Source organism: Saccharopolyspora sp. CA-218241 (assembly GCF_050954615.1).
GTDB lineage: Bacteria > Actinomycetota > Actinomycetes > Mycobacteriales > Pseudonocardiaceae > Saccharopolyspora > Saccharopolyspora cebuensis.
Genome location: NZ_CP191860.1, coordinates 3615551 through 3672541, shown reverse-complemented (window position 1 = coordinate 3672541; position 56991 = coordinate 3615551). Strand labels below are relative to the sequence as shown.

Sequence of the window (56991 nt, the reverse complement as noted above, 5' to 3'; positions counted from 1 at the left end):
GCTGACCGCGCTGGACCAGGAGATCACCCGCCGCTCGGTGCTCGCCGAGGCGTACCGGCTGGGACTCTCCGGAATTCCCGGCGTCGTCCGGCTGCCCAAGGTCGTCGACGCCGGCTCGACCGGGGTGTACTACGTCTACCTGATCGAGGTGGAGCACCGCGACGAGCTCGTGGCGCACCTGGCCCGCAACGGCATCGGCACCGAGACCTACTACCCGGTCCCGCTGCACCTGCAACCCTGCTTCGCCGGGCTCGGCCACGCCCCGGGCGACCTCCCGGTGGCCGAGGCCGCCGCGGCGCGGGCCGTCGCCCTCCCGCTCTACCCCGACCTGACCCTCGCCCAGCTCGACCGGGTGTGCTCGGCGGTGCGCGAGTTCTGCTCCCGGAGGTGTGGCTGATGCCGATCGACGTGCCGTTCTTCCCGCCGGACCTGTTCGAGGACGACCGGAAGGTGATGCTCGACCTGATCGGCGAGATCGGTCGCGCTCCGGAGCAGAAGTTCATCCTGGGCGAGCGCACCAAGGAGTTCGAGGAGCTGCTGCGCGAGTCGCTCGGTGCGGCCGACGTGGTCTCCTGCGGCAGCGCCACCGCCGCGCTCGGCCTGGTGCTGCGCGCGGTCGGCGTCGGGGCGGGCGACGAGGTCGTGGTGCCCGCCTTCGGCTGCGCCCCGCTGGCGTCCTCGGTGCTCGAAGCCGGTGCCACGCCGGTGTTCGCCGACATCGACCCGCACCGGCTGGTGGTCGACCCCGAGGACGTCGAGCGCCGGATCACCGCGCGCACCAAAGCGATCATGCCCGCGCACATGTTCTCCATCATGGCCGACATGCCGCGGTTCGCGGCCCTCGCCGAACAGCGCGGCCTGCGGCTGGTGGAGGACTCCGCCGTCGCCCAGGGCGCGGTGCTGCGCGGTGTCCCGGCCGGGCTGTGGGGCGAAGCGGGGGTGTTCTCCTTCGTCCAGGTCAAGTCGTTCGGGATGCCCGGTGAGGGCGGTGCGGTCGTGACCCGGGACGCCGAGATCGGCGCGCGGGTGCGGATGCTGCGCAACCACGGCCAAGGCGCGCAGCGCTTCGTGCACGAGGTCGTCGGCCGCAACAGCCGGTTCGACGAGATCCAGGCGGCGTTCCAGATCCACCGGTTCCCCGGCTTCGCCGCCCGGTTGGAGCGGCGGGCGGCGATCGCCGACTTCTACACGCGGCGGTTCGCGCCGCTGGCCGACCGGGGCGTGGTGGCTCCCCCGCCGGGGCGGGAGGGACGCTGCTACTACGTGTACTGCGTGCTGGCCGACGACCGGGACGCGCTGCGCGACCACCTCGCGGCGCGCGGCATCGCCTCGCACGTCTACTACCCCCAGCCGCTGCCCCGGCAGGCGGCCTTCGCCCCGTGCGCCCCCGCGGACGGCCGCTGGCCCCACGCCGAGCTGGCCAGCCGCCGCATCCTGGCGCTGCCGATCTACCCGCACCTGACCGACGCCGAGGTGGAGCGCGTCGCCGACGCGGTGTGCGCCTTCGCCGAGCGCGCCCCGCAGTGAGGAAGTGACCCCCGAGATGACCAGTGACCTGCACTCCGCGCCCCGGGGCGCGGCGGTCACCCGACCCGAGAGCAAGGCCCGGAGCTACGTGCGGCTGGGCAACCTCGACGTCTACGACTACTACCTCAGCATCCTCGTGGTGGCCTCGGCGGTGCTGGTGCCGCTCTCGGCGGCCCGCCCGGGCACCGTGCCGATGCTGCTGCTGTTCCTGCTCGGCGCGCTCGGCACCATCGTCGCCATGGTGGCCTTCGACGACCTCACCGGCTACCGCGACGGCAGCGACGTCGTCAACTACGGCCCGAACGACCCGCTGCGCAAGAAGCTGCGCAAACCGCTGGTCGCGGGCACCCTGACCGAAGCGGAGGCGCTGCGCTTCGGCTGGATCACCGCGGCCGCGGGCGCGGTGCTGTGGACCGGCGCGGTGCTCGTCGCGCCGGCCGCGCCGCTGTGGACGGTGCTGCTGGTGGCCGCCACCTTCGTCGTCGCCCTGCAGTACTCCTACGGGATCAAGCTCAGCTACCGCGGTTTCCAGGAGCTGTTCCTGGTGGCGTTGGGCGCCGCGCTCGTGCTGGCCCCCTACGGCCTGGCCACCGGGCGGTTCTCGGAGTTCGTTCTGGTGCAGGCGGTGCTGTTCGGCCTGGGACCGCTGATGTTCGGGGTGTACTCCAACACCAACGACGTCGAGGGCGACCGCGGCGTGGGCCGGGTGACGGTGGCGGCCCTGACCTCGCCGCGCGGCAACGCGCGGTTCATCGGGGCCCTATCGCTGGCCGAGTTCCTGATCGGCGCGGTGGCCTCGGCGACCGGGCTCGCCCCGTGGTGGTTCGTCCTGCTGATGCTGCCCGCCAGCGCGTTGCGGGCGCGGCAGTACCACCTCGGCTTCCGGGTCGGCGACATCATGCGCGCCCGGCGGGTCGGGTTCGCCGTGCACCGGCTCTGCGTGGCGCTGCTGATCGTGGCGAACCTGCTGGTCGGGCTCGGGGTGGCCGGGTGAGCCCCGATCTGGACGTCGCCGTGGTGGGCGCCGGGATGGCCGGGCTCACGGCCGCCTCCGAGCTGGCCGCCGCGGGGCTCGAGGTGCGGGTGTTCGAATCGGACCGGCAGGTCGGCGGCCGGATGGCGGCCTTCCGGCACGGCGGGTACACGGTGGACACCGGCGCCGAGCAGATCTCCCCGCACGGCTACCGGGCCACCTGGCAGCTCCTGGAACGGCTCGGCGTCAGCGCGGGCGAGGTGCCGGTGATCGGCAGGCCGCTGGCGGTGTGGCGGAACGGGCGCGCGCGGCCGGGAGCGGCCGAACCGCGCGCGCTGCTCACCGGAGCCGGGCTCTCCCGCCGCGCCCGCCTCGACCTCGCCCGGTTCCAGGTGTGGGCGGCCCGCCGTCGCCGCCGGTTCGACACCGACCGGCCCGAACGCGGCCCGCTGGCCGACCTGACCGTCGCCGAGTTCGCCCGGCGCTACCACCCCGACCTGCACGACTACCTGTTCCAGCCGGTGTCCGGGGCGTTCTTCGGCTGGGACACCGCGCGGTCGTCGGCGGCCGTGATGGTCAGCCTGCTGCTCGCGGTGGGCGACGCCGCGGACTGGCGCACCTACCGCGACGGCATGGACACCCCCGCCCGGTTGCTCGCCGAGCGGCTCGACGTGCGCACCGGCCGCCGGGTCCGGGAGGTCGCCGCCGACGGCGACGGCGCCCGGCTGGTCGTCGGCGACGCCACCGTGACCGCCCGCGCGGTGCTGCTGTGCGTGCCCGCCCCGGTGGCGCGGCGGCTGCACGCGAACCCGGCCCCCGACGAAGCCCGCTACCTGGACGCCTGCACGTTCACCCCGGCGCTGAAGGTGAGCTGCCTGCTGGACCGGCCGATCGCCCCGCCCGGCGAGTCCGCGCCGTACCTCGTGCTCACCCCGCACGTCGAGGAGGACGTGCTGTCGGCGATCATCGTCGACCACCGCAAGCACCCCGGGCGGGCCCCCGCGGGCAAGGGCCTGCTGAGCCTGATGCCCCGGGCCGCCACCACCGCCGACCTGATCGACGCCCCGGACCGGGAGATCGTCGGCAGGCTCACCGCGGCGGTCGAGCGCTACGTGCCCGGCTTCGGCTCGGCGAACCGGGAGAACTTCGTGCACCGCTTCCGCTGCGGACTGCCCGAAGCCACCCCCGAGGCGCTGCGCAGGCGCCCCGCCTTCACCGCGCGCGAGCTCAGCCCCGTCGATTACGCGGGGGACTGGGTGAGCCTGCGCCCGGCGAGCGAGGGCGCCGTGCGATCCGGCGCGCTCGCGGCTTCGCGGGTGCTGAGCAGGCTGCGCGCCACCCGGCGATCCGGCCTAGGAGTTCCGCTGTGAAACCACATGACATGGGCGTGCTGTTCGACGAGTGCGCCGCCCGCCGCACCGGTACCCGGGTGCACCTGGACCGGCCGTTCGACATCGCCCCGGACGGCGGCACCGAGTACGGCGTCGACGACCTCGCCCGGCTGGTCCGCGACGCGGCCGGGTGGCTGGCCGGGGCCGGTACCGCCCCCGGTGAGCGGGTGGCCGTCGTCAAGGACAACCACTGGGACTACGACCTGCTGGCCTGCGCGGCGGTGCGCATCGGCGCGGTGCCCGCGCAGCTCTCCGCGCACCTGTCCGGGGAAGCGCTGGCGACGCTGCTCAAGCGCTTGGACGCGGCCGTCGTGGTCACCACGTCCGGGGTGCTCGACGGCGCCGCGGCCGAGGGCGTGGACCTGCGCGCGTTCGCCCGCACCACCGTGGTGCTCGACGGTGGCGTGCCCGGGGCGCAGACACCAGCGGAGCTGCGCGGCCACCCGGCGCCGTCCCCGCACCGGCGCGGGCGCGACACCCCGCTGGTGATCAACCACACCTCGGGCACCACCGGGACCCCCAAGCTGGTGGTGCATTCGACCGCCACGCTGGTCGGCGCGCTGGCCCGGTTCGAGGCCACGCGACTGCCCAAGATCGGCATCCGCCGCGACGACGTGCTGGCCAACGCCAACGCCTACGCGCACGGCCGGACCTTCTGCTGGACCGCGGTGGTGCTGAGCATGGCGCCGCGCGAGCTGGTCGTGCTCAGCGACGACGACCCGGACCGCGCGGATCCGCTGCTGCGGCAGCACCCGCCGACCTACCTGGAGGCGCTGCCCGCGACGTTCGTGCGCTACCGGACGCTGATCACCCGGCTGGACAACCCGTTCCGGCGGGTCCGCGTGTTCCTCAGCACCTACGACGCGATGCACCCGCCGACGATCCGCGCCTACCTGCGGGCCAGCGCGCGCCGGTCCCCGGTGTGGATGCAGGGCTGGGGCCAGACCGAGACCGGGCCGCTGACCTTCCGCTTCCACACCCGCCGCTCGTTGGCGGGGGAGCGGCGCGGTCGGTCCTCGGCCCGCGACCTCGGACGGCCGGTGCCGTTCAAGACGCGCCTGCGGGTGGTCGATCCCGAGACGTTCGCGCCGGTGCGGCGCGGTCGACCCGGCCTGGTGCTGGCCCGCACCGCGGCGCTCTGCCAGGACTACCTCGGCGAGTCGCAGCGCTGGGCGGCCAAGCGCACCGGTCCGTGGTGGAGCACCGGTGACATCGGCGCGCGGCGCCGTGACGGCGCGGTGCACCTGCTCGACCGCGAGGTGGACAGCATTCCCGGCCTGAGCTGCCTGGAAGCCGAGGACCTGCTGGAGGACCGCTTGCCGCAGGTGCAGGAGTGCGTGGTGCTGGCCCGTCCCGGCGCGGATCCGCTACCGGTGCTGATCACCGAGGACGGCGGGTTCCCGGAGCAGGCGTGGGCGCGCGCCACGCGCGGCCTGCCCGCCATGCAGGAGCCGGTGGTGCGGGCCTGGGACGCGGTGCCGCGCACCGGCACCGGCAAGGTGCGTCGGCTGGCGCTGCTGGAGCAGCTCACCGGCAGCACCGAGGTGCCCGGGACCGGCCGGTGGACCTGAGGTGGACCGCGACCCGACGATCCCGGAGGCAGGCCCCGAGCCGATGACCGACGTCCGCACCGACTACGTCTTCGACAACGCCCACCCGCAGGCGGTCCCCCAGCACCGGTACCTCGCCGAGGCGCACGACCCGCTGACCCTCGCGCGGCTCGCCGAGACCGGGGTCGGGCCGGGCTGGCACTGCCTCGACGTGGGCACCGGCGGCGGCAGCGTGGCCGCCTGGCTGGCCGATCGCGTCGCGCCCTCGGGCAGCGTGCTGGCCACCGACGTCGATCCAGGGCACGTCCGCCCGCGCCCGGGCCTGACGGCGCTCGCCCACGACATCGCGACCGACCCGCTGCCCGGGGCGAACTTCGACCTGATCGTCGCCCGGCTGGTGCTGCGGCACCTGTCGGACCGCGCGGCCGTGCTGGACCGGTTGGTGCGGGCGCTGGTCCCCGGAGGCTGGTTGCAGGTCGACGAGTTCGACACCACCTACGAGCCGCTGCTGCTGGCCCCGGACGAGAGCACCGCGCACCTCTACCGGAGGTTCCTGGCGGCCAAGGACGCCGTGATGCGGGCCGGTGGCGTGGACCCGGCGTGGGGCAGGCGGGTCCCCGAGGCGATGCGGGCAGCCGGGCTGGTCGGCATCGACCCCCGTCCGCACGTGCAGCTCCGGCACCCCGGGGCCGCCGACCTGCTGCTGTTGGAGCACCACACGCACCACCTGCGCGACGGGCTGCTGGCGGCCGGGATGACCGAGGCGGACCTCGGCGCGCTGCGGACCGCGCTGCGCGAGCCGGAGCTGCGGGCGTGCTCGTCGGTGATGTACTCGGTGCACGGCCGGAAGCCCGCCCGGTGAGCGCCCCGGTGTCGGCCCGGCCGGGGACGGCCGAGGCCGTCGCGACCGCGCTGCTCCGCGAGGTCGGCGAGGACCCGGGGCAGGTGCGCCGCGAGCTGGACTGGTCCGGCCCGGTGGAACTGCCGCTGCCCGACGAGGCCGCGGTGCAGGCCGCCTGCGGGATCATGCAGGTGCACGGGCGCAGCGCGGGCCGCCCGGTACCGCTGGGCGTGCCCTACGCCTCGACGGTCGCCGGGGTGCTGCTCGCCCAAGGTGCCCTGGCCGTGGCGATCGCCCGGGCGCGGGGTGGCCGGATCGAGCGGGTGCGCACCTCGGTGGCGCAGTCGGCGCTGCTGGCGGTGCAGCAGTACCTCGCGGTGGCCGGGTGCGCCGAGCCGGAACCGCCCGCCGAACCCGGCGCGCCGCCGCCGCTGCGCACCGCCGACGGCGTGCGCTGCGAGCTGGAGACGCTGACCGCGGAGCACTGGCTGGCGTTCTGGACGGCGCTCGGCGTCGAGCGCGGCCCGGTGGCCCGCGGGTGGCGGCCGTTCCAGCAGCGCTTCGGCACCGCGACCTGCGCGCTGCCCTTCGAGCTGCACGCCGCCGTCCGCGCCGTCGGTTACGCCGACGTGCTCGACGCGGCCCGCGCCTCCGGGGTCAGCGTGCTGCCGGTGCGCGCCGATCCGGCACCGCCGCTGGACCTGCCCGCCTGCGAGCTGGCGCCGCTGCCCGGGATCGCACCGCGTCCGCTCGGCGCGCCCGGTGCGCTGCCGCTGAGCGGGATCGTCGTAGTGGAGTCGACCCGCCGGGTGCAGGGCCCGGTCGCCGGTCAGGTGCTGCGGATGCTCGGCGCCGACGTGGTGCGCGTCGAGCCGCCGGGCGGCGATCCGATGCGCGGGGTGCCGCCGATGGCGGGGGACTGCTCGGTCCGGCACCTGGCGCTCAACGCGGGCAAGCGGGTCGTCGAGGTGGACATCAGGACCGCGGCCGGGCGCCGGGAGCTGCACGAGCTCGTCGAGGGTGCCGACGCGTTCGTGCACAACTGGGCGCCCGGCAAGGCCGCCCGGCTCGGCCTCGACGCGGCCCGCCTGGCACCTCCCGGGCTCAGCTACGCGTGGGCCTCGGGGTGGGGCGACGCGCTCGGTCCGGAGCCGCCGCTGGGCACCGACTTCCTGGTGCAGGCGCACAGCGGGCTGGCCGCCGCGGTGCGCCCGGGTCGGCCGCCCGCGCCCTCGCTGCTCACCCTCACCGACGTGCTGGGCGGACTGGTGTGCGCCTTCGGCGTGCTCGCCGCGCTGCTGCGCCGGGTCCGCACCGGTTCCGGGTCCACTGTGGACAGCTCGCTGCTGTCGGCGGCCGGTGTGGTGCCGCGCACGCCGCTGCGGACCCCCGTGCTGCGCACGGCCGACGGCCACCTGGTCGTGTCCGGCGACCACGACGCGGTGTTCGGCGGAGCCGATCCGCTGGCGGAGCCCTCGCGGCACTGGGTAGAGCGCGCCGCGCGCGCCGGTGCGGTGGCCACCCCGGTGTGCACCGACCTGCGCGAGCTCGTCGACGACCCGCGGTTCGGCGCGGCGCTGGGCCGCGGCCGGTACGTCTTCCCGCACCCCCCTTGGGAGTTCGGCTGATGTGGACCTCGACCTCCGGCCTCGCGATCGGCGACCGGGTGCCGCCGGAACTGCGCGCCGAATGGGTGCGGCGCGGCGACTGCCCGGGCCGCGACGTGCACGCGCTGTTCACCGACGGGGTGCGGCGGCATCCCCACCGGGCCGCGGTGATCGACGCCGACGGGGTGCTCGACTACGCCGGGCTGGACCGCGAGGTGCGCCGGGTGGCCGCCGCGCTGACCCGTGCCGGACTCGGGGAGCGCGACGTCGTCGGCATCCGGCTGCCCAACGGCAGGCGCATGGTCGTGGCGGAGCTGGCCGTCGCCGCGATCGGCGCGGTCGCGCTGCCGTACCCGGCGGGCCGGGGCAGCCGCGACACCACCAGCCTGCTCGGCCGGTCCCGGGCGACCGGGGCGATCTTCGGCGCGCGCGACGACGCGGCCGAAGCCGCGGCGCTGCCGCACCTGCGCGCGGTGCGCACCTTCGGGGCCGGGCCTGGGGCCGTGTCGGGAGATGGGCCGGAGCTGGACGCGGCGCCCGAGGCGCCGGACTGGCGGGCCGCTCCGGTCGATCCCGAGGCGCCGGTGCGCATCCTGGTCACCTCCGGGTCGGAGGCCGAGCCGAAGATGATCGCCTACTCGCACAACGCGATGGCCGGCGGCCGAGCGAACTACGTGCGCGCGCTGCACCAGGACGGGCCGATGCGGGCCCTGGTGCTGATGCCGCTGGCGTCCTCGTACGGTTCGCTGGCCAGCCACGTCGGCATCGCCGCGCTCGGCGCCACGATCGTGCTGCCGGAGCGCTTCGACCCGGCGATGGCCCTGGCGCTGGCCGCCCGGCACCGGATCACCCACCTGTTCGGCGTGCCGACCATGCTGCGCCGCCTCGCCGAACACCCGGACGTGCCGGAGCTGCCCGCGCTGCGCGCGGTGGTGTCGAGTTCGGCGCCCCTGCCCGAGGTCACCGCGCGCCGCTGCACCGAGCGCTTCGGCCGCCCGGTGATCAGCGTCTACGGCTCCTCCGACGGGATCAACTGCCACACCGCGGCCACCGGCCCGGACCCGGCGGCGGGCACCGGCCGGCCCGATCCGGCGGTCGCCGAGATCCGCGTGGTCGATCCGGCCGGGCGCCCGGTGCCGCCCGGTGAGCCCGGCGAGATCCAGGCGCGCGGGCCGATGACGCCGCTGTGCTACGTGGCCGCGCCGGAACTCGACGCCCGCTACCGCACCGGGGACGGCTGGGTCCGCAGCGGGGACCGGGGGTTCCTCGACGAGCGCGGGCGGTTGCACGTGCTGGGCCGGATCAAGCAGGTGGTGGTGCGGGGCGGCTACAACATCAGCCCGGCCGAGGTGGAGCGGGAGATCGGCGCGCACCCGGCGGTGGTCGAGGTGGCCTGCGTTCCGGTGCCCGACGAGGACCTGGGCGAGCGGCTCTGCGCCTGCATCAGCCAGGTCGAGGGCACGCCCGAGCTGACCCTGCCCGAGCTCACCGCGTTCCTGGAATCCGAGCGCGGGCTGGAACGCCGCAAGCTGCCCGAACTGCTCCTGCTGCTGCCCGGGCTGCCGGTCGCCCCGACCGGCAAGGTGTGCCGCCGCACCACCGCGGCGCTCGCCGAACAGCGCACCACCGAACAGCGCACCACCGCGAAGGGAACGACATGACCACCGCACCGAACCTCGACCTGGCCCGGGTCACCCCGGACAGCTTCGCCGCGCTGCACCGGCTGGCCGCCGACACCGGCGCTCGCGCGCAGGACGCCGGGCTGGCACCGGGGTTGGTCGAACTGGTCCGGCTGCGCGCCTCGCAGCTCAACGGCTGCGGGTACTGCCAGGCGCTGCACACCCGGCAGGCCGCGGAACTGGGGGAGGACGAGCAGCGGCTGGCGGACCTGGCGCGGTGGCCGCAATCCGCTGCCTTCACCGACGCCGAGCGCGCGGCGCTGCGGCTCACCGAGGCGCTGACCCGAGTGGACGGACGCGGCGTCGACGACGAAATCCGGGCGGCGGCCGAGCACTTCGGCGAGGCGGAGCTCGCCGGTCTGCTGTGGACGATCGCGCTGATCGGGGTCTACAACCGCCTCGCGATCGGCTCCGGGCTCACCGGCTGAGGTCGGGCGGGAACGGCCGTCCGGCAGGTGGGATGCCGGACGGCCGGGCGGATCACCGGATGTTGCTGGTGTGGCCGAGGGAGTAGCGGCCGGGCTGGGGCATGTAGGTCAGTCCGTGGGGCCGTTGCCGACCGGGATGCGGGCCAGCAGCTCCCCGGTGCGGGTGTCGAACACGTAGACCTCGCTGTCGTAGCGACCGGCGAGCCAGAGCTGCGTGCCGTCGGCGGACACCGCGCCCATGTCCGGGCTGCCGCCCCCGGGGATGTGCCACTTGTCGATCGGCTGGTGCGTGGCGGTGTCCAGCACGGTGACGCTGCCTTCGCCGCGGTTGGCGATGAAGGCCCGCTGGGAATCGCGGGAGAAGTAGATCCCGTGCGCGCCCTCGCCCGTCGGGACGAAGCCCTTCTGGTGGGTGGCCTGGCCGTCGAACAGGTAGATGCCGTTGGCGTGCATGTCGGCGACGTAGAACGTCTCGCCGTCCGGCGCCAACCTGCTGTCCTGCGGCATCCCGTTGGGCACCTGGTGGAGGTCGAAGGTGCGCACGTGCTCGCGGGCCTCGACGTCGAGCACGATCATCCGGTTGGCGAACTCGCAGGTCACCAGGGCGATCTTGCCGTCGGCGCTGAAGTCCATGTGGTTGATCCCGGCGCACTCCGGGATGGACAGCGACTGCTGCTGCTCCCACGTCCGCGGGTCGTAGAAGTCCAGCCGCTTGTAGGCCTCGGCGACCACGATCGCGGAGCTGCCGTCCGGGGTGAAGTACAGGTTGTACGGGTCCTGGACCTGGATGGGCTCGCCGGGCTTGCCGGTCTTGGGGTCGATCGGCGTCAGGGTCCCCGCGGGCACCATGTCCGCCGTGACGTACAACGTCTTGAGGTCGTAGGAGGGCACCACGTGCTGCGGCTCGTCCCCACCGGGGAAGGTGTCGATCACCTCGAAGGTGTTGGGGTCGATGACGGAGACGGTGTCGTCCTGGCTGTTGGGCACGTAGACGAGGTTGCGCACGCCCTCCATCGCGGGGGAGAGCATCCCCGCCCGGGTGTGCGCGTAGACGTCGGTCTGAGCCGGTGGCGGGGGCGGGGTGTCGGAGACCGGTGGCGGGGCCGCTTGGTCGGAGTCGGCGGTCAGCTCCGCGCCGCAGGCGGCGAGCAGCAGGCTGGTGACGCCGAGCAGCGCCGCGAGGGGAAGGCCACTTCTGTGCATGGCGCCGGACGCTAGCAGCGGCCCTCCGCGCTGACGTCCATCAACACCGCAGGTCAGAGGATTGCGCCCGTGTGGGTTATGGGGCATCCGGTGTTGCCGTCCCGGCGGGTCGCGGACGACGATGTCCGCGGGAGCGGAGTGGAGGTGGCGTCCGGTGAGCGGTGGACCACCCGCGAAGGACCGGCCGGGGCGGCAGGCGTGGCTCGGGCCGCTCGCGCTGGGGATCGGCCTGGGGAGCTGGCTGGTGCCGGGCGGCATCCCGGTGGCGCTGGTGGCGGTGGCCTGCGGCGCGTGGTCGGTGCGGACCCGGGGCCCGTACCGGATCGACGGCACCGCCGTCGCCGGGGCCGTCGCGGGCGGCCTGCAGGTGCTGTTCTCGCTGCTGCTGCTCGCCGCGGACTCGGCCGGGCGCTGAGGCGCCACCCGGCGTCCCGCCTAGCCGACCCCGGTGCCCTCCCCGCGCACCTCGGCGCGCAGCGCCCGCACCTCCTCGACGAGCTCGTGCAGGACGAGATCCGCTTCCTCCTGGTCCTCCTGCCGGACCCGCGCCTCCATCGCGTTCACCGCCACCGCGATGAACAGGTTGAGCACGGTGAACGTGGTGGCCGCGATGTAGACGATGAAGAACACCCAGGCCAGCGGTTCTTCGGCCATCACCTCGCGGGCCACCTCCGACCACGCTTCGCCGGTCATCACCTGGAAGAGGGTGAACAGCGATGCGCCGAGGTCGCCGAAGTACTCCGGGGAAACCGTCCGGAACAGCGTGGTGGCGATGACCGCCGCGATGTAGAGGAGCAGCACCAGCAGCGCCGCGATCGAGGTCATGCCCGGCACGGCCGCCAACAGCGCGCTCACCACCCGGCGCATGCTCGGGATCGCCGAGACCAGCCGCAGCGCGCGCAGCACGCGCAGCGCCCGCAGCACGGCGAACGCCCCGGTCGCGGGCAGCAGCGCGATCCCGATGATCACCGCGTCGAAGCAGTTCCACGGATCGCTGAAGAACCGCGCGCCGTGGGCGTAGATCTTCGCGGCCAGCTCGACCGCGAACACCGCGAGCGCGATCCGGTCCACCGCGTGCAGCACGGCACCGTACTCGGCCACGAGGTCCGGATCGGTCTCGCAGCCCAGCGTGAGCGCGTTGAGCAGGATCAGCGCGATGATCAGGCGCTGGCAGGTTGGTGCGTCGATCACCGCGCGGACGCGTTCGCGCGTGTTCACCACTGAGCTCCCGGTTGACGTCGGTTCGGTGGTGATCAACTTACCGGGTGGCCACCGCGCTGCGTCACGGGACATCAGCGCGCGGTGACCGGCCCCGTCCCGGGTGGTCGACCGGGCGCGCCGACAGGTGGCGTTCGAGAGGTCGAGGAGCGCGAGCTCCCGCCTGCGCCCCGGCCGACCGCACGAGCGCGCGCAACCGTCCGGGGCGTCGGCGGGCAGCGGCAGGTCGTCGAGGTGCCGCTGGGGGCGCCCAGGTCCAGCGACGGGTTCGGCCGGTCGTTGGCCGCCCACGCCGTGCGGGACCACCTCGTCGGTCAGCGCCATCGCGAGCCAGCCCGGCTCCACCGGCGAGAGGTCGCGGACGCGCTCCGCTGCGGTTCGGAACGGCTTCCGCCAACGCGACGTTCCACGGTGGACGCGAGCACGGCGGTCCCTCGGTGCGGAGGGTTTCCCGCACTCCGCACCACGGCCGCGCGCAACCGGTTTTTCCGGGTGCGACCGCGCGCGGAACTCGCGGGAAGCGCGCTCTTTTCTCACTCGGAGGTGCTCTTGATCGACGACCCGGCGGTGCCGGACACTGGAAATCGCCTGAGGGTGCTCCCGGGACGGAGCAGAACGAAGGAAGCAATGTCCACCACGCACACGACGCGGACCGGGCCGGTGCGGCGGAACGACCTCGATTCCGCCGCACGGCGCCCCGGTCGCCGCTGAGGAACAGGAGGGACGTGGGTCCACCGCATCGACCGCCGCCGACTCGCCGGCGGTCGGGTGCTCGGTCGTTCCGGCGTACCTCACCAGCGATGACACCTCTCCCGCGATCGGCTTCCCCGCCGTCCTCGGCCCGATCCGGGTGAAGGACCGTCGGCCCGACCTCTCCGGCCGCCCGGTGCCGTCGTCGCGCTGGTGCCGGACCCCGTTGCGGATCCGCCGCGCCCCGTTCGGGAGGGCGGATCGTCGAAGGGATGATTTCGTCGTGAGATAGCCGATTTTCCCGTGCTCGGTACCGAATCCTGATCCGTGACAACCGAATTCGCCATCCACGGAGGATGAGCAGCGATGTGGTCCCGCCGCGCCGGGTTTCCGGCGGGTGGCGCGGGACGGGCAGCCCGGGCGATCCGCCGGTACACCGGATCGCCCGGGCCCGCCGCGCGGCGGGTGCGTCGGGCTCGGATCACCGCGGGGATTCGCCCCGCGGTTCCGCGGCGGAGTCCCGCGCCCCGAGCACGGCCAACGCCACCGCGGCCCCGGCGAGGGCGCACAGGGCCGCGGCCAGCATGGTGGCGCTCTGCGCAGAGGTGAACGCGGTCCGCGCCGGACCGCTCAGCGTCGGGTCCGCCAAGGCGTCGGCGAGCGGCCGGTCGGGGGCGGGGGTTCCGGCGCGGTAGCGCGCGGCGAACAGGCCGCCCAGCGCGGCGACGCCGAGGGCGAACCCGAACTGCTGGTGGGTGTCGTTGAGGGCGGAGCCGAGCCCGGCGCGGGCGGGCGGTACGGAGCCGAGCACGGTGCTGGTGGTCGCGGGCCCGGCGAAACCGGTCCCGGCCCCGGCGAGCAGCAAGCCGCACGCCAGCACCGGATGCGGGCTGGTCGGGGTGAGTGCGGCGAGGACGGTGAAACCCGCTGCGGCGAGGGCGAATCCGAGCGCGATCGCGGCCCGGGCCCCGATCCGGCCGGGAGCCCGGCCGCCGACCGCCGAGCCCAGCACGGTGCCCGCGGCCAGCGGGATGACGGCGATCCCGGCCGCGAGCGCGGAGTGGCCGCGCACCAGTTGCAGGTACTGGGTGAGCACGAACAGCACGCTGCCGGTGCCCACGGTCAGCAACGCCGCCGCCGCGCTCGCCCCGGCGAACCGGCGGTCCCGGTACAGCGTGAAGTCGATCATCGGTGCGCCGTCGCGCCGTTGCCGGTGCGCGAACCACCCCAGCGCCGCGACGGCGACCGCGAGCGCCCCCGGCGCGGCGGGGGACTCCCACCCGCGTTCCCCGGCGATGATCAGCGCGGTGATCATCGCGCCGGTGCCGAGGGTCACCAGCCCGGCCGCGACCGGATCGAGCCGGTGGGCCGCGGGAGCACGGAACTCCGGCACCAGCCGCGCCACCCCGGCGAGGGCGGCGGCGACCAGCGGCACGTTGATCAGGAAGATCCCCGACCAGCTCCACGCCTGGACCAGCGCGCCGCCCAGCACCGGGCCGAGGGCCATCGCCACGGAGGCCACCGCGGTCCAGACGGCGAACGCCTTCGGCCGCTCCTCGGCCGGGAACACGTGCACCAGCACGGCCAGCGTCGAGGGCATGACCAGGGCCGCTCCCGCGCCCATCAGCGCGCGGGCGAGCAGCAGCCACCACGCCGACCAGGCCAGCGCCGCGGCCACCGAGGCGAGCCCGAACAGGAGCAGCCCGGCCAGCGCGGCCCGGCGGTGCCCGTACCGGTCGGCGGCGGCTCCGGCGGCGACGAGCAGACCGGCGAAGACGACCACGTAGGCGTCGACGACACCTTGGAGCAGCGCGGTGGAGGAGTCGAACGCCCGCCCGATCGCGGGCAGCGCCACCGACAGCACGGTGTTCTCCACGACGACCAGCAGCAACGCGGCGCACAACGCCACCAGGATCGACCACCGCCGGGGATGTCCCCGTTCCACGTCCGCCTCCTCTCCGGTCCTACGGCGTAGGACGCGCACGGTCCTACAGTGCAGGACTGCCTGGGGCGGGCGCAAGCCGCCGCTAGGATGTCGCCCATGAGTCCGAAGCGCGCCGACACCGGCCCGGCCGTGCCGGGGGCGATCTGGCTCCGCGAACGCGCGCCCGGTCGCGGCGGCGGGCTCACCCGGGAGCGGATCGCCGAGGCAACGGTCGCGCTGCTCGACGCCGACGGGGCGGCCGGGCTGAGCCTGCGCCGCCTGGCCGAGGCGCTCGGCGTCCACGCCACCACGCTCTACTGGCACGTGGCCACCCGGGACGACCTGCTCGACCTCGCGCTGGACGCGGTCTTCGGCGAGATCCCGGAGGCGGGTGGCCCGGGGGTGGACTGGACCGGCGACATCACCGGGTACATGCACGGACTGCGCCGCGCGCTGCTGCGCCATCCGTGGTCCGCGGCGCTGGCGGGCAGTCGACCGCTCACCGGTCCGAACGCGTTGGCCCGCGCCGAATCCGTGCACGTCGCGCTCACCGGCGCGGGATTCCGGGGCGCCGAGCTGTCGGCGGCGGCCGCGGCGATCTCGAACCTGGTCATCGGCTCGGTGGCCGTCGAGACCTCCTGGCAGCACGAGGGCGAGGCACCGGCGCGCCGGGCCGTCGACGAACACCTGCGGCGCCACGCCGAGCGCTACCCGACGCTGGCCGCGCACGCCCCGACGCTCGACGACGCCTGGGACGACCACTTCGGCCGGGCGGTGCGCTTCCTGGTCGACGGGCTGGCCGCCGCCCGCTGATGGCGTCCGCAGGACTTCGGGGACCACTGGTCACGCCAGGTCATGATCGACCTGCACGGTCGGACCAGCAGGGGGTTCCACGTCGCCGTGGAGCCCGTAACGGCCTGGTGTTACGCGTACACGACCGTTGGTCCACTTCCGCGGGGAAGAGATCACCCTACGTGGCATCGGTGTCCGATTGATCCGGGCAATCCCTCGATGTTGCTCCGAACGGGAAAGATGAACGTCGAACCACCTCACCCCCCGTGTCTTTTCGGTGTTCCGGCGCCGAAGGGGTGACATGACGCGCGGTAACGATCGGAGGAGTGCGCAACCCGCCTTCCGGGTGTCACGCTGAACCCGGAAAGTGCCGGTGCGCAGGGGGGAACGACCCGGGAAGTCCCCGGGGACGCGCCTGTCGGGTGCCGCGCCGGCGCGGTCCGAGCGCGGTCGGCCCGGCCGAAGCCGGCCACGCCGAGGGAGGGGTGCGACGTGACGCGGAACGTGGATGGTTTCGGAGTCCCTCACTACGACGCGGTGCGCGACCGGTGGTCCGGGACGCCGCCGCTGCCCGACGGCGGCGAACTGCTGCTGGACCTCCTCGCGCGGGACCGGGACGCGACGGACCTGGGCAACATCGTCGAAGCCCGCCCCGGGGCGGTGCTGGTCCCCGGTGGCGTCGGCGACGTCGAGGCGATGGTCGCGTGGTGCGCCCGGCAGGGCATCCCGGTGCGGGCGCGCGGCGAACGGCACTCGGTGGGCGGGCAGGGGCTCACCGCGGGCGGCCTGCACATCGACATGCGCGCGTTGCGGTCGATCCGCGCGGTGGGGCCCGAGGGGATCGCGGTCGAGGCGGGCGTCACCCTGCGCCAGGTCGTCGAAGCGGCGTGGGCGCGCGGGCTGCGGCTGGCCTCCGGACCGACCGGATACCTGCGGCTCTCGGTCGGTGGCGTGCTCTCGGTGGGCGGGATCAGCAACCTGCCCGCGGCGGGATCGATCGGCGACTCGGTCAGCGAGCTGGAACTGGTGACCGCCACCGGGCAACGGGTGCGCTGCGGCCGGACCGAGCGCCCCGAGCTGTTCCGCGAGGTGCTCGGCGGCCTCGGGCGCCGAGGCGTCATCGTCAGCGCGGTGCTCGACGTCGTGCCGGCGCCGGCCCGGGTGCGCGGCTGGGTGCTCGACTACGACTCGGCGACCAGCACCCGGGCGCTCGTCGAGGACGTCCGGACGCTGATCGCCGAGGGGCGCACCGACGAGGTGTCGGTGCGGTTCGCGCAGCCCGACGTGCGGACCTACCGGCTGCACCTGGCGAGCTACTACGACGCGGCGCCCCCGGACGCCGCCGCGGTTCTCGGCGGGCTCGGTGGCGCGGTGTCCGCGGAGCACGACGCGGACTACCTGGCGCACGTGACCGCCGTCGACCCGCTCTACGACCAAGCGCTGGAGGCGGGCTGGGACGCGGTGCACAAGCCGTGGACCGACCTGTTCCTGCCGGACGGGTCCTTCGTGGACTTCGCCGAAGCGGCGATGACCGTGCTGCGCGACCGCGATGTCAGCCCGATGGCCTACGGCCTGTGGTTCCCGCACCGCCGGGATCGCTTCGGCACCTCCCTGCGGCTGCCTGAGGGCGGGGAGCTGGTGTGGTTGTGGGACCTGCTGCTGGATTCGACGGGGATGCCCCGGCCGAGGCAGTGGCTCGGCGAGATGCTGCGCCAGTGCGGCAGGTTCGCCGATCTCGCGGTGTCCATGGGCGGCACGGTGTACCCGATCGGCGCGCCCGCGAGCCGGGCCCGGCGGCACTGGCCGGCGTCGGAGGACCCGGCACCGGAGGACCCGGCACCGGAGACCGGGGTGTTCGGCGACGGGCCCCTGCTGCCCGCACCGCGTCCGCGAGGCTGAGCGCATTCCCCGGGCGCGGGGCGCCCCCCGGTCACCGGGGGGCGCCCCGCGCCCGGCTTTCCGGAGTCGCCGCGGAATCCGATAGAACGGATGTGCCGCGTTGAATTCGGATCACGCATCCGGGAATTCCAGATGGTTCCCGTCCATTCGGGACGCTTCGATTGCGCACCCGTTCGTCGATGAACGCATTGCCGCGGCGAAGGCTCGTCACCATTTCCGACCGGCTCGCCGCTTTCGCGTCGACACGTCCGGTTCGACGCGTCATCGCAGGTCAACGCGTCGAATGGTCCCTGGTTGAGTGATCGGGAGCGGCGCGAAAGGGCCGTTCAGGTGATGTGCGCTGACGGTTCCCGCTTTCGATCTGCGGGGTGTCGCTGAATGGTGTAGAGACCAGTGCGCCCGTTTCCTCGGTTGCCGTACGTTCGGAGCACAGGCCGAATGCGAACTTCGGTGCTCAATTCGTCTGACAGGACGGTGGAGTTGTGCGCGAATGCTTTCCCGACCAGTATCCCCGCATTCCCGCTGCCCGGCAGGAACGTCCCGTGCGCCACCCCGACGGCATCCGAGCGGCCTACGAGTGGCGACCGCTGAGACCGGAGGACGCCGCCTGCTGGGAGAACCTGGTCTACGACTTCGAGGCGGACGAGCGACCGGTCGCCGAGAACAGCGCGGACCAGTTCGTCGCGGTGCTGGCCCAGGAGGTGACCGACCCGGAGCTGGACACCCTCGGCGTCTTCGAGGGCGACGACCTGATCGCGTACTCGATGGTCCGGACCGGTCGCCACTACGACGTCGAGGGCTGCGTGCACCCGGACTTCCAGCGGTGCGGGCTGGGCACCCGGCTCCTCGCCTGGGGGTGCGCGCGGGCCGAGGAGTGCGCCGCGGCCGACGGGCGCCCGGCGGAGCTGCGGGTCTGGTCGGCCGAGAACGACGAGGTGCTGCGGGGGATGCTCGACGGCCTCGGGCTGCGCGCGTTCAAGTGGTACTACGAGATCTTCTCCGAGTTGGCTCGGACGCCACCGCTCGCACCGGTGCCGCTGCAGCCCGGCTGGCGGCTCGGGACCTACGATCCCGCCCGCGACGACGAGGTGCGCGAACTGCACAACCGCTCCTTCGCCGGTCAGCACGAGGACGGCGACGTCGACGCCGAGCGCTGGCGGCGGGAGTTCACCGGCGGGGCGGATTTCCTGCCGGAGCTGTCGTTGCTCGCCTACGACGACGCCGACCGCGTGGTCTCGCACCTCCTGTCGTACGCCGTGCGCCCCGAGGAGGAGGAGACCTGGCCCGACGACAAGGACTTCTCGGTCGGCTACATCGGGACCCCGCCGGAGCACCGCGGGCGGAGCCTCTACCGGGCGCTGCTGGCCGAGAACGACCGGCTGGCCCGGGAACTCGGCTACACCGGCAGCACCTTCAGCGTCGACCTGGCCAACCCCACCGGGGCGTTGCGGTTGTTCGAGCGCCTGGGCGTCTGCGACCCGTCGCGCGACGACATCTCCTGCTGGGTCTGCTACCGGAAGGAACTCGTGCCGGAGGAGCGGCGATGAGCGCTCCGGGTCTGCTGGCACCGGGGGCACCGCCGCAGGACCGGGCGGCCGCGGGCCGCCGGGCCGTCGGCGTCGCCGACGCGCTGCGGGCGCGCGGCGTGCGACCGGCGGACCGGGTGATGGTGCTCGGCGACAACTCCGCGGACTACGTCCTCGTCCTGCTCGGCCTGATGCACCTGGGCGCCTCGATCGTGCTGCTCGACCACCGGCAGACCGCCGCCGAGGTGCGCCGCGCGGCGGCCCTGGCCGACGTCCGCTGGCTGGTCGCCGATTCCCCGGGGGCGCCGGGCGAACCGCTGCGGAGGCTGGGGCTCGGGGAGCTCGCCGGTTCCGCGCCCTCGTCCGGCGGGCAGGTGTCGCTGCGCGCGTGGCGGGACCGGCCGGACGCGTTGATCACCTGGTCGTCGGGGACCGAGGGCCCGGCCAAGGGGATCGTCCGGTCCGGCGGGTCCTTCGTGGACAACATCGACCGCAGCAGGCGCCGGATGCGGTACCGCACCGACGACGCGCTGCTGCCGCTACTGCCGTTCTCCCACCAGTACGGGCTGTCCGTGGTGCTGCTCTGGTGGCGGGTCGGCTGTTCGCTGCTGGTGGCGCCGTACCACCGGGTCGACCACGCCCTCGAGTTCGCCGCGCGCGGCGGGGCGACGGCCGTCGACGCCGCACCGATGACCTACCACACCGCGCTGAACCTGATGCGCACCCGCCCGGCGCTGCTCGAGGCGCTGCGCTCGGTGCGGATGTGGTGCGTCGGCGGGAGCCCGCTGGGTGCGGCGCTGGCCGAGCGGTTCCGCCGGGTCACCGGACGTCCGCTGCTGGACGGTTACGGCAGCACCGAGACCGGCAACATCGCCTTGGCGGCGCCCGACGACCCGGTGGGGTGCGGTCGTCCGCTGGACGGCGTGCACGTCACCGTGCTGGACGAGGCCGGGGCGCCGGTCCCGCCCGGCGTGCTCGGCGAGGTGGTGCTGAGCTCGCCGGACCTGACCTCCGGGTACCTCGAACCGGGCGGCGGCGTCCGACCGCTGCCCGAAGGTCCCTACCGGACCCGCGACCTCGGCCACCTCGACGAGGCGGGCCACCTGTTCGTCGTGGGCAGGGCCGCCGCGGTGCACCGGATGGGGCACGTGCTCTACCCGGAAGTGCTGGCGGCCAAGGCCGCCGAGTGCGGCGCGCCGGTGCGGGTGGTCCCGGTCGAGGACGAGCGCCGCGGCTGCCACCTCGTGTTCGTCGTCGCCGATCCGCAGCTGCGCGAGCCGCGCTTCTGGCGCAGCCGGATCGACGCCCTGCTGCCCTCCTACGAGCGTCCCAACCGTGTTGTCGTGGTGGAGGAAATCCCGTTGAACAGCAATGGAAAGCCCGATACCGGCGCGCTCGACCGGCTGGTCCGCCGCAGCACCGGGCACCGCTCGGCGGAGGAGCAGCTCCCCGCGGTGCCCTTCCCGCAGCGGATCGGGGCGCTGCGGGCGGTGGCCGACTTCCTGCGCGACCACCGCGCGGAGGTGCTCGACCTGCTCTGCGAGATCTCCCCGCGCAAGGCCGTGGAGACCGAGCTGTCCAGCTCGCTGGAGGCGCTCACCGGGGCCTGCGAGGAGATGGAGACCTACCGGCCGGGGCGGGTCGGACGGATGGCGGTGTTCATGCCGTCCAACGTGCTCTGCTACTCCTACGTGCTGTACCTGCTGATCCCGGCGCTCTACACCGAACGGCTGGTGTTCCGGCCCTCGGCGCAGGTGGCCTCGCTGACCCGCCGGCTGCACGCGATGCTGGCCCCGGTGCACGGGCTGCCCCTCGAACCGAGCGGGCTGAGCCAGCGGCGGTTCGTCGAAGGACCGGTCCCGGAGTCCGACGTGGTGGTGTTCACCGGGACCTACCAGAACGTCGAGCAGATCCGGACCCAGCTCCGGCCCGAGCAGCTCCTGCTGTTCTTCGGCCAGGGCGTGAACCCGTTCGTGGTCACCGAGGGGGCCGACCTCGACATCGCGGTCGCCGACGCCATCCGCATCCGGATGCTCAACGGCGGCCAGGACTGCTTCGGCCCGGACGTGTTCCTGGTGCCCGAGGACGCCGCCGACCGGTTCGTCGAACTGCTGGTGAAGGAGATCGGCGAACTGCGCTACGGCGACTACCGCGACGAGGACGCCGACTACGGGCCGCTGTACTACGACTCGGCGTTGCAGCGGGTCACCGACTACCTGCGCAAGCACCGCGAGCACATCGTGTTCGGCGGTCGGCTGGACCTGCGCGAGCGGCACCTGCACCCGACGGTGCTGCTGCGTCCCTACAGCGAGCGGATCACGCTCGAGGAGATGTTCTCCCCGGTGTTCAACATCGTGGTGTACCAGAACGACCAGCAGCTCAGATCGGTGCTGCGGATGCCGTTCATCGACGACCGGGCGATGGCCGCGATGGTCTACGGCGAGCACCCGGAGCTGGTGGAGATGCTGTCCCGCCGGCACCAGGTGTGCGTCAACCGCACGGTCCTGGACGAGGAGAACGGCAACCGGCCCTTCGGCGGGCACGGGATGGTCGCCAACTTCGCCGCCTACCGGGGCAAGCGGGTCGCCGAACCGCTGCTGATCTCCAAGGCCGTAGCCCAGCACATGACCACGGCGGTCCCGGAAGCCGACGATCGGGCCGGGGGGTGCTGACCGTGGACTGCTTCCCGAACGCCTGGCACGCCGTCGTCGACCACCTCGGTGCCGCGGGCGTCACCGTCCTGTTCGGACTCCCCGGTGACGACCTGGCGCTGCTGCCCGCGCTCGACGCGGGCGGTCCCCGGCTGGTGCTGTGCCGGGACCAGCGCAACGCGGTGTTCATGGCCACCGGGTACGCGGTGCAGTCCGGTGCGCCCGGAGTCTGCGTGCTGGGCAAGGGGCCGGCGGTGGCCAACGCGGTCACCGGCTTGGCCGAGGCGCGCAGCGGGAGCGCTCCGCTCGTGGTGCTCTCCGGTGGCATCCCGGCCGAGCACCGGGGCAGCGGGGCGTTCCAGGAACTCGACCACCTCGGCATGGTCGCGCCGGTGGTGAAGTGGGCGCACCGGGTGGACCACCCGAGCCGGGTGTTGCCCGCGCTGGAGAAGGCCTTCCTGGTCGCGCGCTCCGGGGCGCCGGGCCCGGTGTACCTGGAGATCCCCGACGACCTCGGCGCGATCGAGGTCCCGGCGCGCCCGTGGTCGCCGCCTCCCGTCCTCGCCCGGTCGGTCCCGCCGCGCGAGGATGGCGCGCTCGACGCGGTGCGCGCCGCCGAACGCCCGGTCGTCCTGGTGGGCGGCGGGATGCGGCACCGCGCCGCCGACGGCGTGGTGGAGCGCTTCGCCGATGCGCTCGGCGCGGCGGTGGTGTGCACGGCGTCCGGGCGGGGCGCGGTGCTGGAGGACCACCCGTCGTTCTGCGGGCTGTCCGGGCTCTACGCGCCCGCCGCGATGGCGCCGCTGTGGGAGACGACCGACCTGGTGATCGCGGTGGGCAGCAGGCTGGAGGAGACCGCCACGTTCGGCTGGCGACCGCACCTGCCGGTGGTCCAGGTCAACCGCGACGCGGCGGAGCTGTCCACCGAGCACGCCGGAGCGCGGATCGTCGGGGACGGCGCGGACGTGCTCGGCCGCTGGACCGGGGCCGTGGCGGACCGCCCGCCGAACGCAGACTGGCGGGCGGCGATCCACCGCTGCCGCGAGGACCTGCACGCCGGGGCCGAAGCGGAGTTCGCCCGGATGCGCGCGGACCCCCGGTTGCACGTCGCCGAGGTGCTCGCCGCGATCGACGCCGTGGTCCCGCCGTCGCGGGTGCTGGTGCAGGAGAACGGCTTGCAGGACATGTGGTCCTACGCCTTCCCGTACCACGTCTGCCGGTCCCGGGGCGGCAGCGTGGTGCCCTCCGAGCAGACCTCGCTCGGCTTCGGCGCGGCCGCCGCGGCCGGAGTGCGGCTGGCGGCACCCGATCGCCCGGTCATCGCCTTCGTCGGCGACGGTGCCTACACCCTGTTCCGCTCCGATGTGGACACGGTCCGGCGCGAGGGCATCGGCGTGGTCTACGTCGTGCTGTGCAACGGCGGCTACGGCTGGTTGCACGCCCAGCGCGCGGGCCGCGGGCTCGACGCCCGGCGCTACCCGTTCGCCGCCGACCCGCCGCCCGGCGGCCCGGTGATCACCGACCGGGCGCGGCTGGAGGACGCGCTCCGGGAGGCGGTGGTGACCAGCGAGCGGCGCGGGGTCGCGACGGTGCACGTCGCCGTCGAGCTCACCGACACCCCGCCCGGGATCGACGAGCCGGACGGCGACTTCGCCGCCGCGGCGGGAGGGACCGGCCATGCCGACCAACGCTGACGCCGCGCTCGGCCCGGTGCTGGGCACGACCGCCCGGGCCGACGAGTTCGCCACCGCGGCGGCGCGGGTGCGCGGCGGTTACGACTCCACCGCGGCGGCCGTCGTGGGCACCCTCGGCGCGGTGCTGTCCGCCGACGACCCGTTGCCGCTGCTGCTGCACGCCGACGCGTACAGCAGGTGGGCGGCCCGCCGGTTCGCCGCCCGCTGCACCGAGACCAGCAGGCGGTTGCGGCCGTCGGACTCCGTCGGGCTGGAGACCTCCGAACTGGTCCGGAAGTTCGCCATCGCCAGCGGGTGGCGCGGTCCCTGCTACCTGCTCGGCGGGGTGAGCGCGCGGCGCTTCCTGCGCATCGCCCGCCGGTTCGCCGCCCGCGGACCCGTGGTGCTGTGCGACGTGCTGCCGCTGGACCCCGATGCCCTGGACGACCCCGGGTGCGCGGTCACCGCCGTGCTGCTCGGCGGACCGGAACCGCTGCGCGTCACCGGTGGCCAGCGGGTCCCGTTGCTGCGGGCGCTCGCCGAGGAGCGGGAGGCCCGGTCATGAGCGTCGTGATCACCGGGCTCGGCCTGGTCAGCCCGTTCGGCGTGGGAGTCGGGGCGTTCTGGTCCGGGTTGCGCTCGGGCGGCAGCGCGCTGGCGCCCGCCCGCCGGTTCGCCGGCGCCGCGGAACCGGTGGGCGAGGTGCCCGACGACCTCGGCGCGCCGCGCAAGCGCGCGTACTTGACCCGTGCGCTCGGCGAAGCGCTGGTCGACGCCGGGCTCTCCGGCGTCCCCGACGACGCCCTGCTCGTGCTGGTCGGCCAGGCGCCGTGGGAATCGGGCGAGCTCCCGGACTGGGACGAGTTCGTCGGGCCCGCCGCGCCGGAGTCGCTCGGCGAGCGGACCAGCTACCTGACCCACGCGTGCGCGTCGGCGGGCTTCGGCGTCGGGTTCGCCCGGGAGGCGATCCGCTCCGGGCTGACCGACACCGTCGTCGTCGCGGGCGCGACGGCGCTCAACCGCTACGAGTACGCCAGCATGAGCGCGGTCCGCGCGGTCAGCGGTGCCGCGGCGCGCCCGTTCGACCGCGCCCGCTCGGGCATCTCGATCGGGGAGGGCGGGGGAGCGGTCGTGCTCGAATCCGCCGAGCGCGCCGCGGCCAGGGGAGCACCCCGCGACGTCGTCGTCGCCGGGGTCTGCTGCCGGGTCGGCACCGGCAAGTCGGCGGCCTCGGACCCGGAGCTGATCGAGGACTGCGTCCGCGACGCGCTCGCCGACGCCGACGCCGACCGGCTCGACTACGTGCACGCCCACGCCACCGGCACCCCGCAAGGCGACCAGGCCGAACTCGTCGCGCTGGAGTCGGTCGCCGCCGACTGCGGCAGCGCCGCGCTGCCGGTGGGCTCGCACAAGGGCGCCGTCGGCCACCTGCTGCACACCTCGTGCCTGCCGGGGATCACCGCGGCGGTGCTGGCCCTGCGCACCGGCGAGGTGCCGCCGACGGCGGGCCTGACCGATCCCGAAGCCACCGCGCGGCTGCGGCTGGCACCGGCGCGGCTGCCGGTGGACCGCCCGGCGGCGGCCGCGGTGACCAGTTTCGGCTTCGGCAGCAACAACTGCGCGCTGCTGCTCACCCGGGATCCCGGCGCCTCCGGGGGACGGCGGTGAGCGCGGTGCCCGCGCACCGGCACCACCGCGGTCGGGACCACCTGTGGTGCCTCGTCCGGGCGTTCCGGCGCAGGCTGCGCCACCGGATGTCGGTGACCTACCACCATCGCGGGCCGACGTCGCCCCGGTTCCCAGCACACCTCCGCAACCACTTGGACGAGGCATGGTCAAAGCATTGAGGGAATGGATCGCCGACGACGTCCTGCCGGTACGGGACAAGTCGGTGCAATGGCTGTCGCAGTACCACTTCTTCCGCGATCCCATCAGACCCATCTACATCGACCCCGACTACTTCTTCGCCCCCGCCGACGGGGTCATCCTCTACCAGGAGGTCGTCGACCCGGAGCACTCCGTGATCGACGTGAAGGGCAGCGCCTACACGCTGCGGGAGGCCCTGCGCGACGACACGTTCTCGCAGCGGTGCCTGGTCATCGGCATCTTCATGACCTTCTACGACGTGCACATCAACCGGGTGCCCTACTCGGGACGGTTGCGCTACCGCGAACTGGACGCCATCGACACGGTGAACCGCCCGATGCTCGACGTCGAGCACGAACTGCTGCACCAGCTCCGGGTCCCGGCGAAGGGCTGCGAGTACCTCCGGCACAACCAGCGCATGATCAACCGCATCGACGTGCCGGACCTGAACCTGTCCTACTACCTGCTCCAGATCGCCGACTACGACGTCGACTGCATCATGCCGTTCGAGCTGGGGCAGAACAACTACGTCGACCAGGGACACCGCTTCTCGCAGATCCGCTACGGCTCCCAGGTCGACCTCATCATCCCGCTGTCCGACCGGTACGAGTTCACCACGCTGTGCGAGCCGGAGGAACACGTCGAGGCGGGCATCGACCCGCTCGTGCACATCACCGAGACCACGGAGGAGAACCGATGACCACCACGGCAGCCCGTCCCGCGCACCCGATCAACCCGACCCAGCACGAAGGCCCGGCGTACCTGCTCAACGCGCCGTTCTCCTTCTCCACCGAGGTGGCCAACAACATCTGGATGGAGGAGATGCCCCTCGACGAGCGCCGCCCGGACGCGCGCAAGGCGATGGCGCAGTTCCTCCGGTTCTACGGGCTGGTGGCCTCCGAGAGCCTGGTCTACCTGCTGCCCACGCCGCGCCCGGACGGGCTGCAGGACCTGGTGTTCACCGCGAACATGGGCGTCGTGCTGGAGCATCTGCCCGAGCGCGACACCGTGGTCATCTCGAACTTCACCTCCGCGCCCAGAACCGGCGAGACCGAGATCGGCGTGCGCTTCTTCGAGTCGATGGGCTACCGGGTCGTCGTGCCGGAGACCAAGTTCGAGGGCGAGGCCGAGCTCAAGCACCTGTACGACGACGTCTACATCGGAGGATACGGGCTGCGGTCGCAGCGCGAGACCTACGAGTGGCTCGAGCGCACCTACGACATGACCGTGCTCAAGCTGGCCGAGACCGACCCGTACCTCTACCACCTGGACTGCACGGTCTTCCCGATCACCAAGGAGCAGACCCTGGTGTGCACCGCCAAGTACGAGCCCGAGGAGCTCAGCCTGCTGGAGAAGCACACCGAGGTCATCGACGTCTCCAGCGCCAGCGCGATGGCCGGGCTCTGCAACTCGATGCGGATGAACAACCTCATCGTCAACGCGTCCGACATCCACGACCTGCGGGCCGGCACCGAGGACTACCAGATGGAGGTGGCGAAGAACCGCGAGCTGGAGGACATCGCCGGACGGCTCGGCTTCGAGGTCGCCCACATCAACCTCAGCGAGTTCACCAAGGGCGGGGCGCTGCTGTCCTGCATGGTGATGCACCTCAACCGGTACTCCTACGAGTTCAGCCTGCTCTGACCACCCGGTGCGGCCGGGACCTCGCGCCCGGCCGCACTCCGGCCGGAAACGGGTGGTGCCACCGCCGGTCCGGCTCCTAGGGTCGCCGGATGGGCTCGTTCGCCGATGTGCTGCTGTCCGGACCTCGCGGACGCCGGTTGTGCTGGTGGGCGGCCGGCGGGCGGCTCGACCCCGGTGCGGCCGACGCGGTCCTGCACCGGGACGTCGAGGTCTCCGACCCGCTGGTCGCCTTCGCCGAGTCGGTGGGCTGCGCGATGTACTGGCAGGAGCCCGACGAGGTGGACCTGGCGCTGGCCGCGCCGGGAGCGGTGCGCGGGCTGCGGCCCGCCGCCGAGGCGGTCGCCGCCGCCTCCGGCACCGGGTGGTGGTTCGAGCCGATCGGCGCGGACCAGCGGTACGTGCGGTGGGTGGATCCCGTCGTCCCCGCCCCGGAGCTGACCGGTGCGGCGGACCGGCTCGCCCGGTGGCGCGCGGCGACCGCCGAGCAGGAGGCGGCCTGCCGGGCGCGCGAGGACGCGTTGGACGCGCCGATCAGCGGGACCTGGTGGTCCACACCGGACCGGACGGAGCTGGTGACCACCACCCGACCGCTACCCGGCTTCGGGGCGGTCGGGCTGGTGCTGGAGGAGGATTCGCTGGGGGTCCCCGAGGCGATCTGCCACCCGCTGCGCCCGGCGCGGGAGCGCGGCGTCCACGAGCCAAGCGTCCACAAGCCGCGGGTCCACGAGATCCGCGGCGCCGCGGACTGGTGCGCGCTGGTCGAAAGGTATCCGCTGGAGGTGACCGCGTCCCGGCGCCACGACTGGTGGCGCGCCACGGGGACCGACGCGCGCTGGCTCATCCCGGACTACGCGGCGGTCGCCGCCGACCACGACGCCGTGCACCTCACCGCCGCCGCGTACCTGGAAGCGGCGGGCCGGGCGCTGCCGGTCGGCGACGCGGCCACCGTCCTGGCCGGGTGGAACCCGGACGAGACCTGGTGGCTGACCGACGTCCTCGGCCCCGCAGGCGCCCCGGAGCGCTGGTGCGAGGACGAGGGCGACCCGGTGGGCTGGACGCGAACCTCCTGATCGGTCAGGCCAGCGCCTTGACCAGCTCGGTGGCCAGCGGGGCGGCCGAGGCCGGGTTCTGCCCGGTGTGCAGGGTGCGGTCGATGACCACGTGCGGAGACCAGGGCTGGCCTTCCTGGAAGTCCGCGCCTAGCCGCACCAGCCGGTCCTGAAGCAACCACGGCGCGCGGTCGGCGAGCCCGGTCTGCTCCTCCTCGGCGTTGGTGAAGCCGGTCATCCGGTACCCGGCGAACGGTGTGCCGCCCGAGTGCTCGGTGGCCAGCAGTGCGGCCGGGGCGTGGCAGACCACGCCGAGCGGCGTGCCCTCGGCCAGCGCCTCGTCGAGCACCCGCGCCGAATCGGCGTCGCAGGACAGGTCCTGCATCGGGCCGTGCCCGCCGGGGTAGAACACTGCGTCGTAGTCGCCGACGTCGACGTCGGCCAGCGCGATCGGCTCCTCCAGCTCGGTGAAGGAATCGAGGCCGCGGGCGATGTCCTCGGCCTGCCGCTGTCCGCCGTTGGCGTCGGCGGTGAGGCTGCCGCGGTCCACCGGCGGGACCACGCCGCCCGGCGTGGCCACGGTGACCTCGTGGCCTGCGGTGCTGAACACCCGGTAGGGCGCGACCGCTTCCTCGGCCCAGAAGCCGGTCGGATGGGCGGTGCCGTCGACCAGCGTCCAGTGGTCGGCGCCGGTCATCACGAACAGGATCTTCGCCATCGGTGGTCCTCCTGGATGCCGCTCAGCGCTCGCCGGAGCCGGGCCCGGCCAGCTGCCGGTGCGCGACCGCCTTGGCCCGGTCGGGCACGACGTGCCCGGCGGCGGCCTGCGCCTTGGTCCGCATCGACCCGGCCACGACCTTGCCCCGGCCCGCCAGCAGGGCGCGCAGGCCCTGTTCGGCGACTTCGGCCGGGTCGTCCTTGGCCGACCGGCCGATCCGGGTGTCGTCCATGCCCGCGCGGTGGAAGAAGTTCGTCTCGGTGGGTCCGGGCATCAGCGAGGTGATCGTCACGCCGGTGTCCTTGAGCTCCTCCTGCACCGCCTCGGCGAACGACTGCAGGAACGACTTCGAGGCGTTGTAGACGGCCTGGTAGCTGCCCGGCACCATGGCCCCCACCGACGAGCTGATCAGCACCTTGCCCGCGCCCCGGCGCACCATGTCCGGCAGCAGCAGCTTCGCCAGGTGCAGCGTCGAGCGGATGTTGAGGTCGACGACGTCCATCTCGTCGGTCAGCGCGTTGTCGACGAACGACCCGCCCTGGCCGACCCCGGCGTTGAGCAGCGCGACCGCCACCGGGCGCCCGGTGGCCCGGACCGCGCCGTGGAGCTGCTCGACGCCGTCGGCGGAGCGCAGGTCGGCGCGCACCGAGCGCACCGTGGTGCCGGTGCCGGCGAGCCGGCCCGCCGCCGGTTCCAGTCCGCTGTCCTCGGCGTTGACCAGCAAGTCGTAGCCCTGCTCGGCGCACTGCTTGGCCAGTTCGAACCCGATCCCGCTGGACGCGCCGGTCACCAGCGCGAGTTCTCGCTCCTCACCCATGCACGTCGCTTACCCGATCGGGTCGCCGACCACACCCGGTCACCGGTGCGGAGCCTGCCGCGCCCCCGCACCGTCCCGCCGGGGATCACACCGGTGGTCGGAGGCCGGGCAGCAGGCCGGCCCCGTCGCACTGCGGGCAGGGCCGCCATTCGCCCATCGTCATGCCGGTGGTGAGCTCCTCGGTCGCCTGGATCTCGTACAACCGGGGATCGCTGATCTTGCGGAACCCGCCGCAGCTGTAGCAGACGGTGTTGCGCCCGCGCTCGAAGGCGGAGCCCTCCGGCTGTTCGGACGGCATCAGCCGGTCGCCCCGCGCTCGCGCGGCTGGTCCGGGCGTTGCCGGCAGTGGCGGCACCGGCCGTCCCCGGCCACCGTCGAGACCTCCCCGCTGCTGGACAGGTACAGGCGCGGGCGGGACACCCGGCCCGTCCCGCGGCAGGCCCGGCAGGGCACCGTCGGGCCGTTCTCGTCGCTGGTCACCGGACACCTCCTGTTGCGGACCGGTGGGCCAGCTTGCCGGACCCGTCCACCGGCCCGCAATCCGGGCCCCGCCCGCCGCGCCGGTCAGGGGACCAGCACCGTGGGCTGCGCCTCCGGGCGCATGACCGCGTCCGTGCCGCCGTCCACGACGAGCACCGCGCCGGTGGTGAAACCCGCTTCCGGGCGCAGGAACTGGTGCACCCAGAACGCGATGTCCTCGGGCCGCCCGAAGCGGCCGACCGGCAGCGGCGTGGCGAACTCGTCCGGGTCCTGCGCCGCCGCGTCACCGGTCGACCCGAGCATGAGCGGGGTGAGCACGGCGCCCGGCGCGATCGCGTTGAGCACCACCCCGCGGCGGGCCCACTCCGGGGTGACCGCGGTTCGGCGCACCCATCGGGCGAGGGCGAACTTCGACGACGCGTAGGCCGCGATGCTCGGCGCGGCCCCGGACGAGGTGGCCTGGGTCGTCGCGGCCCGCTCGCGGGCCCCAGCCTCGTCACCGGCCAGGGCCAGCCGGACCAGTTCCTCGTCCACCGCGGGCACGGTGGTGGCGGAGTTGGACCCGATCAGCACCGCGCGTCCCGCGCCGGAGCGCTCCAGCGCCGGTCGCAGTCCGTCGAGCAGGGCCACCGGGCCGAAGTGGTTGATCGACACCACCGCCGCCGCGTCCGGCAGGTCCGGGCCCACCCCGGCGACCGCCGCGACCCCGTCCAGGACGCCCCCGGCGAGCGACAGGACCTCCTCGACCGCGTGCCGCCGACCCGATTCGGTGCCCAGGTCGGCGATCACGTCGGCATCGCGCAGGTCGACGCCGATCACGGCGTGCCCCGCCGCGCGCAGCACCGCGGCGCTGGCCGCACCCATTCCCGAGGCCGCGCCGGTGACCGCGAACGTTCCCATGTTCCTCATCCCCCGTGGTTCTCGAACGACTCCGGCCACCAGTCAACCAGGGCCCGGGCAGCCGCCGCGCAGCGCTGCGTCGCGCGGTGGGCGGCGTTAGCGTGGGATCTCCGCCGGGGCGGGGTGCCGCCCGCGCTCCCGGCGGACAACCTTTCCGGAAGCCGGCGGTCTCGCGGTGCTCGCGAGGCGGGGAGGAGCGCGGCATGGCCGACGCGGACGTGACCGGAGGACGGGTGCTCGCCGTGGTGAGCAATCACGGGGTGGAGCAGGACGAGCTCGTCGTGCCGGTGAACCACCTGCGCGAGCGCGGTGCGCTGGTCGACGTGTGCGCGATCACCGGCGATCCGGTCCGGACGCTGGTCGGCGACCAGGACCCGGGGCAGGTGGTCGAGCCCTCGAACGAGCTCGCATCGGTCGATCCCGGTGCCTACGACCTGCTGCTCGTCCCGGGCGGCACGCTCAACGCCGACGCGCTGCGCCAGCAGGCCCGCGCGGTGGAGATCGCGCGGTCCTTCGCCAGGACGGGGCGGATCATCGCCTCGATCTGCCACGGACCGTGGTTGCTGGTCGAAGCCGGGGTGCTCGACGGCAAGAACGCGACGTCCTACGCGTCGCTGGCCACCGACATCCGCAACGCGGGCGGGCAGTGGGGCGACGACGCCGTGGTGCGCGACGACGCGGCCGGGTGGACCCTGATCACCTCGCGCGGGCCGGACGACCTGCCCGACTTCCTCCGCGAGGTCGAGGCGGCCCTCGGCGCCGCCACCGCGTGAGCCCCCCGTCCCGGCCGGTGGCCTAGCCTGGCGGGATGAGCACCGGAGGAACGGACATGCGGGCCGCGCTGCTCGACGGACCCGGCGCGCTGCGGATCGGTGCGCTGCCGGTCCCCGACCCCGGGCCGGGGCAGGTGCGGGTGCGGGTCGAGGCGTGCGGGCTGAACCCGGTGGACTACCAGGTCGCCGCCGCGGCTCCCGCCGACTGGACGTTCCCGCACGTGCTCGGTCTGGACGTGGTCGGCGTCGTGGACGCCGCGGGCGAGGACGTGCCCGACGTCCGGCCGGGCGAGCGCGTCGCCTACCACGGTGATCTGCGCAGGCGCGGCGGCTTCGCCGAGTTCGCGCTGGCCGACGCCGCCGTCCTGGCGCCGGTGCCCGCCGGGGTGGACCCGGTCAGCGCCGCCTGCCTGCCCGCGGCCGGGATGACCGCGTACCAGGCGCTCGTCCGCCGCCTGCACGTCGGCGCCGACGACGTCGTCCTGATCACCGCGGCGGCCGGCGGGGTGGGCGGTTTCGCCGTCCAGCTCGCCCGGCTGCTCGGGGCCCGCGTGCTGGCCACCGCCTCCGAGCGCAATGCCGAGCACGTGCGCCGGCTCGGCGCCGACGAGGTGATCGACTACCGGGTCGAGGACGTCGCCGCCCGGGTGCGGGAGCTGACCGGCGGGCGCGGGGTGGACGCCGTGGTCGATACCGTCGGCCCCGAGTCGGCCACCGCCAACCTCCGGCTGCTCGCCCACGGCGGTGGCCTCGCCGCCGTCGCCGGGCGGCCGGACCCGACCGCGGTCGCCCCGTTCACCCTCGCGCCCTCCGTCCACGAGATCGCCCTCGGGGCCGCCTACAGCAGCGGTGACGAGCGTTCCCGCGCCGACCTGCCGGTGATGCTCGCCGAACTGCTCGGGTTGCTCGAATCCGGGCGGGTGGAGCCGATGCTCAACCGCGCGGTCGCCCTGGCCGAGCTCCCGGCCGCGCTGGACGAGCTGGCCGGTCGCCACGTGCGGGGCAAGCTGGTGCTCGCCTTCGGCTGAGCGCGGCGGGTCAGTCCGGGCGGGGCTCGGCGGCCGCGGCGAGGTGGGGCCAGACGGCGGCGCCGAGCTGGTCGGGCGTGCCCGGACAGCCGTGCCGCAGCCAGTCGGTGATGGTGCCGAGCAGCGCTCCCGCGAGGAAGGCCGGCGGTGCGCCGCGGATGCCACCCGGCACGCCGTGGTGCTCGCGCACCGAGCGGGTCATCCGGTCGAGCAGGTGGTTGATCACCTTCGCGCTGCCGTCGGCGCTGAGCAGCGCCTGGTAGAGGGCCCGGTGCTCGGCCACGTGCGCGAACACCTCGGTGAGGGCGCGCCGGGCGAGGTCGTCGCCGGGCGCGGCGTTCGTGGTGAGCGCGGCCGCGGCGGCGATGAGCTCGTCGAACATCTGGGTGCACGCGGCCGCCGCGAGGTCGTGCACGTCGGTGTAGTGCTCGTAGAAGGTCGTGCGGTGGACCTCCGCGCGCCCGGTCAGGTCGGAGACCGAGATCCGGTTCAGGCCGCGCTCGGCGATGAGGTCCAGCAGCGCGGTCTCCAGGGCGGCGCGGGACCGCTGGGCTCGGCGGTCCGCGGCTCGTGGGGCGGTCACCCGCGCAGTGTAGGCTCGCCTACAACTGTCGGACAATCGACAGGTGTCGACGAAGGAGCGGGCGCATGGGGCAGCAGGTCGTCGTGGTCGTCGGAGTCGGCGGGATGGGCGTGGCGATCGCCCGGCGCCTGGGGTCCGGGGCGCGGCTGCTGGTGGCGGACGTCGACCAGGAGACCTTGGGCGCCGCGACCGGTGAACTCGAGGGCGAGGGCTACGCCGTGACCGCGGCGCCCGTCGACGTCTCCTCCCGCGATTCCGTCGCGGCGCTGGCCAGGCAGGCCGCGTCGCTGGGCGAGGTGCGGACGGTGGTGCACACCGCAGGGCTCTCGCCGGTCCAGGCGCCGGTGCCCGCGATCCTGGCGGTGGACCTGCTCGGGGTCGCCCTGGTGTTGGACGAGTTCACCGAGGTCATCGCCTCCGGCGGGGCCGGGGTCGTGATCGCGAGCATGGCGGCGCACGGGCACCCGGGCTTTTCCCGGGAGCAGGCCCGGGAACTGGCCACCGCGCCGGCCGACCGGTTGCTGTCCCTGCCGGTGGCGGCCGAGTCGCAGTTCCCGCACGCCGGTGCGGCCTACGGCTTCGCCAAGCGCGCCAACCTGCTGCGCGTCCAGGCGGCGAGCACCACCTGGGGGGCGCGGGGCGCGCGGATCAACTCGATCAGCCCCGGCGTGATCGCCACGCCCATGGGGCGGACCGAGCTCAGCGGTGAGCACGGCGACTCGATGCGGATGATGATCGAGGCTTCCCACGCCCAGCGCCCGGGAACGCCCGCCGACATCGCCGAAGCCGCCGCATTCCTGCTCGGACCCGCCGCGAGCTTCATCTCCGGCACCGACCTGCTGGTCGACGGCGGGGTCACCGCGGTGGGAGCCGCCGGCCGACTCGGCTGAGCCCGCACCAGGACGGCCCCGGGCGAGCCCGGGGGCCGTCCAACTGCGCCGAGGGGCGCCCGTCACTCGGACGCCGTGCGGCTCGGCTCCCGCTCGGCCCGGCCGGTGTCGACGGTGCGCGGGGTGGCCGCGGCCGGTCGGCGGACGAACAGCGACGTGACGAACGCCAGCACCCCGATCCCGCCCGCGACGAGGAACGCCAGGCGCAGCCCCGACGCGTCCGGAGCCCCGGACGGATCCGTCGTGCCCAGGGCGGCCACGGTGACGAACACGGCGGTGCCGAAGGCGCCCGCGACCTGCTGGAGGGTGGACAGGATCGCGCTGCCGTGGGAGTAGAGGTGGTCGGGCAGCGCGCTGAGCGATTCGGTCATCAGCGGCGTCATCATCAAGCCGAGACCGGCCATCAGCAGCACGTGGATGCCGATCACCGAGGCCAGCGAGGAGTCCGCCCCGAGGGTGGCGAACAGCCACAGCGACACCGCCATGGCCAGCGATCCCGGAATCACCAGCGGACGCGCGCCGAAGCGGTCGAACAGCCGGCCCACCGGCCGTCCGAGCATGCCGAGCACCAGCCCACCGGGCAGCAGCGCCAGCCCGCTGACGAACGTGCTCGTGCGCAGGACGGTCTGCAGGTACAGCGGCAGCAGGATCGACGCGACGCCCAGCAGGCACAGGAACAGCAGCGCGGTCAGCACCAGGGCGACGCTGAAGGAGCGGTGGGTGAACGGCCGCAGGTCGAGCAGCGCGCGGTCCTGGCGTTGCAGGCGGACCTGGCGCAGCACGAAGGCGCCCAGCGCGACGAGCCCGACCACGATCGGCGCCCACGGCGGCACCGCGTGCTCGCCGCCGCCGGATTCCCCGATGGAGGACAAGCCGTAGAGGATGCCGCCGAAGCCCAGGGCCGACAGCACCACCGAGACCAGGTCCAGCGGCACCGCGCGGGTCTCGCCATCCAAGCGCATCAGCACCGCCCCGATGGCCAGCGCGGCCAGCGCCAGCGGCAGGACCAGCCAGAACATCCAGCGCCAGCCCAGCGAGGCCAGCACCGCCCCGCCGACGGTCGGTCCCACGGCGGGGGCGACGGCGATGACGATGCTGATCGTGCCCATCGTCGCGCCGCGCTTGTCCCGCGGCACCAGGCGCATCGCCGAGGTCATCAGCAGCGGCAGCATGACGGCGGTGCCGCACGCCTGCACCACGCGCCCGACCAGCAGCACGGCGAATCCCGGTGCGAGTGCGCTGACCAGCGTGCCCGCGCTGAACAGGATCAGCGAGGCGAGGAAGACCTGGCGCGGGGTGAACCGCTCCAGCAGGAAGCCGGTGGTGGGGATGACCACGGCCATGGTCAACAGGAAGCCGCTGGTCAGCCACTGCACGGTGGTGGTGGGGACGCCGAGGTCGACGCTGAGGGCGCGCAGCGCCACGCTCAGGATCGTCTCGTTGAGGATCATCACGAACGCCGAGATGACCAGCACGCCGATCAGCACGGGAGCGCGCGGCGGTGCGGTGCCGTGGTCGGACGCCGCGGTCGCGGGTCTCGCGTGGGGCATGGTCGGGAACACCTCGCAGGAGTGGTTCGGTTCGGCCGCCGGGACCGGTCGGCTGATGCGTTCGGGAGGGACGTGCGGGCCGGGTGTCGCCGGTGACACCGGTGCTGCGTCCGCCGATGCGGGAGGGCGGGTGTCCAGCCGCGCCCTTGCGGCCCCGAGCAGGCGATTGCGCCGCCCCGGCGCACCGAACCCCACCCGCGTCCGGGCGGGTGGGGTTCGGTGGCCCTGCGTCGTTCGGTCGCCGTCGTGCCCGGGGCCCCCAGCGCCGTGGCGCAACGCGACGAGGCGTTGCGCGGCAGGCGCACCCCGCAACGCAGAATTGTACTGGCCGGGCCGACAGCACGGCTCGTCATTTTCCGCGGGGGTCGTCCGGGCACATCGGACGCGTCCGGCGGCCGGGTCGATCAGGTGAGCGCGAGCACGCCGCTGAGCGCCGCGGCGATCAGGAAGGCGAAGGTCCCCATGAGGGTCTCCATCATCGTCCAGCTCTTCAGCGTGGTCTTGATGTCGATGTCCATGTAGCGGTTGAACAGCCAGAACCCCGAGTCGTTCACGTGCGACAGGACGGTGCCGCCCGCGGCGATCGCGATCACGACCAGCGCGATCTCCGGCTGGGACAGGGCGTTCTCCTGGATCAGCGGGGCCACGATCGGTGCGGTGGTGACGATGGCGACCGTCTTCGACCCGAGCGCGACGCGCAGCGCCGTGGCGATGAGGAAGGCGAGCACGATCAGCGGCAGCGCGGTCGCGCCGAGCAGGTCGGCGAGCGCCTTGCCCGCCCCGGTCTCCTCCAGGACCGCGCCGAAGATGCCGCCCGCGCCGGTGACCAGCAGCACGAGCGCCACGGGGCCCAGCGAGGCGGAGGCGGCCTTCTCGATCTTCGCCATGCTGGCGCCGCCCCGGATGCCCAGCACCCAGAACGAGAGCAGGGTCGCGACGGTCAGCGCGACCACGGGCGCACCGATGAACTCGACGGCGCTGCGCACCGGACCTTCCGGCAGGACGAGCGCGGCGAAGGTGTGCAGCATGATCAGCACGACCGGCAGCGTGATGACCAGGACCGTGGTGCCCAGCGAGGGCGGCGCCTGGGTCGCGGTACCGCCGCCCCCGGTCGCGCCGCCCTCGGGTGATTCGTCCGATTCGTCGCCGGACAGGCCTGCCGGGGCCGGGACGCCCAGCCGGTCGCCGATCTTGACGCCGAACACGTACGCACCGAAGAACCACGCGGGCAGGCCGCAGATCAGGCCCATGACGGCGACCCAGCCGAGGCTCGCGCCGAGCAGGCTCGCCGCCGCCACCGGACCGGGGTGCGGGGGCAGCACCGCGTGCATGATCGCCAGACCGCCCACCGCCGGGAGCGCGATGGTGATCACCGAGCGGCCGGAACGGCGGGCGACGGCGTAGATCAGCGGCAGCAGGATGATGAAGCCGACGTCGAAGAACACCGGGATGCCGAACACCAGCGCGGTCAGCCCGACCGCCAGCGGAGCGCGCTTCTCGCCGAACGCCCCGAGCAGCCGCTCGGAGAGGACGCCGGCCGCGCCGGATTCCTGCATCATGCGGCCGAGCATCGCGCCCAGCGCGACGATGATGGCGATCTCGCCCAGCGTCGACCCCATCCCGTCCTCGAGCACGGCGGGCAGCTCCGCCGGGGAGATCCCGGCGGCCAGCCCGACGGCCCCGCTGACGAGGAGCAGTGCGACGAAGGCGTGCAGCTTGACCTTGACCACGAGCACCAGGAGCAGCGCGATGCCCCCGGCGACGATCAGCAGCAGCGCCCAGGGCGGCAGGCTCGCCGCGGGCGCCGCCTCCTGGGCGGCGAGCAGGCCGTTCCCGAGCGGGGTTTCGTTCCCTCTCGCAGGCATCATTGCCTCCTGTGGGTATGCGGGGGCCCGGCGGCGGGTGCGCCGCCGCCGGGCCCGTCAGGTCTGGTCGAGGGCCGGGCGCTCGCGGTCGGAGGTCCGGCCGGGGGTGCGATACCGCGGCGCGGCGCCCGCGCCGGTGCGCCCGGAGGGGGCCGTGCGGATCACCGGGTCGTGGGTGACCAGCGGTGCGCGGGCGCCGGCCACCACCGGAGGTGCGGTGGTCGTGCGGTCGCTGGTTCAGCGGGTGCCGAGCTCGCCGTCCACGTGGCGCCGGATGCCGTCGGGGTTGCCGTCCGCGATCGCGCTCGGCAGCAGGTCCGCGGGGACGTCCTGGTAGGCCACCGGCCGCAGGAAGCGCTCGATCGCGAGGCTGCCGACCGACGTGGTGCGGGAGTCCGAAGTGGCCGGGAACGGTCCACCGTGGACCATCGCGTGCCCGACCTCGACCCCCGTCGGCCAGCCGTTGAACAGGATCCGCCCGGCGATGCGCTCCAGCACCGGGAGCAGCTCGGCGGCTTCGGGGTGGTCCGGCCCGTCGGCGTGCACGGTGGCGGTGAGCTGCCCTTCCAGCGCCTCGGCGAGGGCGCGGACCTCGGTGGCGTCCGAGCAGCGGACCACCAGCGCGCTGGCCCCGAAGACCTCCTCGTGCAGCGCCGGATCGGCGGCGAAGCTCGCGGCGTCGGTGACGTGCAGCGCGGGTCGGCAGCCGTGCGGGCGGTCGTCCTCGGAACCGCGCGCGAGCACGCTCACCGCGTCGTGGCCGGCCAGGGCGGACACGCCTTCGGCGTAGGAGCGGGCGATGCCCGGGGTGAGCATCGGAGCAGCCGCGGCTCCGGCCAGCTCGGTGGCCGCGACCTCCTCGAACCGCCGCAGCCCGGGGCCGTCCACGGCGATCACCAGGCCGGGGCTGGTGCAGAACTGACCGGCCCCGAGCGTGAGCGAGCCGACGAAGCCGCGCGCGATCTCCCCGGCCCGCTCGGCCAGCGCTGCGGGCAGCGGGAACACCGGGTTGGTGCTGCTCATCTCGGCGTACACCGGGATCGGGCGCGGTCGCGCGTTCGCCGCCGCCAGCAGCGCGGTCCCCCCGGAGCGGGACCCGGTGAACCCGACGGCCCGGATGCGCGGGTCCGTCACCAGCCGGACGCCGAGATCGGGGCCGCGGCCGAACAGCATCGAGAAGGCGCCCGGGTCGAGACCGCAGGAGGCGATGGCCTCGGCCACCGCACCGGCGACCAGCTCCGAGGTGCCGGGGTGGGCGTCGTGGCCCTTGACCACCACCGGGCAGCCCGCCGCCAGCGCCGAGGCGGTGTCGCCACCGGCGACCGAGAAGGCCAGCGGGAAGTTGCTCGCGCCGAACACGGCCACCGGCCCGAGCGCGATCCGGCGCTGGCGGATGTCGGCGCGGGGCTGCGGCCGACGCTCCGGCTGGGCGGGATCGATGCGGGCCCCGGCCCAGCTCCCCTCGGCGGCGACCGACGCGAACATCCGGAGCTGTCCCGTCGTGCGGGCCCGCTCCCCGGTCAGGCGGGCCACCGGCAGCCCGGTCTCGGCGTGGGCGCGTTCGATCAGCGGGTCGCCGATCGCCTCGATGCCGTCGGCGATCGCCGACAGCAGCCGCGCCCGCTGCTGCCCCGTGGTGTTCCGGTAGGTGCGGAACGCCTCGTCGGCCGCCGCGCACGCCCGCGCGACCTCGTCGGCGCCGCCGTGGGCGAACTCGGGCTCCAGCGGCTCGCCGGTGCTCGGGTCGACGGCCCGGTACCGCGCGCCGCCGCCGAGCACGGGTTCCCCGGCGATCAGCATGCGGCCGGTGGGTGCGGTGCTCATCGACGCCCTCCTTCCGGCAGCGCGGCGACCAGGTCGGCGAGCATGGCGAGTTCGGCGTCGTCGAGGTCCACCAGCGGACCGCGCACCGGCCCCGCCGGGCGGCCGACGACCTTCATCCCGGCCTTGACGATGCTCACCGCGTACCCCGCGCGCCGGTTGCGGATGTCGCAGTACGGCAGGACGAACTCGTCGAGGTAGCGGTACACCGCGGCGCGGTCGCGCTCCCGCACCGCGGTGTGGAACCGCAGGGCGAACTCGGGGACGAAGTTGAACATCGCGGAGGAGTAGGTGCTCACGCCCAGTTCGAGGTAGGGCAGCGCGAAGGTCTCCGCGGTGGGCAGCCCGCCGATGTAGAGCAGGCGGTCGCCGAGGCGGGTGTACAACCGGGTCATCTTCTCGATGTCGCCCACGCCGTCCTTGAACCCGACCAGGTTCGGGCACTCGTCGGCCAGCCTGGCCACGGTGGTGTCCTCGAAGACCGCGTTGGCCCGGCTGTAGAGGATCACGCCGAGGTCGGTCGCCGCGCACACCGCGCGGACGTGCGCGGCGAGCCCTTCCTGGGGCGCTTCGGTCAGGTAGGGCGGCAGCAGGAGCAGGCCGTCGGCCCCCGCCCGTTCCGCGGCCCCGGCCAGCTCCACCGCCGTCGCCGTCCCGTAGCCCGCCGGGGCGATCACCGGCAGGTCCGCCGGGGTTTCCCGGACGGCGGCGGTGACCACCGTCGACACCTCGTCCGGGGTGAGCGAGAAGAACTCGCCGGTCCCCCCGGCGGCGAACAGCCCGGCCGCGCCGAATCCGCCGAGCCAGCCGATGTTCTCGCGGTAGGCGGGTTCGTCGAAGCTCAGGTCGTCGCGGAAGTGCGTCACCGGGAACGACAGCAGCCCGGAAGCCAGTCGCTGCGCGACTTCGGGCGCCGAAAAGCCTGGCATGGCTCGGTTCTCCTCACTAGGTGTCGCGGCTCGCGCTCTCGTGGCGCGGCCGGTGTGCGGTGACACTAGGTCCGGTGATCGATGCACGTCCAACTCCGAAGTGGCATCGAGCGATGCCGACGAGGCATCGTCCGCGTGGCGCGGCCCCGCCGAGCTCCCACCCGTCTGCGGTCACGGCTCCCGGGAGCCGCCCTGCAGGTCTTCGAGGCTGCGTCCGGCCGTTCGCAGGCCCCAGAACGCGAGCACGACCGCGCCCGCCGCCAGCAGACCGCCCAGCATCGCGAACACCCCGGCGAAGCCGAGACCGGTGTGGAGGTAGCCGATCGCGACGGGAGCCGCGATGGCGCCGAGCCGCGCGATCGCGCTGGCCACGCCCATGCCGCTGGCCCGCAGCGCCGTCGGGTAGATCTCCGCCGTGTAGGCGTACAGCGGCGAGGCGACACCGTGCAGGCAGAAGGACAGCGCGACGGTGCAGGTGAACATCGCCGCGGCGCCGTCGGCCGCGCTGAGGCCCGCCGCGCACCCGACGCTGGCCGCCATGAACAGGACGATGGTCCACTTCCGGTCGATGTGCTCGCTGAGCATCGCCGCGAGGTAGTAGCCCGGGATCTGGGCGAGCGCACCGGCCAGCGCGAAGCCGAAGCTGGTGGCGAGGGTGAAACCCTCGAGGACCAGGAGGGTGGGCAGCCAGGTCCCGTACCCGTACTGCGCGGCCTGGAAGGTGAACCACAGCAGGCACACCACCGAGCTCCGGCGCGCCATGCCCGGTCGCCACAGGGCGGCGAGCCGGCGCAGCGGCCCGGCGTCGTGCGTGCGCTCCTCGACGGGCTCCCCGGCCGCCGCCGGGGCGGCGACCACGGCGTCCCCGGCGGCCGCGGTCTCCCGCTCGAACCGCGCCACGATCCGCTCCGCCTCGGCGAGGCGGCCCTTGCCGATCAGGAACCGGGGCGATTCCACCATCTGCCGCCGCCACCACAGCAGGCACAGCGCGGGCAGGACCCCGAGGACGCACGCGATCCGCCATCCCGAATCGGGGTTCGGGCTGATCACCAGCACCGAGGTCAGCGCGGCCAGCGCGTGCCCGACGCCGAGGAACATCATGGTCCGGCCGATGCTGCGACCGCGGTGGCGTTGCGGGAGGAACTCCGACACGTACGGGACGATGGCCGTCGCCTCGGCGCCGAGCCCGATGCCGCTGAGCACCCGCCACAGCGCGAGTTCCCAGGGGCCGGAGGCCGTCGCCGCGAGGACGGTGAACACGACGTAGACCAGCAGGGCCCACATCAGCACCCGGCGTCGTCCGAGCCAGTCGGCGAGCACCCCGGCGATCAGCGCGCCGATGAGGAAGCCGACGAAGACCGAGGCGAGCAGCCACCCGGACGTGGCGGGATCCAGCGCCCACAGGGCGACCACCGCCGAGGCGGCGTATCCGAGCAGCACGCCGTCGAAGGATTCGAACAAGTAGCCCATGCCGCCCTGGAAGACCAATCGGCGGTGGGGCTTGGACAGGGGCAGTCGATCGAGCCGGGCGATCAGCTCGGTACCGGTGGACCTCGGGGGCGATGCGGGCACGGGCCGCTCCTCACTGAACGACGATGTCCAGATCGGTCGCACCAAGAAAAAAGACAGTTTGTCCATTAGGCGACCGTGAGTACAGGACTCTAAGCGGCCCGGGCAGAGCGGCTCAAGAGCTCCGCCGGAAGTGCTCCGAACGTCGGGGCGGTGACCGGTCAGTCCGGGGCGTCGAACCCGCTGGCCCAGTAGCGCCCGCGCACGGCGAGTTCGAGCAGCATGCGCGCGACCTCCTCGGCGGGCATCGGCGCGACGTCGTCCGCCGTCCACCACCGCAGGACGGCGACCTGCTCGCCGACCCACACCCGGGCCAGCAGGTCCGCGTCGATGCGCGGCGTGACGCCGTTGCGCTCCGCTCGCAGGCGGAACTCCTCGGCGGTCGCCTGCGCGCAGGTGTCCAGGAACAGCTGCAGGGGTTTGCCGTCGCCCTCGCCGCGCAGCACGATCCGGTACCGGTCGCGCTCCTCGCGCGCGTGCCGCAGCAGTTCGAGCAGCGGCTTGCCGGTGAACCCGACCGCGCTGCCGCTGATCGCCGGGCGCATCCGCGCCCCGAGCTCGGCGAGCAGGTCGGCGGTCACCGTGGCGAACAGGTCCTCCTTGCCCTGGAAGTGGCTGTAGAAGGTGGCGCGCGCGACGTCGGCGCGTTCGGCGATGTCCTCCACGGTGAGCGCCGTGAAACCGCGTTCGAGCACCAGCGCCACCAGCGCGTCGTGGAGCGCCCGCCTGGTGCGTTTGGTCCGCCTGTCCTCGGCCATCGCTGCCCCTTCCGTCCTCGGGTCGTCGTGGCGCCGTTGTCGCGCGCGGTCAGTGTAGAGACCCCTTGACACCCGGAACGTTCATGGACAGTGTGTCTGTAAATGGTCACTCCGTCGTATGGATCGCCGTGGAGGTCCGCCCCATGAACCTCGGTACCTACCTCGCGCGCAGCGCGAGGCACTGGCCCGACCGCATCGCCCTGGTCTGCGGGGAACGCACGTGGACCTACCAGGAGCTCGACCAGCGCACCGACCGGCTCGCCGCCGCGCTGATCGACGGGCTCGGGCTGCGCCCGGGTGACGCCGTCGCGTCGCTGGCCTGGAACTGCGGTGAGCTGGTCGAGATCGAGTTCGCGCTCTACAAGGCCGGCCTGGTCCGGGTCCCGGTCAACGCGCGGTTGGGCGCGGAAGAGCTCCGGCACGTCCTGCGGGACTCCGGCGCGCGGGTGCTGGTCCACGACGCGGCGCACGACGACGACGCCTCCGCCGCAGCCGGTCCCGGCCAGGTCCGCGTGCTCCTCGGCTCCCCGGGCGCCCACCGCGCCGCGGAGACCCCGGTGGGCTACGACGACCTCGTCGCGGGAGGTGCCCCCCGGCCGGTGGCCGTCGAGGTCGGCGCGGACGACCCCGTGGTGCTGAACTACACCAGCGGATCGACCGGCGCGCTCAAAGCTGCGGTCCAGACCTTCGGCAACCGGCTCGCCAACATGCGCAAGCAGCTCATGAGCCCGGAGTCGCGGCCGCGCCCGGACACCCGCTACCTCGCGTGCGGCCCGATCACGCACGCCACGGGCATGGTGCTGCTCAGCGGGGTCTTCGGCGGGTCCACCACGCACGTCCTGCGCTCCTGGAGCCCGGCGGCGTTCCTGGATGCGGTGGAACAGGAGCGGATCACCGCCACGTTCCTCGTCCCGGCGATGCTGACCGCCGTCCTCGACCACCCGGGCGCGGCCGAACGCGACCTGTCCAGCTTGACCAGCGTGCGCATCGGCGGAGCGCCGGTGCCGCCGCAGCGCCTGCGCGCGGCGGTCGACCTGTTCGGCCCCGTGGTCGCGCTGGGCTACGGGCTCGCCGAGACCACGAGCGTGGTGGCGGGACTGGCCGGGGACGAGCTCGCCGCGGCCGTCGAGGGGGACCCCGAGCTGCTGCGCTCGTGCGGGCGCGCGGCCTACGACAGCGAGATCAGGGTCGTCGGCGAGGACGGTGCCGAGCTGCCGCCCCGGGAAATCGGCGAGATCGTCGTCCGGGGACCGGACTGCGTCACCCGGTACTGGAACGAACCGGAGCTGTCGGCGAGCGCGTTCCGCGACGGCTGGGTCCACACCGGGGACCTCGCCTGGATGCGGGAGGACGGCTACCTGTTCATCGTGGACCGCAAGAAGGACATGATCATCTCCGGTGGCTTCAACATCTATTGCACCGAGGTGGAGGCAGCGCTGCACGAACACCCCGCGGTCCAGGAGGCCTGCGTCGTGGGCGTGCCCGATGAGCGGTGGGGCGAGGCGGTGCTGGCGGTCGTGGTCCCGCGCCCCGGCCACCGGCCGACCGAGCAGGAGCTGATCGCGTTCTGCGCGGAGCGCCTCGGGCGGTTCAAGAAGCCGCGGTCGGTCGAGTTCGTCGCCGAGCTCCCGCTCAACCGCAACGGCAAGCTCGATCGCAAGGCGGTGCGCGAACCCCACTGGGCGGGCGCCGATCGCCGGGTGAACTGACGGAAACCGGAGTCGACGATGACCTTTTCGCTGCAACCGACCTACTCCGACCCGGTGCTGTCCGAACTGGTGCACGGGCTTCGCGACTACCTGGACGGGGAGCTCGCCGAGTACGAGCAGGAACGCGGCCTCACCCGCGGAAGCCGCCTCACCCGCGACGACTTGGAGCCGGTCTGGCGACGCAGCCGGGAACTCGGCTTCTACGGCGTCCACCTCCCCGCCGCCTTCGGCGGCCGGGGGCTGTCGCGCTCGGCGCTCGGCGCCCTCAAGGAGGAGATCGGGGCGAGCGCCCGCGTCCTCGGGCACAGCGTGCTCGGCGACATGGGCGGCCCGCTGCGCGCGGGCGACGTCCTGGAGCACGCGACCGAGCAGCAGCTCCACCAGTACCTGCTGCCGGTGGTGCGCGGGGAGCGGGCCTGCTGCTTCTCGCTGACCGAAGCCGACGCCGGCTCCGACGTGCGGTCGATGCGGACCACCGCCGCGAAGGTGCCGGGGGCTACCGGATCACCGGGCACAAGGTCTTCAGCTCGGCGGGCCCCTTCGCCGACTTCGCCATCGTCGTGGCCCGGATGCACGACCGCGAAGCGGCGTTCTCGGCCTTCCTGGTCGATCTGGACAGCGCGGGGTGCGCGGTCGTCGACGGGGCGACGCCGATGTCCGGCGAGCACATCGAGAGCGACATCGTGCTCCGCGAGTGCTTCGTCCCCGAGGCGAACCTGCTGGGCGAGGAGGGCGAGGGCATGCGGATCGCGCTGGGTCGGGTGACGACCAACCGGCTCCTGCACTGCCCCTCGGTGCTCGGTGCCGTCCGCCGGATCATCGCGCTCACCCGGGAACGCGTCCTGACCCGGAAGGTCGCCGGCGGGCGCCCGCTCATCGAGCTGCAAGCGATCCAGCACAAGCTCGCCGACATGGCCACCGGGTTCTACGCGGCCCGGTCGATGACCCGGGCGGCGCTGGAGGCGCTCGACGCCGGGGCCGACGTGCGCACCGAGGCGTTCATGTGCAAGTTGTTCGTCGCCGAGACGGCCTTCCGCATCGCCGACGAAGCGGTGCAGGTCTTCGGCAAGGACGGGCTCACCCAGGGCACCGAGATCGAGTTCCTGTTCCGGAAGATCCGGATGTTCCGGGTGCTGACCGGGACCTCGGAGGTCCAGCGCAACGGCATCGCCAAGGAACTCGTGCGCGGTGCGCAGGAGCGCACCGGCCGGTGACCGCGGTCAGGTGAGCGCGCCGCGGACCACGTAGGGCAGGGTGCCGCCGTGGTGCAGGTAGTCGAGCTCGCTGCGGGAGTCCAGGCGCAACCGCGTGGTGAGCGACCGCTGCGCACCGTCCTGCCCGGTGACGGTCATCGTGACGTCGTTGTGCCCCACGACGAGCCGGCGCGGGACGGACAGCGCGATCTCGTCGTCGGCGCGGAAACCGTGGTCATCGGCCGATTCCCCGGGCGCGAACAGCAGGGGCAGCACGCCCATGCCGATCAGGTTGCTGCGGTGGATCCGCTCGAAGTTCTCGGCCACCACCGCGCGCACGCCCAGCAGCGCCTGCGCCTTCGCGGCCCAGTCGCGGCTCGATCCGGCCCCGTAGTTGCGTCCCGCGACGATCACGAGCGGGATGCCCGCCTCGCGGCAGGACATCGCGGCGTCGTGGACGGGCAGCACCCGCTCGCCGGAGGCGTCGTGCGCCCGTCCGCCGAGGCCGGGTTCCGCGGTGGGCAGCAGCCGGTTGACCACGGCGCGGTTGGTGAACGCGCCGCGCAGCATCACCTCGTGGTTGCTGCGGCGGGTGGCGTACTGGTTGAGGTCGTGCGGTTGCGTCCCGCGGTCGCGCAGGTAGCGCCCGGCGGCGCTGTCGGCGGGGATGGCCCCCGCCGGGGAGATGTGGTCGGTGGTGACGTCGTCGCCCAGCCACAGCAGGACCCGGCCGCGCCGGAAGCCGAGCTCGGTGCGGGGCGTGCGGGCGAGTCCGGTCAGGTACGGGGGCCTGCGGATGTAGGTGGACCCCTCGTCCCAGGGGAACCGGGTGCCGCTCGGCGCGGACAGCGCTCGCCAGTGCTCGGTGCCCTCCCGCAGCCTGCCGGTGTTGGCCTGGAACAGCTCCGGCCGCACGTGGTCGGCGACGACCTGCCGGACCTCGTCGTCGGACGGCCACAGGTCCGCGAGGTGCACCGGTGCTCCGGTGCGGTCCCGACCGATCGGAGTGGTCGTGAAGTCGTGCAGCACCGAACCGGCGAGGGCGTAGGCGACGACCAGCGGGGGAGAGGCGAGGTAGGCGAGCGGCACCTTGGGGTTGACCCGCCCGGCGAAGTTGCGGTTGCCCGACAGCACCGCGGTCGGGACGAAGCCCCGCTCGACCAGCTCGTCCATCCCGGGGTGCAACGGCCCGGAGTTGCCGATGCAGGTCATGCAGCCGAACCCGGCGAGGTGGAAGCCGGTCCCGGCCAGCGGTGCGAGCAGCCCGGCGGCATCGAGGTAATCGCTGACGACCCGCGATCCCGGCGACAGCGAGGTCTTCACCCAGGACTTCGCCCGCAGCCCCCGCTCCAGCGCGCGCCGCGCCAGCAGACCCGCCTGCACCATCAGCGTCGGGTTCGCGGTGTTGGTGCAGCTCGTGATCGAGGCGATGGCGATACCGCCCGCCGGGACCGGCTCGTCGAAGCCGCCCGCCGTCGCCGCCTGCTCGCCGACCGCCGCGCGGAAGGTGCTCGGGACCTCCGACAGCCGGACGCGCTCGTGCGGCAGCCGGGGGCCTGCCAGGCTCGGCTCCACGGCGTCGAGGTCGAGGGTGACCACCTCGTCGTAGTCGGGATCGGGTTCGGCGCGAGTGCGGTACAGGCCTTGCGCGCGCAGGTACTCCGCGACCACGTCGCGGTGCGCGGGTTCCCGCCCGGTCAACGCGAGGTAGTCCAGCGCGTTGTCGTCGAACGGGAAGAACGCGCAGGTGGCGCCGTACTCCGGCGCCATGTTGGCCACCGCGGCGCGGTCGGCCCACCCGAGAGCGGTGGCCCCTTCGCCGAAGAACTCGACGAACTTGTCGATCACGCCGTGCGCGCGCAGCACCTCCGTCGCGGTGAGCGCGAGGTCGGTGGCCGTGACGCCGCGGCGCAGCCGCCCGCGCAGCCGCACGCCGACCACGGTCGGGAACGGGATCACGACCGGCTCGCCCAGCATCGCCGCCTGCGCCTGGAGACCGCCCACGCCCCAGCCCACGACGCCGATCGAGTTGATCATCGGGGTGTGGCTGTCGGTCGCCACCAGCAGGTCCGGGTGCAGCACCGGCGGTGTCCCGCGGGTGTCGGTCCAGACCACCCGGGCCAGCGACTCCATGTTGACCTGGTGGATGATCCCGGTGCCGGGCGGGACCACCCGGAAGTCCGCCAGGCTGCTCTCGGCCCACTTGATGAACTCGTAGCGCTCCCGGTTGCGCCGGAAGTCGATCAGGAGGTTGTTCCGCGCCGCGCTCGCAGTGCCGTACTCCTCGGCGATGACGGAGTGGTCCACGGTGAGGTCCACCGGGATCGCGGGCTGGAGCCGCGCGGGGTCGCCGCCGAGTTCGGCGACGCCGTCGCGCATCCCCGCGAAGTCCGCCAGCGCGGGCAGGCAGGTGGTGTCGTGCAGCATGACCCGGTTCGGGTGCACCGGCACCTCGCACTGCGGGGTGGGGTCCTGCGCGGTGGAGCGCTGCCCGGTGCGTTCCCGCGCCCGCCGCAGCACCGCCGGGAGTGCGTCGGGAGCCCGCCGCGCGACGTTCTCCAGCAGGACGCGGACCGCGTACGGCATGGCCGCCAGCTCCTGCTCGGAGGCGAGCCCGGCCAGCGGGAAGTACCGGTAGGTGCGTCCGCCGACGACGAGTTCAGCGGTCCTGGCGATGTCCATGACATGATTGTACTTGCGGGTGGACTAGTACAAAATGCGATGCGGATCGCGTTCATCGCCACCGGGAGGTGCGGTGTAGCTCGGGGCGCGCGACGGCCCCGGGGGCTTTCGACGTCCGGAGCGGTGCGCGCGCGGGCTAGGAATCCGCGCCGGGCAGCCCGGTCTTGCGCGCGCGGACCTCGTCGAGGTGGCCGTGCAGGAAGCGCGCCGCCGCCTCGCGGTCACCGCGCTCCAGCAGGTCGAGCAGCGCGAGGTGCTCCTCGGCCTGGCGGACCAGGCGTTGCCGGTCGGTCTGGTGCCGGTATTCGATCAGCCGCCGCACCCGGTTGACCCGGCACACCGACTCCAGCAGGTAGGCGTTCCCGGCGCACCCCACGACCATCTCGTGGAATTCGGCGTTGATGCGGAACAGCTCCCCGCGGGGCAGCAGCAACGCGTCACCTCGCAGCAGGGCTTCCTGCTGCCCGCGGTGCAGCGCGAACTTCTCGGCGTCGACCCGGAAATCCGGTTCCAGCAACGCGGCCGGCTCCACGATCATCCGGAACCGGTAGCTCTGGTCGTGCGCGGCAGGGGTGGCCAGGGCGTGCTGGAACGCCCAGCCCCGGCCCGGCCTGCGGCGGACCAGGTCCTCCCGTTCCATCCGCCCGAGCACGCGCTCGGCCTCGCGCGTGGTCAGCCCGTAGCGGCGGGAGACCTCCGCGGTGGTGAACTCGCCGCCGAACCGACCGGTCAGGTGGTCGTCGCCGATCCTGAAGTAGGCGGCCTCCTCGGCGTCCACCTCGGCTGCCAGGTCCACGTGGGCCAGCTCGGCCGCGGCGCGGTTGAGGAAGTAGCCCCGGTTCGGTTCCCGGGTGACCAGGCCGAGTTCGGCGAGGTAGGCCAGCGCCTTGCGGACCGGGGAACGGGAGATCTCCAGCGAATCCGCCACCCACTGCTCCCGCACGTGCGCGCCCCGGTCCAGACCGGAACGCCGGATCAGATCGATGACCTGCATCGCGATGGTGGGGGCCATGGTCTCCTCGTCGCGCTCGTCGCCGTGGGCCATGCTAATCGGCCGCGGCGGACCGGGGCCCGCCGCGGCCGGTCGAGCGCTCAGGCCCGGCTCGCGCTCCGCCTCGCGCGCAGCCGCAGGACGAGCAACACCGCCAGCACGAGGAGCAGGACCGAGTACATCCCCGCGGCGATCGGGCTGTCGAGCAGGACCAGCGGGTCGCCCTGACCGACGGCCATCGCCCGGCGCAGCTCCTGCTCGGCGAGGGGGCCGAGGATCACGCCGATGAGCACGGGCGCCAGCGGCACCCCGGTGCGCCGGAGCAGGTAACCCAGCAGGCCCACCGCGCAGACCAGCACCACGTCCGAGAGCGCCAGCTTCGCCGAGTAGGCCCCGAGCGAGGCGAACACGGCGATCGCCGCGTACAGGTGGTGCCGCGGGAGGCGCAGCAGCTTCGCCCACACCGGCGCGAACGGCAGGTTCAGCACCAGCAGCAGCACGTTGCCGATGAACAGGCTCGCGAGCAGCGCCCAGACCAGGTCGCCCTCGTCCTGGAACAGCAGCGGCCCCGGTTGCATCCCGTACTGCTGGAAGGCGCCGAGCATGATCGCGGTCGTGGCCGAGGTGGGTAGGCCGAGCCCGAGCAGCGGGACCAGGGAGACGGCCGTGGTCGAGTTGTTCGCCGCTTCGGGCGCCGCCACGCCTTCGATCGCGCCGCGGCCGAACTCCGAGCGCCCCCGCCGCCGGGCCAGGCGCCGCTCCAGGCCCAGCGACAGGAACGTGGGGATCTCGGAGCCGCCGGCCGGGATGGCGCCGAACGGCAGACCGATCGCGGTGCCGCGCAGCCACGGCAGGGACGAGCGGCGGACCTCCGCCCGGCCCAGCCACGGGCGGCCGGTGCCGATGTCCTGCGGCCGCTGCGCCCCGCGGGCCCCGGCGGCGACGTGCAGCACCTCGCCGAGGGCGAGCAAGCCGACCGTCACGACCACCACGCTGATCCCGTCGAGCAGGTGGCTCGAACCGAGGGTGTACCGCGCCACGCCGGTCTGCTGGTCGATGCCGACGACCCCGAGGGCCAGCCCGATCCCGAGGGCGGTCACGCCGCGCACCGCGGAATCGGCCACCACCGCCGCGGTGGCCACGAACGCGGTCACCGCGAGCGCGAAGTACTCGGCCGGCCCGAAGCGCAGCGCGAAGTCCACCAGGAAGGGCGCGCAGAACACGACGGCGACGCACGCGATGATGCCACCGACGAACGAACCGATCACCGACGTGGCCAGCGCCTGCGGCGCCCGGCCCCGCCGCGCCATCAGGAAGCCCTCCTGGGCCGTGGCCATCGAGGACGACTGCCCGGGCGTGTTCAGCAGGATCGCGGTGGTCGCGCCGCCGAACTGCCCGCCGAAGTACACCCCGGCGAGCATGATGAACGCCCCGGTCGGCTCCAGCCGGAAGGTCAGCGGGACCAGCATCGCCACGGCCATCGAACTGCCCAGTCCGGGCAGCACACCGACGGCCGTGCCCAGCACGACGCCGACGAGGCACAGCAGCAGGTTCAGCGGTGTCAGCGCCTCGGCGAACCCGCCGAGCAGCAGCGTCCAGGTGTCCATCAGCGCACCTCCAGCAGCATCCCGACGGGCAGGGCGATGCCGAGCCCGGCGGAGAACGCGACCTGGACGGTGCAGGAGAACACCACCGCGACACCGGCGTCGAACAGCGGGCGACGGCTGCCCAGTGCCCACGAGACGCCCCAGAACAGCACGGCGCCCGCCGGGATCCAGCCGAGCAGCCACAGGCCCAGCAGGTGCGCGGCCAGCGACGCCACGACGAGGCCGAGGGCGCGCCGGTCGGTCGCGGGCTTCTCGCTGGTCGCGTCGCCGACGGGCCTGCGCACGGCTTGCACCACCAGCGCGGCGGCCAGCGGCAGGAGCAGCGCGCCGACCGCGATGGGGAACCACTGCGGTCCGAGGTGGCCGACGTCCAGCGGCAACGGCAGCCGCAGCCCGTGTCCGATCAGGAACGCGCCGACCGCGAGGACCAGCCCCGCGAGCAGCCAGTCGGCTCCGGTGGAACCGCCGAGCCGGAGCGGGGACCTCCGCCCGGGAGCAGCCGTTTCGGTCATGCCAGCCCCAAACTCGTCGTGATGCCGCGAATCAGTTCTGCTTCCGCCCGCAGGGTGCGGTCGAACTCCGCACCGGTCTGGAAGGCGTCGACCCAGTTGTTGCGCCGCAGCGCGTCCTGCCACTGCGGGGTCGCGACCAGCCGGCGGACGAAGTCCCGGATGTCGCGGGCCTGCCGCTCGTCGATGCCGGGCGCGGCGACCAGGCCCCGCCAGTTCGACAGCACGATGTCGAAGCCGCTCTCCCGCAGCGTGGGCACCCCGGGCAGGTCGGGCGTGCGGTGCGGCGCGGAGACGGCGAGCGCGCGCAGTTCGCCCGCCGCCACCTGGTCGCTGATCTCGTTGGTGTTGCCGACCCCGACGTCGAGGTGACCGCCCAGCAGCGCGGCCACCATCTCGCCGCCACCGGAGTAGGCGATGTAGTTGAGCCCGCCGGGCCCGGCTCCGGCCGCGCCCGCCGCGGACCCCGCGAGCAGGTGGTCGAGGCTGCCGATCGAGCCGCCGCCGACCGCGACCGCGCCCGGGTCGTCCGCCCACCGCCGCATCAGATCGTGGATCGAGTGCAGCGGGGAGTCCGCGGGCACCACGATCGCGTCGTAGTCCTCGGTGATCTTGGCGATGGGCGTGGTGTCCGACACCTGGTGCGGTGTCCCGTTGATCGCGACGGCGCCGAGCATCGTGGTGCCGGTCAGCATCAAGGTGTTCGGGTCGCCGGACTGGTTCACCACGCGCGCCAGCCCGATCGTGCCGCCCGCCCCCTCGACGTTGAGCACCTCGACGGACTCGCTGAGCCCGTTGTGCTGCGCCGCGCGCTGCAACTCCCGGGCCGTGGTGTCCCACCCGCCACCCGGCGCGGCCGGCGCGATGATCTTCAGCTTGTCCCGCACCCCCGTCCCGGCCTGCGCGGATTCGTAGGCCTGGGTCAGGCCCGCGCAGACCAGGAGTGCGCTGACCGCGGCCGCGCCCACCCGGGCGGCGAGCACGCCGGCCCTCACGCGTCCGCTCCGTCCGGGCAACGATCGACGGTGATCGCCATGTGCGCTCCTGCGTCGTCGAGGCTCCCGGTCGGTGCGCCAGACATCCATCGGGAGCGATTGGTTGTACTAAAACGTGAGTCGAGACAATATTTGCGCACCCCGGTGCGGTCAACAGTCGAGGTCCTCGGGCGTCCGAAACTTGCACTTCATGCATCGATGCACGAAGTGCAAGTTCGGCGGTAGCCTGGCCGCTCCCGCCGCGTGCCGCGGCGCCGAGACCACCGGGAGGACGTGCCGATGAGCATCAGCGACGAGCAGGCCGGGCCCAGCGCACCCGCGGAGAGCCCGACGGCGATGCGCCGGGTGCTGCCCGAGGACATGGTGGAGCGCGGCCGGTGCCCGTTCGACCCGCCGCCGGGCCTGGCGGCGCGGCGCGGTGCGGGGGCGGTGCAGCCGCTGCCGCTGCTCAACGGCGCGCGGTCGTGGCTGGTGACCGGCTTCGACGAGGCCCGCTCGGTGCTGGCGGACCAGCGGTTCAGCTCCGACCGGATGCGCTACCGGGACGCGACCCAGTTGCAACCGGGGGAGGTGGCGGAAGCGGCGTCCGCGACCGGCGCCGCCGCGCAGGCCCGCGAGGACGGCATGTTCGTCTTCATGGACCCGCCCGAGCACACCCGGCTGCGACGGCTGCTCACCGGCCAGTTCACCGTGCGGCGGATGAAGGCGCTGGAATCGCGGATCACCGAGATCGCGGTCGAGCACGTCGAGGCGATGCGCGCCGCGGGCACCGAAGCCGACCTCGTCCCCGCCTACGCGCTGCCGCTGCCGTCGCTGGTGATCTGCGAGATGCTCGGCGTCGACTACGCCGACCGCGCGGAGTTCCAGGAGAACACGGCGACCTCGCTCAACGTCACCAGCAGCGACGAGGAACGCGCCATCGCCGGTGCGGCGCTCTACGAGTTCATCCAGCGCCTCGTGGTCGACAAGCGGGCCCACCCCGCCGACGACATGCTCTCCGGGCTCGTCCACGACGCCGACCCGCCGCTGACCGACGCCCAGGTCGTCGACATGGCCCTGGTCCTGCTCGGCGCGGGCCACGAGACCACCGCCAACATGCTGGGGCTGGGCACCTTCGCGCTGCTGGAGAACCCCGACCAGCTCGCGGCGCTGCGCGCCGACCCGGGCCTGATCGACGCCGCCGTCGAGGAGCTGCTGCGGTACCTGAGCATCATCCAGCTCGGGGTGACCCGGGTGGCCACCGAGGACGTCACCCTCGGCGGCGTGGACGTCCCGGCCGGCTCCACGGTCGTGCTCGCCACTCCGGAGGCCAACCGGGACCCGCGGTCCTGGGCCGAACCCGACCGGCTCGACCTGCGCCGCGCCCGGTCCCCGCACCTCGCCTTCGGGCACGGGGTGCACCAGTGCCTGGGGCAGCAGCTCGCCCGGATCGAGATGCGCGTCGGGTTCGCCGAGCTGTTCGGGCGGCTTCCCGGGCTCCGGCTCGCGGTGCCCGCCGAGGAGGTGCCGCTGCGCAACGACATGCTGATCTTCGGCGTGCACTCGCTGCCGGTCACGTGGGCCTAGCCGTCGTCGACGACCGCCGCCGACCGCTCCCGCGCGTGGGATGATGTGCCGCGCAGACGACCAGGTGCGCGAACGCAGGGGGTGGCATGGCTCGTCCCGCGTCGCCGGATGCGGCCGGCGGTGCCGCGTCGGCGGTGGGTCGCCGGGAGCGCAAGAAGCGCGCCACCCGGGCGGCCGTGGGTGAGGCGGCGCTGCGGTTGTCCGTCCGCCACGGCGTCGAGCACGTCACCGTCGAGCAGATCGCGGCCGAGGCGGACATCGCCCCGCGGACGTTCTTCAACCACTTCTCCAGCAAGGAGGAGGCGGTGCTGGCCGCCGCGGCCGCCGGCGCCGAGGCGCTGATCGCCGAGTTCCGGGTGCGGCCGCGCACCGAATCGGTGCTGCGGGCGCTGCGCGAAGCGGTGCTCGTCGTCCTGGACCGGAACGACGCGGCCAGCCGCGACTACGTCGAGGCGCTGCGGCTGATCCGCGGCGAACCGTCGTTGCTCCCGCACCAGCTGGCCGTGATCACCGCCCAGGAGCAGGCGCTCGCCGACGCCATCGCCGACCGCATCGGGCCCGACGCCGAGCGGGACCGCCCCGCCTACCCGGCGCTGTGCGCGGCCTCGGCGTTGGCGTCGCTCCGCGTGATCCTGGACCGGTGGCTCGGCTGCGGGGGCGAACCCGGCGCCCTCGACGCGCTGCGCCCGGAGATCGACCGGGCGATCGGCGAGCTCGCCGCGGGCCTCGACCGGCCCGGCCGCTGAGCTCCGCGCGCCGGTGCTCCGGCCTCCCGCCGCCGATTAGGGGTCCTTTTGGAATGCGGCGGAGCCGCATGCGGTGGGGCCGTCAGCCGGCACCGCGGCGGGTTCTCAGCGGTCTTCTCGCGAGGACGCCCTGATGCCGTGTATTGGAATACATCAAGAAGGGCGCCCGGAGCGAGAAGACCGCTGAGGTTCCGCCACCCGCACCGCCACGCAAGCCATCCTGAAAACAGTCCTTAGAGTGCTTCCCGGCCCGCCGAACCACCAGCCAGGAGGCACCCGTGGACGCCAGTGCTTCGAGCAGCTACTTCGAGCGCATCGACGAGCACCGGTACAAGCCGACCCCGCACGCCGGTGGCGCGTGGGATCGCGCCGAGCAGCACTTCAGCCCGCTGGGCGGCTTGCTGGTCCACGCCATCGACGGCTACCGGGCCGGTCGTCCCGACGACGGCATGGTGCTCGGCCGGATCAGCTTCGACATCCTCGGGCGGCTGGCCGCCGACGAGTGCGAGATCCGGGTGGAGACCGTCCGACCCGGGCGCACGATCGAACTGGTCGAGGCCACCGCGCTCATCGCCGGGCGCCCGGTGGTGCGGGCCCGCGCCTGGCTGCTGGCGACCCTGGACACCGGGCCGGTCAGCGGCGGCGGCGCGGACCGCCTCACCCCGCCCGATACCCTCGCGCCTTGGCCGATGAGCTCGCTCTGGCCCGGCGGGTTCATCGCCTCCCTGGACGTCCGGCCGCTCGCTGAGCCGCAGCCCGGCCGCACCACCGCCTGGATCTCCACCGAGCTGGACCTGGTCGCCGGGGAGGCGGCGAGCCCGCTCGCGTCCTACCTCGCGCTCGTCGACACCGCCAACGGGATCGCCGTCCGCAGGAACCCGACCGAGTGGATGTTCCCCAACGTCGACCTGACCGTCCACTTGCACCGCCTGCCCGAGGGCCGCTGGACCGGGCTGGACACCACCGTCGTCTTCGGCCCGGCCGGCCAGGGCGTCACCAGCACCGTCCTGCACGACGTCATCGGACCGGTCGGGCACGCGCAGCAGATCCTCACCGTCCGCCCGCTGCCCGCCGCGGACTGACCGGCGGCGCGCGGAAAATCCCTTGACCTCCGCAGGCGGCGGCGGTGACAGTGCGCGGCGTGCCCCTCCGCTTCCCGCTGCGCAGCGCGCGGCTGCACGTCCGGCCCTTCCGCCCGCAGGACCTCCCCGCCATCCACGAGGTGTACGGCGACGCCGCGGTGATGCGGCACGTCGCCTGGGGCGACCCCGCGACCGAGGACGAGAGCGCGGCGATGGTGCACGAGCACATCGAGCACCAGCGGGTCCACGGCTACGCTTTCTGGGCCGTGGTCGAGAATTCGACCGGCCGCCTCATCGGTGACGCCGGGTTCGAGGCGCGCGAGGAGGGCGCCGAGTTCGGCTACACGCTGGCCCGCCACCGCTGGGGGCGGGGGCTCGCCACGGAGGTCGGGCGGCTGTGCGTCGACGCGGCGTTCCGGGAGCTGCGCCTGCCGCGGCTGACGGCGGTCGTGGACCCGGCGAACCCCGCCTCGGCCCGGGTGCTCGACAAGCTCGGGTTCCGGTTCACCGGCGCCCGTCCGGAGTACGGCCGGACGCACCACGAGTACCTGCTCACCGGTCCGGACCACCGCGCCGCGCGGAGCTGATCCGCGGCGCTTCGTCGCTGAGCACCTCGAACGCGTGGCGGCGGTGGTCGGCGAAGAGGTCCAGCGCGGTCTCGGCATCACCGGCGCGGAGCGCGGCCAGCAGGCCGCGGTGCTCGGCGGGGACGTGGGCGAGGTAGCCCTCGCTGCTGCGGTTCACGCGGGTCAGCAGGAACAGGTGCACCTGCTCGCGGATCGCCTGCCACGCCTCGGCCAGGCGCCGGTGGTGCGCCGCGGCGTAGAGCGCGTCGTGGAAGGCGATGTCGCAGGCGACCATCTCGTGCGGCGTGGCGGCCGTTTCCATCGCCCGGACGGCGTCGTCCACGGCGGCCAGGTCCGGCTCCTCGGCGCGGGCCAGGACTTCGCGCACGGCGAGTTGTTCGAGCGCGCCGCGGAGGCTGTCGAGCTCGCCGACGTCGTCCGGGGTCAGTTCGGTGACCGTGGCGCCCCGGTGCCAGGCGCTGCGCACGAGCCCTTCGCGTTCCAGTCGGACCAGCGCCTCGCGCACCGGGCCG

General features: G+C 73.8%; 51 protein-coding genes and 1 pseudogene (2 of these 52 only partly in view). 30 read left to right on the top strand and 22 right to left on the bottom strand.

The features are described from left to right. The 9 genes in view from ACQP0T_RS17515 to ACQP0T_RS17475 are tightly spaced (at most 16 nt apart) and all read left to right on the top strand, a layout consistent with a single transcriptional unit that may run on beyond the window. A protein-coding gene (locus tag ACQP0T_RS17515) for a DegT/DnrJ/EryC1/StrS family aminotransferase (RefSeq protein ID WP_433873760.1) crosses the window boundary here: on the top strand, positions 1-397 show its final stretch. Its footprint begins 746 nt before the window's first position; the window shows 397 of its 1143 coding nt (coding positions 747-1143); its start codon lies off the left edge, out of view; the stop codon is at positions 395-397. A gap of 5 nt (positions 398-402) precedes the next feature. Next, positions 403-1527: a DegT/DnrJ/EryC1/StrS family aminotransferase gene (locus ACQP0T_RS17510; protein ID WP_433873759.1), complete on the top strand. Its 1125-nt coding sequence runs from the start codon at positions 403-405 to the stop codon at positions 1525-1527. A 16-nt stretch (positions 1528-1543) separates the two neighbouring features. Beyond that, complete coding sequence (locus tag ACQP0T_RS17505) at positions 1544-2521, top strand: UbiA family prenyltransferase (protein WP_433869040.1); 978 nt, start codon at positions 1544-1546, stop codon at positions 2519-2521. Beyond that, complete coding sequence (locus ACQP0T_RS17500) at positions 2518-3870, top strand: protoporphyrinogen/coproporphyrinogen oxidase (RefSeq protein ID WP_433869039.1); 1353 nt, start codon at positions 2518-2520, stop codon at positions 3868-3870. The genes ACQP0T_RS17505 and ACQP0T_RS17500 overlap by 4 nt, the downstream gene beginning before the upstream one ends. Positions 3871-3881: 11 nt before the next feature. Further along, complete coding sequence (locus tag ACQP0T_RS17495; RefSeq protein ID WP_433873757.1) at positions 3882-5462, top strand: class I adenylate-forming enzyme family protein; 1581 nt, start codon at positions 3882-3884, stop codon at positions 5460-5462. A 1-nt stretch (position 5463) separates the two neighbouring features. Then, on the top strand, positions 5464-6303 hold the full coding sequence (locus tag ACQP0T_RS17490; protein WP_433869038.1) for a class I SAM-dependent methyltransferase: 840 nt from the start codon (positions 5464-5466) through the stop codon (positions 6301-6303). Next, complete coding sequence (locus ACQP0T_RS17485; protein WP_433869037.1) at positions 6300-7910, top strand: CoA transferase; 1611 nt, start codon at positions 6300-6302, stop codon at positions 7908-7910. Before ACQP0T_RS17490 ends, ACQP0T_RS17485 begins: the two co-directional genes overlap by 4 nt. Further along, positions 7910-9550, top strand: a complete 1641-nt coding sequence (locus tag ACQP0T_RS17480) for a class I adenylate-forming enzyme family protein (protein WP_433869036.1) — start codon at positions 7910-7912, stop codon at positions 9548-9550. The genes ACQP0T_RS17485 and ACQP0T_RS17480 overlap by 1 nt, the downstream gene beginning before the upstream one ends. Beyond that, positions 9547-9996, top strand: a complete 450-nt coding sequence (locus tag ACQP0T_RS17475) for a carboxymuconolactone decarboxylase family protein (RefSeq protein WP_433869035.1) — start codon at positions 9547-9549, stop codon at positions 9994-9996. The genes ACQP0T_RS17480 and ACQP0T_RS17475 overlap by 4 nt, the downstream gene beginning before the upstream one ends. 108 nt (positions 9997-10104) lie before the next feature. Here the strand turns inward: ACQP0T_RS17475 and ACQP0T_RS17470 are convergent, their stop codons facing one another. Continuing rightward, positions 10105-11199: a beta-propeller fold lactonase family protein gene (locus ACQP0T_RS17470; protein ID WP_433869034.1), complete on the bottom strand. Its 1095-nt coding sequence runs from the start codon at positions 11197-11199 to the stop codon at positions 10105-10107. A gap of 154 nt (positions 11200-11353) precedes the next feature. Between ACQP0T_RS17470 and ACQP0T_RS17465 the strand changes: the two genes are divergently transcribed. After that, entirely contained in the window at positions 11354-11614 is a 261-nt protein-coding gene (locus ACQP0T_RS17465) for a hypothetical protein (protein WP_433869033.1), read from the top strand. A gap of 20 nt (positions 11615-11634) precedes the next feature. On the opposite strand, the gene ACQP0T_RS17460 is transcribed toward ACQP0T_RS17465, so the two are convergent. Both ACQP0T_RS17460 and ACQP0T_RS17455 read right to left on the bottom strand, forming a co-directional pair. After that, positions 11635-12762: an ion transporter gene (locus tag ACQP0T_RS17460; protein WP_433869032.1), complete on the bottom strand. Its 1128-nt coding sequence runs from the start codon at positions 12760-12762 to the stop codon at positions 11635-11637. Positions 12763-13588: 826 nt separating this feature from the next. After that, positions 13589-15052: an MFS transporter gene (locus ACQP0T_RS17455; protein ID WP_433869031.1), complete on the bottom strand. Its 1464-nt coding sequence runs from the start codon at positions 15050-15052 to the stop codon at positions 13589-13591. A 96-nt stretch (positions 15053-15148) separates the two neighbouring features. Here ACQP0T_RS17455 and ACQP0T_RS17450 point away from each other — a divergent pair, with 96 nt between their 5' ends. From ACQP0T_RS17450 to ACQP0T_RS17405, 10 genes are all read left to right on the top strand, one after another. Further along, positions 15149-15844: a TetR/AcrR family transcriptional regulator gene (locus ACQP0T_RS17450; protein ID WP_433869030.1), complete on the top strand. Its 696-nt coding sequence runs from the start codon at positions 15149-15151 to the stop codon at positions 15842-15844. 471 nt (positions 15845-16315) lie between these two features. Beyond that, positions 16316-17722: an FAD-binding protein gene (locus tag ACQP0T_RS17445; protein WP_433869029.1), complete on the top strand. Its 1407-nt coding sequence runs from the start codon at positions 16316-16318 to the stop codon at positions 17720-17722. A gap of 542 nt (positions 17723-18264) precedes the next feature. Beyond that, positions 18265-19269, top strand: coding sequence for a GNAT family N-acetyltransferase (locus ACQP0T_RS17440; protein ID WP_433869028.1), 1005 nt, complete (start codon positions 18265-18267; stop codon positions 19267-19269). Next, on the top strand, positions 19266-21920 hold the full coding sequence (locus ACQP0T_RS17435; protein ID WP_433869027.1) for an aldehyde dehydrogenase family protein: 2655 nt from the start codon (positions 19266-19268) through the stop codon (positions 21918-21920). The genes ACQP0T_RS17440 and ACQP0T_RS17435 overlap by 4 nt, the downstream gene beginning before the upstream one ends. Positions 21921-21922: 2 nt before the next feature. Then, on the top strand, positions 21923-23593 hold the full coding sequence (locus tag ACQP0T_RS17430; RefSeq protein WP_433869026.1) for a thiamine pyrophosphate-binding protein: 1671 nt from the start codon (positions 21923-21925) through the stop codon (positions 23591-23593). After that, entirely contained in the window at positions 23577-24137 is a 561-nt protein-coding gene (locus ACQP0T_RS17425; RefSeq protein WP_433869025.1) for a hypothetical protein, read from the top strand. Before ACQP0T_RS17430 ends, ACQP0T_RS17425 begins: the two co-directional genes overlap by 17 nt. Next, positions 24134-25240 (top strand): beta-ketoacyl synthase N-terminal-like domain-containing protein, encoded by a 1107-nt coding sequence (locus ACQP0T_RS17420; protein ID WP_433869024.1) that lies wholly within the window; start codon positions 24134-24136, stop codon positions 25238-25240. The genes ACQP0T_RS17425 and ACQP0T_RS17420 overlap by 4 nt, the downstream gene beginning before the upstream one ends. Positions 25241-25415: 175 nt before the next feature. Further along, positions 25416-26138: a phosphatidylserine decarboxylase gene (locus ACQP0T_RS17415; protein WP_433869023.1), complete on the top strand. Its 723-nt coding sequence runs from the start codon at positions 25416-25418 to the stop codon at positions 26136-26138. Further along, entirely contained in the window at positions 26135-27082 is a 948-nt protein-coding gene (locus ACQP0T_RS17410; RefSeq protein ID WP_433869022.1) for a dimethylarginine dimethylaminohydrolase family protein, read from the top strand. Before ACQP0T_RS17415 ends, ACQP0T_RS17410 begins: the two co-directional genes overlap by 4 nt. Positions 27083-27171: 89 nt before the next feature. Continuing rightward, on the top strand, positions 27172-28152 hold the full coding sequence (locus tag ACQP0T_RS17405; protein WP_433869021.1) for a hypothetical protein: 981 nt from the start codon (positions 27172-27174) through the stop codon (positions 28150-28152). Positions 28153-28156: 4 nt separating this feature from the next. On the opposite strand, the gene ACQP0T_RS17400 is transcribed toward ACQP0T_RS17405, so the two are convergent. From ACQP0T_RS17400 to ACQP0T_RS17380, 5 genes are all read right to left on the bottom strand, one after another. Next, a complete protein-coding gene (locus ACQP0T_RS17400; protein ID WP_345361349.1) occupies positions 28157-28849 on the bottom strand; it encodes a type 1 glutamine amidotransferase domain-containing protein in 693 nt (230 codons plus the stop codon). A gap of 22 nt (positions 28850-28871) precedes the next feature. Continuing rightward, positions 28872-29666 carry an SDR family NAD(P)-dependent oxidoreductase gene (locus tag ACQP0T_RS17395; protein ID WP_433869020.1) on the bottom strand — a complete coding sequence of 265 codons (795 nt, stop codon included), beginning with the start codon at positions 29664-29666 and terminating at the stop codon, positions 28872-28874. An 85-nt stretch (positions 29667-29751) separates the two neighbouring features. Next, positions 29752-29964 carry a hypothetical protein gene (locus tag ACQP0T_RS17390; RefSeq protein ID WP_433869019.1) on the bottom strand — a complete coding sequence of 71 codons (213 nt, stop codon included), beginning with the start codon at positions 29962-29964 and terminating at the stop codon, positions 29752-29754. After that, positions 29964-30146: a hypothetical protein gene (locus ACQP0T_RS17385; protein WP_345361340.1), complete on the bottom strand. Its 183-nt coding sequence runs from the start codon at positions 30144-30146 to the stop codon at positions 29964-29966. The genes ACQP0T_RS17390 and ACQP0T_RS17385 overlap by 1 nt, the downstream gene beginning before the upstream one ends. Before the next feature lie 84 nt (positions 30147-30230). Then, positions 30231-31046, bottom strand: coding sequence for an SDR family oxidoreductase (locus tag ACQP0T_RS17380; RefSeq protein WP_433869018.1), 816 nt, complete (start codon positions 31044-31046; stop codon positions 30231-30233). A gap of 203 nt (positions 31047-31249) precedes the next feature. On the opposite strand from ACQP0T_RS17380, the gene ACQP0T_RS17375 reads away from it, so the two are divergent. Together ACQP0T_RS17375 and ACQP0T_RS17370 are read left to right on the top strand one after the other, a co-directional pair. After that, a complete protein-coding gene (locus ACQP0T_RS17375) occupies positions 31250-31819 on the top strand; it encodes a DJ-1/PfpI/YhbO family deglycase/protease (protein ID WP_433869017.1) in 570 nt (189 codons plus the stop codon). A 35-nt stretch (positions 31820-31854) separates the two neighbouring features. After that, complete coding sequence (locus tag ACQP0T_RS17370) at positions 31855-32847, top strand: zinc-binding dehydrogenase (RefSeq protein ID WP_433869016.1); 993 nt, start codon at positions 31855-31857, stop codon at positions 32845-32847. 10 nt (positions 32848-32857) lie between these two features. On the opposite strand, the gene ACQP0T_RS17365 is transcribed toward ACQP0T_RS17370, so the two are convergent. Next, the gene (locus tag ACQP0T_RS17365) at positions 32858-33430 is read right to left on the bottom strand and encodes a TetR/AcrR family transcriptional regulator (protein ID WP_433869015.1); all 573 of its coding nucleotides are present in this window, start codon (positions 33428-33430) and stop codon (positions 32858-32860) included. Between the two features lie 65 nt (positions 33431-33495). Between ACQP0T_RS17365 and ACQP0T_RS17360 the strand changes: the two genes are divergently transcribed. Next, the gene (locus ACQP0T_RS17360; protein ID WP_433869014.1) at positions 33496-34320 is read left to right on the top strand and encodes an SDR family oxidoreductase; all 825 of its coding nucleotides are present in this window, start codon (positions 33496-33498) and stop codon (positions 34318-34320) included. A 62-nt stretch (positions 34321-34382) separates the two neighbouring features. Here the strand turns inward: ACQP0T_RS17360 and ACQP0T_RS17355 are convergent, their stop codons facing one another. The 7 genes from ACQP0T_RS17355 to ACQP0T_RS17325 form a co-directional block, all read right to left on the bottom strand. Further along, entirely contained in the window at positions 34383-35870 is a 1488-nt protein-coding gene (locus ACQP0T_RS17355; RefSeq protein ID WP_433869013.1) for an MDR family MFS transporter, read from the bottom strand. A 404-nt stretch (positions 35871-36274) separates the two neighbouring features. Continuing rightward, the gene (locus ACQP0T_RS17350; protein ID WP_433869012.1) at positions 36275-37735 is read right to left on the bottom strand and encodes a GntP family permease; all 1461 of its coding nucleotides are present in this window, start codon (positions 37733-37735) and stop codon (positions 36275-36277) included. A 57-nt stretch (positions 37736-37792) separates the two neighbouring features. Next, positions 37793-37942, bottom strand: a complete 150-nt coding sequence (locus tag ACQP0T_RS17345) for a hypothetical protein (RefSeq protein WP_433869011.1) — start codon at positions 37940-37942, stop codon at positions 37793-37795. Between the two features lie 30 nt (positions 37943-37972). Then, entirely contained in the window at positions 37973-39559 is a 1587-nt protein-coding gene (locus ACQP0T_RS17340) for an aldehyde dehydrogenase (NADP(+)) (protein ID WP_433869010.1), read from the bottom strand. Then, positions 39556-40485: a 5-dehydro-4-deoxyglucarate dehydratase gene (gene kdgD / locus ACQP0T_RS17335; RefSeq protein ID WP_433869009.1), complete on the bottom strand. Its 930-nt coding sequence runs from the start codon at positions 40483-40485 to the stop codon at positions 39556-39558. Before kdgD ends, ACQP0T_RS17340 begins: the two co-directional genes overlap by 4 nt. Before the next feature lie 171 nt (positions 40486-40656). Further along, a complete protein-coding gene (locus ACQP0T_RS17330) occupies positions 40657-42057 on the bottom strand; it encodes an MFS transporter (protein WP_433869008.1) in 1401 nt (466 codons plus the stop codon). 158 nt (positions 42058-42215) lie between these two features. Next, positions 42216-42812 (bottom strand): TetR/AcrR family transcriptional regulator, encoded by a 597-nt coding sequence (locus ACQP0T_RS17325; protein ID WP_345361307.1) that lies wholly within the window; start codon positions 42810-42812, stop codon positions 42216-42218. A 143-nt stretch (positions 42813-42955) separates the two neighbouring features. Between ACQP0T_RS17325 and ACQP0T_RS17320 the strand changes: the two genes are divergently transcribed. The 3 genes and pseudogenes from ACQP0T_RS17320 (at position 42956) to ACQP0T_RS17310 (ending at position 45735) form a co-directional block, all read left to right on the top strand. Beyond that, positions 42956-44521 carry an acyl-CoA synthetase gene (locus ACQP0T_RS17320; RefSeq protein WP_433869007.1) on the top strand — a complete coding sequence of 522 codons (1566 nt, stop codon included), beginning with the start codon at positions 42956-42958 and terminating at the stop codon, positions 44519-44521. A gap of 18 nt (positions 44522-44539) precedes the next feature. Further along, positions 44540-44872 (top strand): annotated as a pseudogene (locus tag ACQP0T_RS17315) (acyl-CoA dehydrogenase family protein); the annotation flags it as partial. 218 nt (positions 44873-45090) lie between these two features. Next, a complete protein-coding gene (locus ACQP0T_RS17310) occupies positions 45091-45735 on the top strand; it encodes an acyl-CoA dehydrogenase family protein (RefSeq protein WP_433869006.1) in 645 nt (214 codons plus the stop codon). A gap of 6 nt (positions 45736-45741) precedes the next feature. On the opposite strand, the gene acnA is transcribed toward ACQP0T_RS17310, so the two are convergent. From acnA to ACQP0T_RS17285, 5 genes are all read right to left on the bottom strand, one after another. Beyond that, complete coding sequence (gene acnA / locus ACQP0T_RS17305) at positions 45742-48396, bottom strand: aconitate hydratase AcnA (RefSeq protein ID WP_433869005.1); 2655 nt, start codon at positions 48394-48396, stop codon at positions 45742-45744. A gap of 136 nt (positions 48397-48532) precedes the next feature. Continuing rightward, complete coding sequence (locus ACQP0T_RS17300) at positions 48533-49441, bottom strand: FCD domain-containing protein (RefSeq protein ID WP_433869004.1); 909 nt, start codon at positions 49439-49441, stop codon at positions 48533-48535. Between the two features lie 47 nt (positions 49442-49488). Further along, positions 49489-50994, bottom strand: a complete 1506-nt coding sequence (locus ACQP0T_RS17295; RefSeq protein WP_433869003.1) for a tripartite tricarboxylate transporter permease — start codon at positions 50992-50994, stop codon at positions 49489-49491. Next, positions 50994-51506 carry a tripartite tricarboxylate transporter TctB family protein gene (locus ACQP0T_RS17290; RefSeq protein WP_433869002.1) on the bottom strand — a complete coding sequence of 171 codons (513 nt, stop codon included), beginning with the start codon at positions 51504-51506 and terminating at the stop codon, positions 50994-50996. The genes ACQP0T_RS17295 and ACQP0T_RS17290 overlap by 1 nt, the downstream gene beginning before the upstream one ends. Continuing rightward, complete coding sequence (locus ACQP0T_RS17285; RefSeq protein ID WP_433869001.1) at positions 51503-52498, bottom strand: Bug family tripartite tricarboxylate transporter substrate binding protein; 996 nt, start codon at positions 52496-52498, stop codon at positions 51503-51505. The genes ACQP0T_RS17290 and ACQP0T_RS17285 overlap by 4 nt, the downstream gene beginning before the upstream one ends. Positions 52499-52777: 279 nt before the next feature. Between ACQP0T_RS17285 and ACQP0T_RS17280 the strand changes: the two genes are divergently transcribed. The 4 genes from ACQP0T_RS17280 (at position 52778) to ACQP0T_RS17265 (ending at position 56479) form a co-directional block, all read left to right on the top strand. Beyond that, entirely contained in the window at positions 52778-54064 is a 1287-nt protein-coding gene (locus tag ACQP0T_RS17280; protein ID WP_433869000.1) for a cytochrome P450, read from the top strand. Positions 54065-54150: 86 nt separating this feature from the next. Next, complete coding sequence (locus ACQP0T_RS17275) at positions 54151-54810, top strand: TetR/AcrR family transcriptional regulator (protein ID WP_433868999.1); 660 nt, start codon at positions 54151-54153, stop codon at positions 54808-54810. Positions 54811-55088: 278 nt separating this feature from the next. Then, positions 55089-55892: a thioesterase family protein gene (locus tag ACQP0T_RS17270; RefSeq protein ID WP_433868998.1), complete on the top strand. Its 804-nt coding sequence runs from the start codon at positions 55089-55091 to the stop codon at positions 55890-55892. 59 nt (positions 55893-55951) lie between these two features. Continuing rightward, a complete protein-coding gene (locus ACQP0T_RS17265) occupies positions 55952-56479 on the top strand; it encodes a GNAT family N-acetyltransferase (RefSeq protein WP_433868997.1) in 528 nt (175 codons plus the stop codon). On the opposite strand, the gene ACQP0T_RS17260 is transcribed toward ACQP0T_RS17265, so the two are convergent. Beyond that, positions 56445-56991, bottom strand: partial view of a GntR family transcriptional regulator gene (locus ACQP0T_RS17260; protein ID WP_433868996.1) — the 3' portion only. 152 nt of this gene lie beyond the right edge of the window; only the last 547 of its 699 coding nucleotides appear in the window; the start codon falls outside the window, past its right edge; it ends in the stop codon at positions 56445-56447. The genes ACQP0T_RS17265 and ACQP0T_RS17260 overlap by 35 nt on opposite strands.

Bases quoted from the DNA above. Each gene is read 5' to 3' on its own strand.
- ACQP0T_RS17380 (WP_433869018.1), bottom strand. From the start codon at position 31,046: ATGGGAACGTTCGCGGTCACCGGCGCGGCCTCGGGAATGGGTGCGGCC.
- acnA (WP_433869005.1), bottom strand. From the start codon at position 48,396: ATGGACATCGCCAGGACCGCTGAACTCGTCGTCGGCGGACGCACCTAC.
- ACQP0T_RS17425 (WP_433869025.1), top strand. From the start codon at position 23,577: ATGCCGACCAACGCTGACGCCGCGCTCGGCCCGGTGCTGGGCACGACC.
- ACQP0T_RS17280 (WP_433869000.1), top strand. From the start codon at position 52,778: ATGAGCATCAGCGACGAGCAGGCCGGGCCCAGCGCACCCGCGGAGAGC.
- ACQP0T_RS17320 (WP_433869007.1), top strand. From the start codon at position 42,956: ATGAACCTCGGTACCTACCTCGCGCGCAGCGCGAGGCACTGGCCCGAC.
- ACQP0T_RS17310 (WP_433869006.1), top strand. From the start codon at position 45,091: ATGCACGACCGCGAAGCGGCGTTCTCGGCCTTCCTGGTCGATCTGGAC.
- ACQP0T_RS17290 (WP_433869002.1), bottom strand. From the start codon at position 51,506: ATGACCGAAACGGCTGCTCCCGGGCGGAGGTCCCCGCTCCGGCTCGGC.
- ACQP0T_RS17360 (WP_433869014.1), top strand. From the start codon at position 33,496: ATGGGGCAGCAGGTCGTCGTGGTCGTCGGAGTCGGCGGGATGGGCGTG.
- ACQP0T_RS17295 (WP_433869003.1), bottom strand. From the start codon at position 50,994: ATGGACACCTGGACGCTGCTGCTCGGCGGGTTCGCCGAGGCGCTGACA.
- ACQP0T_RS17390 (WP_433869019.1), bottom strand. From the start codon at position 29,964: ATGCCGTCCGAACAGCCGGAGGGCTCCGCCTTCGAGCGCGGGCGCAAC.
- ACQP0T_RS17350 (WP_433869012.1), bottom strand. From the start codon at position 37,735: ATGCCTGCGAGAGGGAACGAAACCCCGCTCGGGAACGGCCTGCTCGCC.
- ACQP0T_RS17375 (WP_433869017.1), top strand. From the start codon at position 31,250: ATGGCCGACGCGGACGTGACCGGAGGACGGGTGCTCGCCGTGGTGAGC.
- ACQP0T_RS17370 (WP_433869016.1), top strand. From the start codon at position 31,855: ATGAGCACCGGAGGAACGGACATGCGGGCCGCGCTGCTCGACGGACCC.
- ACQP0T_RS17495 (WP_433873757.1), top strand. From the start codon at position 3,882: ATGGGCGTGCTGTTCGACGAGTGCGCCGCCCGCCGCACCGGTACCCGG.
- ACQP0T_RS17300 (WP_433869004.1), bottom strand. From the start codon at position 49,441: ATGGCCCACGGCGACGAGCGCGACGAGGAGACCATGGCCCCCACCATC.
- ACQP0T_RS17355 (WP_433869013.1), bottom strand. From the start codon at position 35,870: ATGCCCCACGCGAGACCCGCGACCGCGGCGTCCGACCACGGCACCGCA.
- ACQP0T_RS17325 (WP_345361307.1), bottom strand. From the start codon at position 42,812: ATGGCCGAGGACAGGCGGACCAAACGCACCAGGCGGGCGCTCCACGAC.
- kdgD (WP_433869009.1), bottom strand. From the start codon at position 40,485: ATGCCAGGCTTTTCGGCGCCCGAAGTCGCGCAGCGACTGGCTTCCGGG.
- ACQP0T_RS17475 (WP_433869035.1), top strand. From the start codon at position 9,547: ATGACCACCGCACCGAACCTCGACCTGGCCCGGGTCACCCCGGACAGC.
- ACQP0T_RS17400 (WP_345361349.1), bottom strand. From the start codon at position 28,849: ATGGCGAAGATCCTGTTCGTGATGACCGGCGCCGACCACTGGACGCTG.
- ACQP0T_RS17420 (WP_433869024.1), top strand. From the start codon at position 24,134: ATGAGCGTCGTGATCACCGGGCTCGGCCTGGTCAGCCCGTTCGGCGTG.
- ACQP0T_RS17410 (WP_433869022.1), top strand. From the start codon at position 26,135: ATGACCACCACGGCAGCCCGTCCCGCGCACCCGATCAACCCGACCCAG.
- ACQP0T_RS17470 (WP_433869034.1), bottom strand. From the start codon at position 11,199: ATGCACAGAAGTGGCCTTCCCCTCGCGGCGCTGCTCGGCGTCACCAGC.
- ACQP0T_RS17395 (WP_433869020.1), bottom strand. From the start codon at position 29,666: ATGGGTGAGGAGCGAGAACTCGCGCTGGTGACCGGCGCGTCCAGCGGG.
- ACQP0T_RS17275 (WP_433868999.1), top strand. From the start codon at position 54,151: ATGGCTCGTCCCGCGTCGCCGGATGCGGCCGGCGGTGCCGCGTCGGCG.
- ACQP0T_RS17480 (WP_433869036.1), top strand. From the start codon at position 7,910: ATGTGGACCTCGACCTCCGGCCTCGCGATCGGCGACCGGGTGCCGCCG.
- ACQP0T_RS17450 (WP_433869030.1), top strand. From the start codon at position 15,149: ATGAGTCCGAAGCGCGCCGACACCGGCCCGGCCGTGCCGGGGGCGATC.
- ACQP0T_RS17435 (WP_433869027.1), top strand. From the start codon at position 19,266: ATGAGCGCTCCGGGTCTGCTGGCACCGGGGGCACCGCCGCAGGACCGG.
- ACQP0T_RS17505 (WP_433869040.1), top strand. From the start codon at position 1,544: ATGACCAGTGACCTGCACTCCGCGCCCCGGGGCGCGGCGGTCACCCGA.
- ACQP0T_RS17340 (WP_433869010.1), bottom strand. From the start codon at position 39,559: ATGAGCACCGCACCCACCGGCCGCATGCTGATCGCCGGGGAACCCGTG.
- ACQP0T_RS17405 (WP_433869021.1), top strand. From the start codon at position 27,172: ATGGGCTCGTTCGCCGATGTGCTGCTGTCCGGACCTCGCGGACGCCGG.